Source organism: Arthrobacter sp. NPDC058097, from assembly GCF_042884885.1.
In the GTDB taxonomy this organism is placed as follows: domain Bacteria; phylum Actinomycetota; class Actinomycetes; order Actinomycetales; family Micrococcaceae; genus Arthrobacter.
Map to the genome: position 1 here is coordinate 1 of NZ_JBHVSZ010000019.1, position 56,904 is coordinate 56,904.

At 66.9% G+C, this 56,904-nt stretch carries 50 protein-coding genes and 2 pseudogenes (1 of these 52 only partly in view); 19 read left to right on the plus strand and 33 right to left on the minus strand.

Going from position 1 to position 56,904, the window contains the following annotated elements:
- From ACFVTE_RS22920 to ACFVTE_RS22945, 6 genes are all read left to right on the plus strand, one after another.
- A partial coding sequence (locus tag ACFVTE_RS22920; RefSeq protein ID WP_387104718.1) for a DUF5134 domain-containing protein occupies positions 1-510 on the plus strand: 510 nt, incomplete at its 5' end.
- A 153-nt stretch (positions 511-663) separates the two neighbouring features.
- Positions 664-2,169: a glyceraldehyde-3-phosphate dehydrogenase gene (locus tag ACFVTE_RS22925; protein ID WP_387104720.1), complete on the plus strand. Its 1,506-nt coding sequence runs from the start codon at positions 664-666 to the stop codon at positions 2,167-2,169.
- Between the two features lie 8 nt (positions 2,170-2,177).
- The gene (locus tag ACFVTE_RS22930) at positions 2,178-3,203 is read left to right on the plus strand and encodes a 6-phosphofructokinase (RefSeq protein ID WP_387104722.1); all 1,026 of its coding nucleotides are present in this window, start codon (positions 2,178-2,180) and stop codon (positions 3,201-3,203) included.
- A 23-nt stretch (positions 3,204-3,226) separates the two neighbouring features.
- On the plus strand, positions 3,227-3,820 hold the full coding sequence (locus ACFVTE_RS22935; protein WP_387104723.1) for a histidine phosphatase family protein: 594 nt from the start codon (positions 3,227-3,229) through the stop codon (positions 3,818-3,820).
- A gap of 137 nt (positions 3,821-3,957) precedes the next feature.
- The gene (locus ACFVTE_RS22940) at positions 3,958-4,671 is read left to right on the plus strand and encodes a hypothetical protein (protein WP_387104726.1); all 714 of its coding nucleotides are present in this window, start codon (positions 3,958-3,960) and stop codon (positions 4,669-4,671) included.
- Between the two features lie 86 nt (positions 4,672-4,757).
- Positions 4,758-6,917: a transglycosylase domain-containing protein gene (locus tag ACFVTE_RS22945; RefSeq protein ID WP_387104728.1), complete on the plus strand. Its 2,160-nt coding sequence runs from the start codon at positions 4,758-4,760 to the stop codon at positions 6,915-6,917.
- Between the two features lie 23 nt (positions 6,918-6,940).
- Here ACFVTE_RS22945 and ACFVTE_RS22950 read toward each other — a convergent pair whose 3' ends face one another.
- The 11 genes from ACFVTE_RS22950 to ACFVTE_RS23000 form a co-directional block, all read right to left on the minus strand.
- Positions 6,941-7,672 carry an ANTAR domain-containing protein gene (locus tag ACFVTE_RS22950; protein ID WP_387104731.1) on the minus strand — a complete coding sequence of 244 codons (732 nt, stop codon included), beginning with the start codon at positions 7,670-7,672 and terminating at the stop codon, positions 6,941-6,943.
- Between the two features lie 219 nt (positions 7,673-7,891).
- Positions 7,892-8,683 carry a DeoR/GlpR family DNA-binding transcription regulator gene (locus tag ACFVTE_RS22955; RefSeq protein ID WP_387104733.1) on the minus strand — a complete coding sequence of 264 codons (792 nt, stop codon included), beginning with the start codon at positions 8,681-8,683 and terminating at the stop codon, positions 7,892-7,894.
- A gap of 51 nt (positions 8,684-8,734) precedes the next feature.
- Positions 8,735-9,415 carry an SDR family NAD(P)-dependent oxidoreductase gene (locus ACFVTE_RS22960; protein WP_387104735.1) on the minus strand — a complete coding sequence of 227 codons (681 nt, stop codon included), beginning with the start codon at positions 9,413-9,415 and terminating at the stop codon, positions 8,735-8,737.
- Positions 9,412-10,704, minus strand: coding sequence for an exo-alpha-sialidase (locus ACFVTE_RS22965; protein ID WP_387104737.1), 1,293 nt, complete (start codon positions 10,702-10,704; stop codon positions 9,412-9,414). Before ACFVTE_RS22965 ends, ACFVTE_RS22960 begins: the two co-directional genes overlap by 4 nt.
- Positions 10,705-10,707: 3 nt before the next feature.
- Positions 10,708-11,484, minus strand: a complete 777-nt coding sequence (locus tag ACFVTE_RS22970; protein ID WP_387104739.1) for an HpcH/HpaI aldolase/citrate lyase family protein — start codon at positions 11,482-11,484, stop codon at positions 10,708-10,710.
- Between the two features lie 40 nt (positions 11,485-11,524).
- The gene (locus tag ACFVTE_RS22975; RefSeq protein WP_387104741.1) at positions 11,525-12,514 is read right to left on the minus strand and encodes an aldo/keto reductase; all 990 of its coding nucleotides are present in this window, start codon (positions 12,512-12,514) and stop codon (positions 11,525-11,527) included.
- 72 nt (positions 12,515-12,586) lie between these two features.
- The gene (locus tag ACFVTE_RS22980; RefSeq protein ID WP_387104742.1) at positions 12,587-13,414 is read right to left on the minus strand and encodes an ATP-binding cassette domain-containing protein; all 828 of its coding nucleotides are present in this window, start codon (positions 13,412-13,414) and stop codon (positions 12,587-12,589) included.
- Entirely contained in the window at positions 13,407-14,306 is a 900-nt protein-coding gene (locus tag ACFVTE_RS22985; RefSeq protein WP_387104743.1) for an ABC transporter ATP-binding protein, read from the minus strand. The genes ACFVTE_RS22980 and ACFVTE_RS22985 overlap by 8 nt, the downstream gene beginning before the upstream one ends.
- Position 14,307: 1 nt before the next feature.
- Positions 14,308-15,240 carry an ABC transporter permease gene (locus ACFVTE_RS22990; RefSeq protein ID WP_387104745.1) on the minus strand — a complete coding sequence of 311 codons (933 nt, stop codon included), beginning with the start codon at positions 15,238-15,240 and terminating at the stop codon, positions 14,308-14,310.
- Positions 15,237-16,172, minus strand: a complete 936-nt coding sequence (locus ACFVTE_RS22995; protein WP_387104748.1) for an ABC transporter permease — start codon at positions 16,170-16,172, stop codon at positions 15,237-15,239. Before ACFVTE_RS22995 ends, ACFVTE_RS22990 begins: the two co-directional genes overlap by 4 nt.
- A 3-nt stretch (positions 16,173-16,175) precedes the next feature.
- Entirely contained in the window at positions 16,176-17,750 is a 1,575-nt protein-coding gene (locus ACFVTE_RS23000) for an ABC transporter substrate-binding protein (RefSeq protein ID WP_387104750.1), read from the minus strand.
- Positions 17,751-17,912: 162 nt separating this feature from the next.
- Between ACFVTE_RS23000 and pdxA the strand changes: the two genes are divergently transcribed.
- Positions 17,913-20,219 (plus strand): 4-hydroxythreonine-4-phosphate dehydrogenase PdxA, encoded by a 2,307-nt coding sequence (gene pdxA, locus ACFVTE_RS23005; RefSeq protein WP_387104752.1) that lies wholly within the window; start codon positions 17,913-17,915, stop codon positions 20,217-20,219.
- Positions 20,220-20,237: 18 nt separating this feature from the next.
- On the opposite strand, the gene ACFVTE_RS23010 is transcribed toward pdxA, so the two are convergent.
- The 4 genes from ACFVTE_RS23010 to ACFVTE_RS23025 all read right to left on the minus strand — a co-directional run bounded on the left by ACFVTE_RS23010 (position 20,238) and on the right by ACFVTE_RS23025 (position 23,969).
- The gene (locus ACFVTE_RS23010; protein ID WP_387104754.1) at positions 20,238-21,014 is read right to left on the minus strand and encodes an SDR family NAD(P)-dependent oxidoreductase; all 777 of its coding nucleotides are present in this window, start codon (positions 21,012-21,014) and stop codon (positions 20,238-20,240) included.
- Positions 21,015-21,042: 28 nt separating this feature from the next.
- Positions 21,043-22,425 (minus strand): MFS transporter, encoded by a 1,383-nt coding sequence (locus ACFVTE_RS23015; RefSeq protein WP_387104756.1) that lies wholly within the window; start codon positions 22,423-22,425, stop codon positions 21,043-21,045.
- A gap of 119 nt (positions 22,426-22,544) precedes the next feature.
- Positions 22,545-23,567 (minus strand): PHP domain-containing protein, encoded by a 1,023-nt coding sequence (locus tag ACFVTE_RS23020; RefSeq protein WP_387104758.1) that lies wholly within the window; start codon positions 23,565-23,567, stop codon positions 22,545-22,547.
- Between the two features lie 24 nt (positions 23,568-23,591).
- Complete coding sequence (locus ACFVTE_RS23025; protein WP_387104760.1) at positions 23,592-23,969, minus strand: VOC family protein; 378 nt, start codon at positions 23,967-23,969, stop codon at positions 23,592-23,594.
- A 142-nt stretch (positions 23,970-24,111) separates the two neighbouring features.
- Here ACFVTE_RS23025 and ACFVTE_RS23030 point away from each other — a divergent pair, with 142 nt between their 5' ends.
- The 7 genes from ACFVTE_RS23030 (at position 24,112) to ACFVTE_RS23060 (ending at position 29,528) form a co-directional block, all read left to right on the plus strand.
- The gene (locus tag ACFVTE_RS23030) at positions 24,112-24,741 is read left to right on the plus strand and encodes a hypothetical protein (protein WP_387104762.1); all 630 of its coding nucleotides are present in this window, start codon (positions 24,112-24,114) and stop codon (positions 24,739-24,741) included.
- Between the two features lie 43 nt (positions 24,742-24,784).
- Positions 24,785-25,252: an SRPBCC family protein gene (locus ACFVTE_RS23035; RefSeq protein WP_387104764.1), complete on the plus strand. Its 468-nt coding sequence runs from the start codon at positions 24,785-24,787 to the stop codon at positions 25,250-25,252.
- Between the two features lie 107 nt (positions 25,253-25,359).
- The gene (locus tag ACFVTE_RS23040; RefSeq protein WP_387104767.1) at positions 25,360-25,566 is read left to right on the plus strand and encodes a hypothetical protein; all 207 of its coding nucleotides are present in this window, start codon (positions 25,360-25,362) and stop codon (positions 25,564-25,566) included.
- A 148-nt stretch (positions 25,567-25,714) separates the two neighbouring features.
- Complete coding sequence (locus ACFVTE_RS23045; RefSeq protein WP_387104768.1) at positions 25,715-26,329, plus strand: TetR/AcrR family transcriptional regulator; 615 nt, start codon at positions 25,715-25,717, stop codon at positions 26,327-26,329.
- 123 nt (positions 26,330-26,452) lie between these two features.
- Positions 26,453-27,376, plus strand: coding sequence for an AEC family transporter (locus ACFVTE_RS23050; protein ID WP_387104771.1), 924 nt, complete (start codon positions 26,453-26,455; stop codon positions 27,374-27,376).
- Between the two features lie 49 nt (positions 27,377-27,425).
- The gene (locus tag ACFVTE_RS23055) at positions 27,426-28,604 is read left to right on the plus strand and encodes a cytochrome P450 (protein ID WP_387104773.1); all 1,179 of its coding nucleotides are present in this window, start codon (positions 27,426-27,428) and stop codon (positions 28,602-28,604) included.
- A gap of 117 nt (positions 28,605-28,721) precedes the next feature.
- Complete coding sequence (locus tag ACFVTE_RS23060; protein WP_387104776.1) at positions 28,722-29,528, plus strand: hypothetical protein; 807 nt, start codon at positions 28,722-28,724, stop codon at positions 29,526-29,528.
- On the opposite strand, the gene ACFVTE_RS23065 is transcribed toward ACFVTE_RS23060, so the two are convergent.
- The 4 genes from ACFVTE_RS23065 to ACFVTE_RS23080 all read right to left on the minus strand — a co-directional run bounded on the left by ACFVTE_RS23065 (position 29,513) and on the right by ACFVTE_RS23080 (position 34,502).
- The gene (locus ACFVTE_RS23065; protein WP_387104778.1) at positions 29,513-30,715 is read right to left on the minus strand and encodes a fumarylacetoacetate hydrolase family protein; all 1,203 of its coding nucleotides are present in this window, start codon (positions 30,713-30,715) and stop codon (positions 29,513-29,515) included. The two genes, ACFVTE_RS23060 and ACFVTE_RS23065, sit on opposite strands and share 16 nt — an antisense overlap.
- Entirely contained in the window at positions 30,712-32,247 is a 1,536-nt protein-coding gene (locus tag ACFVTE_RS23070; protein ID WP_387104780.1) for an aldehyde dehydrogenase (NADP(+)), read from the minus strand. Before ACFVTE_RS23070 ends, ACFVTE_RS23065 begins: the two co-directional genes overlap by 4 nt.
- Positions 32,244-33,590, minus strand: a complete 1,347-nt coding sequence (locus ACFVTE_RS23075) for an L-fuconate dehydratase (protein WP_387104782.1) — start codon at positions 33,588-33,590, stop codon at positions 32,244-32,246. The genes ACFVTE_RS23070 and ACFVTE_RS23075 overlap by 4 nt, the downstream gene beginning before the upstream one ends.
- Positions 33,591-33,779: 189 nt before the next feature.
- Positions 33,780-34,502, minus strand: a complete 723-nt coding sequence (locus ACFVTE_RS23080; RefSeq protein WP_387104784.1) for a GntR family transcriptional regulator — start codon at positions 34,500-34,502, stop codon at positions 33,780-33,782.
- 226 nt (positions 34,503-34,728) lie between these two features.
- On the opposite strand from ACFVTE_RS23080, the gene ACFVTE_RS23085 reads away from it, so the two are divergent.
- The gene (locus tag ACFVTE_RS23085) at positions 34,729-36,066 is read left to right on the plus strand and encodes an MFS transporter (RefSeq protein ID WP_387104786.1); all 1,338 of its coding nucleotides are present in this window, start codon (positions 34,729-34,731) and stop codon (positions 36,064-36,066) included.
- Between the two features lie 112 nt (positions 36,067-36,178).
- Here ACFVTE_RS23085 and ACFVTE_RS23090 read toward each other — a convergent pair whose 3' ends face one another.
- From ACFVTE_RS23090 to ACFVTE_RS23100, 3 genes and pseudogenes are all read right to left on the minus strand, one after another.
- A complete protein-coding gene (locus tag ACFVTE_RS23090; RefSeq protein WP_387104789.1) occupies positions 36,179-36,661 on the minus strand; it encodes a pyridoxamine 5'-phosphate oxidase family protein in 483 nt (160 codons plus the stop codon).
- Between the two features lie 99 nt (positions 36,662-36,760).
- Positions 36,761-38,274: pseudogene (locus tag ACFVTE_RS23095) on the minus strand (APC family permease).
- A 66-nt stretch (positions 38,275-38,340) separates the two neighbouring features.
- A pseudogene (locus ACFVTE_RS23100) lies at positions 38,341-39,756 on the minus strand (flavin monoamine oxidase family protein); the annotation flags it as partial.
- Positions 39,757-39,894: 138 nt separating this feature from the next.
- Between ACFVTE_RS23100 and ACFVTE_RS23105 the strand changes: the two are divergent.
- The 3 genes from ACFVTE_RS23105 to ACFVTE_RS23115 all read left to right on the plus strand — a co-directional run bounded on the left by ACFVTE_RS23105 (position 39,895) and on the right by ACFVTE_RS23115 (position 43,155).
- Complete coding sequence (locus ACFVTE_RS23105) at positions 39,895-40,602, plus strand: TetR/AcrR family transcriptional regulator (protein WP_387104791.1); 708 nt, start codon at positions 39,895-39,897, stop codon at positions 40,600-40,602.
- 104 nt (positions 40,603-40,706) lie between these two features.
- Entirely contained in the window at positions 40,707-41,291 is a 585-nt protein-coding gene (locus tag ACFVTE_RS23110; protein WP_387104793.1) for a hypothetical protein, read from the plus strand.
- Positions 41,292-41,391: 100 nt separating this feature from the next.
- Positions 41,392-43,155, plus strand: a complete 1,764-nt coding sequence (locus ACFVTE_RS23115) for a hypothetical protein (RefSeq protein ID WP_387104796.1) — start codon at positions 41,392-41,394, stop codon at positions 43,153-43,155.
- A gap of 24 nt (positions 43,156-43,179) precedes the next feature.
- On the opposite strand, the gene ACFVTE_RS23120 is transcribed toward ACFVTE_RS23115, so the two are convergent.
- The 6 genes from ACFVTE_RS23120 to ACFVTE_RS23145 all read right to left on the minus strand — a co-directional run bounded on the left by ACFVTE_RS23120 (position 43,180) and on the right by ACFVTE_RS23145 (position 50,500).
- On the minus strand, positions 43,180-45,414 hold the full coding sequence (locus ACFVTE_RS23120; RefSeq protein ID WP_387104798.1) for a putative bifunctional diguanylate cyclase/phosphodiesterase: 2,235 nt from the start codon (positions 45,412-45,414) through the stop codon (positions 43,180-43,182).
- Positions 45,415-45,659: 245 nt separating this feature from the next.
- Complete coding sequence (locus ACFVTE_RS23125; RefSeq protein ID WP_387104800.1) at positions 45,660-46,778, minus strand: NAD(P)/FAD-dependent oxidoreductase; 1,119 nt, start codon at positions 46,776-46,778, stop codon at positions 45,660-45,662.
- A 107-nt stretch (positions 46,779-46,885) separates the two neighbouring features.
- Positions 46,886-47,929 (minus strand): Gfo/Idh/MocA family oxidoreductase, encoded by a 1,044-nt coding sequence (locus ACFVTE_RS23130; RefSeq protein ID WP_387104803.1) that lies wholly within the window; start codon positions 47,927-47,929, stop codon positions 46,886-46,888.
- Entirely contained in the window at positions 47,929-48,732 is an 804-nt protein-coding gene (locus ACFVTE_RS23135; RefSeq protein WP_387104804.1) for an amino acid ABC transporter ATP-binding protein, read from the minus strand. Before ACFVTE_RS23135 ends, ACFVTE_RS23130 begins: the two co-directional genes overlap by 1 nt.
- Complete coding sequence (locus ACFVTE_RS23140) at positions 48,729-49,517, minus strand: amino acid ABC transporter permease (RefSeq protein WP_387104806.1); 789 nt, start codon at positions 49,515-49,517, stop codon at positions 48,729-48,731. The genes ACFVTE_RS23135 and ACFVTE_RS23140 overlap by 4 nt, the downstream gene beginning before the upstream one ends.
- Before the next feature lie 116 nt (positions 49,518-49,633).
- Positions 49,634-50,500 (minus strand): ABC transporter substrate-binding protein, encoded by an 867-nt coding sequence (locus ACFVTE_RS23145; RefSeq protein ID WP_387104809.1) that lies wholly within the window; start codon positions 50,498-50,500, stop codon positions 49,634-49,636.
- A gap of 176 nt (positions 50,501-50,676) precedes the next feature.
- Between ACFVTE_RS23145 and ACFVTE_RS23150 the strand changes: the two genes are divergently transcribed.
- Positions 50,677-51,813 (plus strand): LacI family DNA-binding transcriptional regulator, encoded by a 1,137-nt coding sequence (locus ACFVTE_RS23150; protein WP_387104812.1) that lies wholly within the window; start codon positions 50,677-50,679, stop codon positions 51,811-51,813.
- Here the strand turns inward: ACFVTE_RS23150 and treS are convergent.
- The 5 genes from treS to ACFVTE_RS23175 form a co-directional block, all read right to left on the minus strand.
- Positions 51,753-54,023, minus strand: coding sequence for a maltose alpha-D-glucosyltransferase (gene treS, locus ACFVTE_RS23155; RefSeq protein WP_387104858.1), 2,271 nt, complete (start codon positions 54,021-54,023; stop codon positions 51,753-51,755). The genes ACFVTE_RS23150 and treS overlap by 61 nt on opposite strands.
- Positions 54,024-54,350: 327 nt before the next feature.
- Positions 54,351-54,677: a hypothetical protein gene (locus ACFVTE_RS23160; protein WP_387104813.1), complete on the minus strand. Its 327-nt coding sequence runs from the start codon at positions 54,675-54,677 to the stop codon at positions 54,351-54,353.
- 141 nt (positions 54,678-54,818) lie between these two features.
- A complete protein-coding gene (locus ACFVTE_RS23165) occupies positions 54,819-55,223 on the minus strand; it encodes a universal stress protein (protein ID WP_387104814.1) in 405 nt (134 codons plus the stop codon).
- The gene (locus ACFVTE_RS23170) at positions 55,220-56,752 is read right to left on the minus strand and encodes a tripartite tricarboxylate transporter permease (RefSeq protein ID WP_387104816.1); all 1,533 of its coding nucleotides are present in this window, start codon (positions 56,750-56,752) and stop codon (positions 55,220-55,222) included. Before ACFVTE_RS23170 ends, ACFVTE_RS23165 begins: the two co-directional genes overlap by 4 nt.
- 9 nt (positions 56,753-56,761) lie before the next feature.
- On the minus strand, positions 56,762-56,904 hold the 3' portion of the coding sequence (locus tag ACFVTE_RS23175; protein WP_387104817.1) for a tripartite tricarboxylate transporter TctB family protein. 376 nt of this gene lie beyond the right edge of the window; 143 of the gene's 519 nt are visible here — the last part of the coding sequence; the start codon falls outside the window, past its right edge; it ends in the stop codon at positions 56,762-56,764.

Sequence of the window (56,904 nt, forward strand, 5' to 3'; positions counted from 1 at the left end):
TCCACACTCCTCGCCCAGATCGGACTCCTCGCCGGCGCCGCACTCTGGTTCATCATCCAGGCCGTCGCCCGGCCCGAATACAAACTCCTCTGCGCAGGCACCCAAGGCAGACTCAAATGCGCCTACCACGCCCTCACCATGGCCGGCGCAGCCCTCATGATCGCCATGATGACCCACCCCAGCCACAGCACCGGCCCCGGCCAAGCAGCCATGCCCATGCCCATGCCGGCCAGCCACCATGGAATGACAACCACGCCCCACACCCCAACAACAACAGGAACAGGAACAGGAACAACCACAACGGCACCAGCACTCGGCCTAACACCCGAAATCCTGCTCACCCTCCTCTTCGCAACCGCCGCACTGGTTTTCCTCGTCCTGCTCCTCCGCCACCGAACCACCACCGCCCCGCACCACCCCGGGTCACGGCAACACTCCACCCGCACAGAACACGCCCTCGAAGCCCTCGGCGCGACCACCATGGCCCTCATGTTCGCCACCACCGCATAACCCAGCACGCCCTACCCAAAAGGGTCGTAAAAACCATCCTGAATTAGCGTTTCCCCTACCCCAAGATGGCAGGACGATTGGTATCAAGCCCCTCTCAGACCATCTCAGGAGCTGAAGCTAAGAACAGACCCACCCTTTTGGAAAGGCAGCCCGATGCTAAAAACCTCAGATTCTTGTCTTGATGCCTGGATGGGCCGGGAGGCCCTCGCCGAGGCCATGATCCCGGTGATCGGCCGGCTTTACCGCGAAAACAACGTGGTGACGAGCGTCCATGGCCGCAGCCTGATCAACAAGTCCACCATGAGCATCCTGAAGGCCCACCGCTTCGCGCGCCGGATCAGCAAGGACGAACTGCTCTTGGAGGAGACGGCACCTTTGTTGAACATGCTGGCACAGCTGGAGCTGGGTGCCGCTGCCATCGACATCGCCCGCCTGAATCAGAAGTTCAAGTCCGACGGCGGGGGCGTGTCTTTGGAGGAATTCCTCCGTGCCGAACTGGCTGAGGTAGTGGGCAAGGGCGGGGCAGGCAGCCGCGCCAGCACCGACGTCGTGCTCTACGGCTTCGGCCGCATCGGCCGCTTGGTGGCGCGCCTCCTGATCGAGCAGGCGGGCGGGGGTCACGGCCTGCGACTGCGCGCCATCGTGGTCCGGCGCGGCTCCGACAACGACCTCACGAAGCGTGCCAGCCTGTTGCGCCGCGACTCCGTGCACGGTCCCTTCGAAGGGACCATCCGGGTGGACACCGAGGCCAACACCATCACCGCCAACGGCGTTCGGATCCAGGTCATCTACTCGGACAACCCGGCCACCATCGACTACACGGCCTACGGCATCAAGGACGCCATCCTGGTGGACAATACCGGCCGCTGGCGGGACGCGGACGGCCTCGGCCAGCACCTGCTGAGCACGGGCATTGCCCGGGTCCTGCTGACCGCACCGGGCAAGGGCGAGCTGAAGAACATCGTCCACGGCATCAACCACCGCGACATCACCGATTCAGACCGGATTGTGACGGCGGCCTCCTGCACCACCAACGCCATTACACCCGTCCTGCAGGCCCTTAACGACAGGTACGGCGTGGTGCACGGCCACGTCGAAACCGTGCACTCGTTCACCAACGACCAGAACCTGATCGACAACTTCCACAAGGGCGACCGCCGTGGCCGTTCCGCCGCGCTGAACATGGTGATCACCGAAACCGGCGCCGCCAAGGCCGTGGCCAAGGCACTGCCCGAACTGCAGGGCAAGCTCACCGGCAGCTCTATCCGGGTCCCCACCCCGGATGTGTCCATGGCCATCCTTAACCTCAACCTGGAACGCGGCACCACCAAGGACGAGGTGAACAACTACCTGCGCGGGATGGCGCTGCACTCGGACCTGCGCAAGCAGATCGACTACATCGACTCACCCGAGGTGGTCTCCACCGACTTCGTGGGTTCCCGCCACGCGGGCATCGTCGACGGCCTCGCCACCATCTCCAACGACAAGAACCTGGTGCTCTATGTCTGGTACGACAACGAGTTCGGCTACAGCTGCCAGGTGGTCCGCGTTCTGGAGGAAATGGCCGGCGTGAACCGGCCGTCATTCCCTGCAACGGATGTCGTTGAGGAGGCCATGTCGGTGCTTGCCGCCGTGGAATCGGCCACCCCTGCGATTTGAGCCGAAACATGAAGATCGGAATCCTCACCAGCGGCGGCGACTGCCCCGGCCTGAACGCCGTCATCCGCGGCGCCGTCCTCAAAGGAATAGCGGTTCACGGCCACGAGTTCGTCGGATTCCGCGACGGCTGGCGCGGTGTGGTGGAGGGTGACGTCATCGACCTCCCCCGCACGATGGTCCGTGGCATCGCCAAACAGGGCGGCACCGTCCTTGGCACCTCCCGGACCAACCCGTTCGAGAACGGCGGCGGACCTGACGTCATCAAGGCCCACATGGACAGGCTGGGAATCGACGCCATCATCGCCATCGGCGGCGAAGGAACCCTCGCAGCCGCCCAGCGCCTCGCCGACGCCGGGCTGAAGATCGTCGGCGTTCCCAAGACCGTGGACAATGACCTCGACGCCACCGACTACACCTTCGGCTTCGATACCGCTGTACAGATCGCCACCGAGGCCATCGACCGGTTACGGACCACCGGAGAATCCCACCACCGCTGCATGATCGCCGAAGTGATGGGCAGGCACGTCGGCTGGATCGCACTGCACTCCGGCATGGCTGCGGGTGCCCACGCCATCCTCATACCGGAGCAGAAGGTCAGCGTCGAGCAGATCGCCCAGTGGGTGAAGGAAGCCCATGCCCGCGGGCGCGCACCGCTGGTGGTGGTCGCCGAAGGCTTCGTTCCCGAGCACATGGAGGAGGCCCATTCGGAACGCGGGCTGGACACCTTTGGCCGTCCCCGGCTCGGCGGCATCGCCGACCAGCTGGCCCCGGAAATCGAAGCCCGGACCGGCATCGAAACCCGCGCCACCATCCTGGGCCACATCCAGCGTGGCGGCGTGCCGTCCGCCTTTGACCGCGTGCTGGCCACCCGCCTGGGTATGGCTGCCGTCCACTTGGTGGTGGAGGGCCTCTGGGGCACCATGGTGGCCCAGAAGGGAACGGACATCGAACACGTGGGCTTCAAGGAGGCCCTGGGCCAGCTGAAGGTTGTTCCACAGAAGCGCTACGACGAAGCCGCGGTCCTTTTCGGCTAAGGGACCCGACGCCCTCGGGCACAATGGAAGGCATGACCCTTACGACTTTCGCCCTCATCCGCCACGGCCAGACAGACTGGAACGCGCAGCGCCGGCTGCAGGGATCCAGCGACATTCCGCTGAACGACTTCGGCCGCGGCCAGGCGCGTGACGCCGTCGCCGTGCTGTCCGGGCAGAAGTGGGACACGGTCGTATCCTCGCCGCTGGGCCGCGCGGCGGAGACCGCCGAACTGATCGCCGCCGGCCTGGGGCTCACAGTGAGCCGGCACGTGCCCGAGCTGACCGAGCGCAGCTTCGGCGACGCCGAGGGATTGCAGGCCGGCCCTGAGCTGGAGGCCCTGCGCACCCCGGATGGCTTCCGTGGGGCAGAGAGCGACGACGAGGCGGCCTCCCGCGGTCTGGCCGCCCTGGAAGCACTGGCCGAGGAGTTCCGCGGCCGCCGCGTTTTGGTCGTGGCGCACGGCACGCTTCTCCGCCTGACCCTCAGCCGCGCCATCGGCAGCACCCTGCAAAGCATCGACAACGCCGTGCTCAACCTGGCCCACCACCACGCCGTCGACGGCTGGCAGCTCGAATACTTCAACGGCGAAAAGGTAGCGGTTGCCTCGGTCAGCTGACTGGGTTCAGCTGACTGGATTTGCGCTGCCTCTGTCCCCGGCGGCCTGACAGGACTACCTTTCTCCTATGGACCGGGCAAGCAACAGGTGCACCGGGCCGCATGAAGGTTTCTACTCAACGAGGAGTGGGACGGGCCATGAAGCCAAGAACCATCGTATTGGGGATGATCGTCCTGTTGCTGGTCGCTGGCGGGGCGGCATTTTTTTACTTCAGTACCTTGAGAAGCAGTGCTGCTGACTACAATCCGCAGATCACCCCGGCGGACTTCACGACGAAGATCACCAACAAGTACTTCGCGCTCCCAGTCGGCAAGAAGATGACCTACGGGGCAGGCGACAACAGGATCGAGATCGAGATCCTCAAGGAGACGCGGGTCATTGAGGGCGTCGAAACTGTCATCTACCTGGACAAGGAGTTCAAGAACGGGCAGCTCGTCGAGGAGACCAGGGACTACCTCGCCCAGCACAAGAACGGCGACGTGTGGTACTTCGGCGAGGACGTGAACAACTTCAAGGACGGCCAGTTGAAGGATCACTCCGGCAGCTTTATCCACGGCCAGGACGGGGCAAAGGCCGGCATCTGGATGAAGGCCGAGCAGCGCGTGGGCGACACCTACCGGCAGGAGTATTACCGTGGCCATGCCGAGGACATGCGGGACACCGTCGCCACGGGCCAGACCGTCACCACGAAAATGGGCACCTTTACGGACTGCGTCAAGGTGGACGACTGGACTCCGCTGGAGTCCAATTCACGGGAACACAAGTACTACTGCCCTAAGGTAAGCTCGCTGGTCCTGACCGAGGAACCGAACGGCAGCCGCTCAGAGCTGACGAATATCGAGCTGCCCTGAGCCCTGGCGTGGCGGCCCCGCTCTGGCCCGGCCGTCACGTAAAGCGTATTCTGTAAGCACGCTTTTTTGGGGTGTGAACCGTGGTGATGGTACGCAAAAGCAAGGCATCGCAATCCCATTCGGCCCTGGCAAGGTTGCTGGGGTTCGTAGTCCTCAGTTGCGTCTGCGGCGCCCTCGTTGCCGCGTACTTCGTTCCCCAGCTTGCCGCCGCCGGCGCAGCCGTGAACGGGTCCCTCAACTTCTACAATGGCCTGCCTTCCGACCTTGCCGTGCGTCCGCCGGCGCAAACCACCAGGATCCTGACATCGGACGGCAAACTGATCGCCTCGTTCTATGAGGAAAACCGGGTGCGGGTGCCACTGAAACAGATGTCGCCGTACATCAAGGACGCCGTGGTGGCGATCGAGGACAGCCGCTTTTACGAACACAGCGGCGTCGACCCCGTGGGTGTCCTGCGCGCACTGGTGAGCAACGTCTCCGGCGCGGGCCGGCAAGGCGCGTCCACCCTGACCCAGCAGTACGTCACCAACGTGGCCAACGAAGCCAAAGTAACCTCCGGCCGCGAGGATGAGGTGGTCCTCAGCGGGGAGAAGACCATTGGCGACAAGGTCCGGGAAATGAAGCTCGCCATCGAGCTGGAGAAGAAGTTCACCAAGGACCAGATCCTCGAGGGCTACCTGAACATCGTGTTCTTCAACCGCAGCGCCTACGGCATCGAGGCCGCCGCGCAACATTTCTACAGCGTTCCCGCCAGCAAGCTCAGCCTCCCGCAGGCCGCGCTGCTGGCAGGGCTCGTCAACAGCCCCAGCCTCTACGATCCCGTGACGAACCCGGAGAACGCACTCAAGCGGCGGAACCTGGTCCTGGACGCCATGCTGGCGCAGGGCAAGATCACCAAGAAGAACCACGACGCCGCGGCCGCCTCCGGCGCCGGCCTGAAAATCCGCAGCTCCAAGCAGGGCTGCGCCGCGGCCACCATCGCCCCTTACTTCTGCGACTATGTGTCCCACCTGATCCTGAACAACCGGGCGTACGGCGCCGACACGGAAGCCCGGGAGCAGAAGCTGTTCCGCGGCGGGCTGACCATCACCACAACCCTGGACAGCCGGCTGCAGGCGGCGGCCCAGGCGCAGGTGGACTCCACCGCCGGGGCCAATCCGGGCAAGTGGGGGGCTTCGCTGCTGACGCTCCAGCCCGGCACGGGCAAAATCCTGTCGATGGCGCAGAACACGGTGTTCCTCCCGCTGCCGGGTAAATTCGACACCCAGCTGAACTTCAACGTGGACGCCAAGGACGCCAAGGGCAACGACCTCAACGGCGCTGGTGGATTCCAGCCCGGCTCCACCATGAAGCCGTTCACGTTCGCTGAGTGGCTGCACCAGGGACGGAAGATCACCGAGGAGGTGGACGCCACACGCCGGGAGTACCCTCTGGGATTCGGCTGGCGGGACTCGTGCGCCAAGGTGGTTGGCGGCTACAGCAGCAGGCAGCGCGCCGCCGGCCTCGAAGCCGCCGACGATCTGCAGAACGCGTCGGAGGGTTACTACCGCCGGATGCCCGCAAACTACGGGCTGTATAACTCCATCAACACGGCCACCTTCGCCGAAGTCGCGCAGCTGGACATCTGCGGCATCCAGAAGATGGTTGACACCCTGGGCCTGCACAGCGGGCTGGACGGCTCCGGGATCAATATGCACCAGCTGGGCAACGTGCTCGGTGGAACCGCCGTTTCACCGCTCAACCTTGCGACCGCATTCGCCACCTTCGCCGCCGACGGCCGCCACTGCGAGCCGATGGCCATCCTGCGCGTGACCGACTTCTCCGGACGGGCGCTGGCCAGCCAGCGGCCGGCTTGCCGGACCGCAGTCGAACCCAATATCGCGCGGGGTGTGAACTCGGTCCTGCAGGACGTGCTCAAGAAGGGGTCAGGCGTCTACATCAAGCCCAAAGTCCAGAGCAAGGTCCCGGTGGCGGCCAAGACCGGCACCAACAACAGCAACGGTGCCACCTGGGTGCTGGGTTACACCACCGGCATCGTGACCGCGTCCTTCTTCGGGGACGCCCTGAACGGCCAGAAACGGCCCGGCAGGAACATCACCATCAACGGCACGCACTATGACCGCATTGACGGCTACATGATCGCCGGGCCGCAGTGGGCCAACTACATGCTGAAGGTCGCCAAGATGTATCCGGCCAAACCGTTTCCCAAACCCCCGGCCTCCATGATCGGGAAGGGCGGCAAGTAGCGCCGTCACGGCGAGCTGAAGACCTACTCGAAGTGCGTCTCGACACCTGATCCGGAGAGCCGGCCCAGGAGTTCCACGGCCACGTCGCGCAGCTTCTGGTTCCGGTTGCTGGAGACCTTGGCCAGGATGTCCATGGCTTCCCTTTGCGTGCACCTGTTCTGCGCCATGATGACGCCGCAGGCAACGTCGATCGCGGTGCGGCTCTGCATGGCAGCCTCAAGGTTCTGCGCCCGCGCCTGCGCGGACCCGATCCGGATCGACAGGTGCAGGGTGCGGCTGGCCAGCTCGCCGAATTCGACCGCCCGCCCGAAGAGCTCGGCCGTGAACAGGCCCGGTGCGGGGCCGAAAAAGTTGATCGCGGCACTGGCACCCTCCCCGATGTCAAGGGGAACGCCCAAGGTCGTATACACGCCGTGCTCAGCCAGCTGCTTCTGGTATTCCGGCCACCGTTCGTCCGTGCGGACGTCGTCGAGAAGTTCGGGGGCCATGGTGAACAGGGCCCGGATGCAGGGACCGTCGCCGACGGCCTGCTCGATCTGGTCCAGCTCGACTGCGCGGGGGCTGCTGCCGGCAACGGTGGCGGTGTGCCGGTGCCGCTTCAGTGTCACGGCGCATTCGATGCCGGTGCCTGCCAGACCGGTGAGTGTGGATGCGGCAAACGTGGCCAGCCCGTAGAGGAAGCCGTCAACGCTTTCGGCGCCTATCAGGATGTCCTGCAGCTGCAGGACGGCCGAATCTTCGCTCGCTTCAGTCATGCCACAATGCTAAACGCCAAAAGGTCCGGCCGTTCGGGCGAAGCACAAAATCAAGCGAGCGTCTCAGGCTGGTGTCCTTTCCCTTGGCATCGCGGCCGACGATGACCGCCGGTCCGCGGGCAGCCCCTGCGAGGTCAGTGCGGTATGTGTAGTGTTCACCTTTGCTCGCTCTTAATAACAACTGCCGGCGCCCCGCTGGTCCCGTTAGGCCTGTGTTCCCTACGCCGAGGCCTGTTGCCCGGCCTGGACCGGCACCAGCTGCACCTGCACGCCGGTCTCCCGGAACAGCGCCACCTGGGCCGGGTCTGCGCCGGAGTCCGTCACCAGGGTCCACGGCAGGGCGAGCCTTGCCCAGGCGTGGAACGGGCGCTTCCCCAGTTTGCCGGAGTCGGCCAGCACGTAGACCGCGTCGCCCCGCCGGGCCATGAGCTCCTTCAGCCGGGTCTGCGCATGGTCCGCCTCGCAGAGACCGTCGTCCGCGGTGACGGCGTCCGCGCCCAGGAACACCCGGTCAAAGCTCATGCGCTCCAGGGAAGCCTCGGCGAGGGGGCCCACGAACGTCTGGCTGACGCCGCGCAGCCGGCCGCCGAGGCAGTCCACCTGGATGCCCGGCGAGTCGGCGAGCTCCTGCAGGGTGTTGATTCCCGGCGTGGTGACGGACAGGTTTTCCCGGCCGCGCAGGGCGTGCGCCAAGGCACCGACGGTGGAACCGCCGTCGAGCAGGATGTTCTCGCCGTCCTTGACCTCGGCGGCGGCCCAGGCGGCGATGGCGTGCTTCTGTTCGTACGCCTCGCCGGTCCGCTGCCGCAGCGACGGTTCGGGGTGGGCGCCGAGCGCCACGGCCCCGCCGTAGGTCCGCGCCAGCTTCCCCTCCTCGTTCAGGACGGCGAGGTCCCGCCGGATGGTGGAGGCGGTGACCCGGAAATGCCGCGACAGTTCCTCCACAGACGCCAGCCCCGTGGTGACGGCGAGGTGGTAGATCTCTTCGCGCCTGGCTTTGGCGGTGGTCATCTGTGGTTCTCCTTTGCTGTCACCATCGTAGGGGTCCGGTCCGTCCGGGCCTCACAGCGAGGCGCCGCCGCAGATCACGTAGTTCTGTCCCGTGATGGACTTTCCGTGCGGCCCGAGCAGGAAACCGGCGAGCGCCGCGACGTCCCAGGGGTCCACCAGCCGGCCCAGTGCCGGCAGCTTCGGCGGCGTGGCCGCCCGGCCGGGGTCGGCCAGCATGGGGGTGTCCGTAGGCCCCGGTGACAGCACGTTCACCGTGATGCCGCGCGGGGCAAGCTCCTGTGCCCATGTCCTGCCCATGCCCATCAGCGCAGCCTTGGTGGCTGCGTACTGGCTCTTGCCCGCTGCGCCCGTGGAGGTCCGGCTGCCGATCAGCAGCACCCGGCCGCCGTCGGGCATCCGCGGCACCACCTCGTTGGCCAGCGCGCTGGCGGCCCCCACGTGGACGGCGAACATGCCGGCGAGCGCCTCCGGGTCCAGCTCGCCCAGCGGGGCGGTGCGCTGGTAGCCGGCGGCGTGCACCAGCGCATTGGCAGGGTCAATGCCCGCTGCCGTTTCGGCCAGCGACGACGGGTCGGACAGGTCCGCATGCAGCCACCGGAAGCCCGGCCCCAGCGAGGCTTCGCTGCGGCTCAGCCCGGTGACAGCCCAGCCGTCCGCCAGCAGCCACTCGGCGATCGCCTTGCCGATGCCCGAGCTGCAGCCCGTGACAACCGCGTGGCGGATACCGGTCACTGCGCCTCGTCCCCTTCACCCGCGCCGGCTTCGTTGTCCCCTCCGGGAGTAGTGCTGCCCCCGTACGCCCACTGCGGGTCCACACGGACATACTTGATGGCCTGCCGGAAGTAGGTATAGGCGATGTTCAGCGCACCGTCCGGGCCTTGGTGGATGGACGGGTAGGAGTACTCCCTGTTCAGGCCGTCGCGGGAGTTATTGGAAAGGCAGTAGCCGTCCCCCACGTCGAGGTTCCGCCGGACGGGCCAGCTGCGCCCCGAGTCCTCGGAGATGGCCAGCGTCATGGGCGAGCGCGGCGTCCCCCAGAAGGCGCGCCGCCCGCCGTCGCCCGTTCCGGCGCCGGCAGCCGGGCCCGGCTCAACCAGCTGGCCCTGTTCGGCGGCCAGGCCGTCGTCGTCAATTTCGTCGTAGAGCGAGAGCCGGCGTTGGGTGTTCTCCTCGGCGCGGCTGTGGTTGTAGACCAGCGCCAGTCGGCCGTCGGCGAGGGCCGCGAACTGGATGGAGGAGTTGTTGTTGGGCAGCTCGGTGGGGACGGGCTCACTCCAGGTGGTGCCGTCGTCGGTGGAGCGGGATTCGTAGATCGAGTCGGCCCAGCGGCTGCGGAACAGCGCCAGCAGTGAACCGTCGGCCACGGGCTGGATGTTCATGTGGACACAGCCCAGGCTGCCCGGCAGGATGTGCTCGCTCCAGGTGGTGCCGCCGTCGTCGGAAATCATCACCGCGCTGTCGTCGCTGTTGCCCACCCACTTCTCCCCGGGCGTGGTGATGCAGCGGAAGATGGGGATGATCAGGCGGCCGGACGGGAGCAGCACCGGCAGCTGCCGGACAAACACGCCGCCCGTTTCGTTGGCGGGGAACAGCCTTTCCACCGGTCCCCAAGTGCGGCCGCTGTCCGTGGAAGTACGACGGCGGACCTCCGCCGTGTCCTGGTTGCCCGCCTTTTGCGCTGTGTACAGGAGCCAGAGCGTCCCGTCCTGGCCGGCAGAGCCGGGAGCGGTGAACAGGATCGGATTCTGCTCGGAGCGGGTGGAGTCGTCCGACAGCTGCTGCGCCGGTGACCACTGGCTGCTGCCCGGCTCCAGGGTGGAGAACCAGATGGAGATGTCCGGTACGCCCTCCTGGGTGCCGCCGAACCATACGCAGCCGAGGCGTCCATCCGGCAGGGTCAGGAGGTTGGCGGCGTGGCTCTGCACGGTGGGCGCCGGCAGGTACGCGAAGTCTGCGCCGTCCGCGCGCTTCACGGCGCCGTCGGGCGTGATGGTGCTGTAGCCGGCGTCGGTTGTCTGCATGCCTCAGCCCTCCGACCTGGCGGCGGCCAGGTGCGCCTTGGCGGCCAGCTCCAGGTGGGTCAGGTCCGACGCGACGGTGGTGAAGGTGTAGCCCTGGCGCAGCCGCTGGGCGGCGATCTCTCCGGCGGCGGTGTGGATGCCGGCGGCGATGCCTGCGGAGGCGGCCGCGTCGGCGATGGTTTCCAGCGCCGCGTTGAACTCGGCCTCGATGGCGGGATCGCCCGGGAAGGCGCCGCCGACGGCGATGGCCAGGTCCGACGGGCCCACGTAGATGCCGTCCAGGCCGGGCGTCGCGCAGATCTCCTTCACGTTGGCCAGCCCCTCGGGCGTCTCGATCATGGCGAAGACCAGGGTGGCGGCGTTGGCTTCGGCGGGCACCGGGCCGATCCGGAGGGCCGAGCGCATGGGTCCATAGGACCGCCCGCCCAGCGGCGGGTACTTGGCTGCCGCAACGGCCGCGGCGGCGTCGGCCGCGTTGTTGACGAGCGGGACGATCACGCCCACGGCGCCGGCGTCGAGCGCCTTGCCGATGGCGGTGAAGTCGTTGGCCTCCACCCGCACCATGCCGACGGCGGTGTGCCCGGCGTCGATGGCCATCAGGCCGTTCAGCACGCCGGAGTAGCCGAGCAGCCCGTGCTGCGCGTCCAGGGCCACGTAGTCATAGCCGAGCCGGCTGATGCGTTCGGTTGCCACGGGCGCGTCCAGCACTGCCCAGTAGCCGACGGCCTGCTCACGGGCGCGGACCTTGCGGGCGAATTCGGTTGCGAGTTCAGATGTCATGTGGTGTCTTCTGCCTTAGGTTCGGGAAATCAGCGGGTTATCAGCGGTTGTAGGCCGGCATGGGCCCGCGGAGCCCGGAGCCGACGGCGTCGCACGCGGCGGTGACGTCCTCGGGCAGCGGGCCCTTGGCCACGGCGGCGATGTTGGAACGCAGCTGCTCCACCTTGGAACCGCCGAGCAGCATCGAGCCGACGCCGTCCCGGTAGGCCAGCCAGCGCAGGGACAGCTCGGCGAGGCTGATTCCGGCCCCCTCGGCAATGCGGGCCAGGGCGTTGACGGCGTCGAAGAGCTGCTTGTCCCAGTAGCGCTGGGTGTACATGGCGGCCAGCTTGGAATCACCGAAGCGGCCCTCCGAGGGCTTGGCCTCGAAGCTGTGCTTTCCGGTGAGGAGGCCGCCGCCCAGCGGGTTGTAGACCATGGTGTGGACGTGGTGGGTGGCGGCGAACTCGAGGTATTCCTCCTCCACCCGCCGGGCCACCAGGTTGTAGAGCTGCTGCGCCACCACGGGGGTGGGCGCACCCACCTCGCGGGCCACGTGGATCACGTCGGCGATCTGCCAGGCGGCGAAGTTGGAAACGCCCAGCGCCCCGATCTTCCCTTCTGCCGCGAGGTCGGCCACGGTGCGCAGGGTGTCCTGCAGCGGGGTGGCCCGGTCCGGCTGGTGCAGGTAGAACAGGTCGATGCTGTCCACGCCGAGCCGGCGCAGGCTGCCCTCCACGCTGTTGCGCAGCCCCTGCGGGGACAGCGGCGTGTGCTCGCCGTGGTCCGCGTGCGGCATGCCGGCCTTGGAGGCAAGGACGACGTCGTCGCGGCGGCCCTTGAGGAGGCGGGCGAGCATCTCTTCCGTCACGCCGCCCACGTAGGCGTTGGCCGTGTCGATGGTGGTGATGCCGGCGTCGAGGGCCTCCTCCACCATGCGTCCGGCGGTGGCCTCATCGGCTGTGTCGCCGAACGTCATGGTGCCCAGGACCAGCCTCGAGATGGGAAGCTTCAGTCCTTCCACCGGGGTGCCTTCTGGCTGCTTGCTCATGCGTTGATTCTCCGTGGTTGCAGTATCGGTTGGGTTCGGGGCCGGTTGAGGGGCGGGATCAGGAAAAGCGGTTCAGGCGCCTTTCAGGGCCAGCGACCGCACCACGTGGCGCGGCTTGATGCCGCGCATGGTGGACGGGTCGAGGGCGGCACGGCGGAGCTTGCGGGTGTAGTCCTCCTTGGGCGCGGTGAGCACGGATGCAGTGCTGCCGGACTCCACGAGCTTGCCGCGCTGCATGACCATGACGCTATCGCTGATCTCCTGCACCACGCCAAGGTTGTGCGAGATGAACACGTAGGTGATGCCGGTTTCGTCCTGGATGGACTTCAGCAGCCGCAGCACCTGGGCCTGGACGGACACGTCCAGCGCGCTCGTGGCCTCATCGCAGACCAGCAGTTCCGGCTTGGACGCGAGCGCCCGGGCGATGCCGATGCGCTGCCGCTGGCCGCCGGAGAAGTCGGCGGGGTGGCGGTCCAGGGACCTGGCCGGCAGGCCCACCTGGTCGATCAGCTTCGCGGCTTCCTTGTGCCGTTCGGCCTTGGACCGGATGCCCTGCAGCTTCAGCGGTTCGGCCACGATCTCCTGGGCGGTGAGGTGCGGGTCAAGGGAGCCGTAGGGGTCCTGGAAGACCATCTGGAACTTGGAACGGAGCGGCCGCAGCTTTGCTTCGCTGAGCGCGGCCAGGTCCGTGCCGTCCAGTTCGATCCGGCCGCTGGCCGGTGTCACCAGCCGCATCAGTGCCTTGGCGATGGTGGACTTTCCGCAGCCGGATTCACCGACGACGGCGATCGTCTTGCCTTTGTCCACGGAGAAGGAGACGTCATCCACAGCGCGGAACGTTCCGCCCGGCACGTGGTAGTCCACCACGAGGTTCTCGACGGACAGGAACGGCTTAGTCATGCTGGCCTCCGGTGCTGGTCAGGGCGGCGTCGCCGGCCGTGGCGGTAGTGGACTTCGGGTCGGTGTTTCCGGGGGTTTCGTCCCACGGGCCGAGGACCGGCACGGCGGCCAGCAGGCTGCGGGTGTACTCCGTGACCGGGTGCTCCACGATCTGCTGGACATCGCCGGACTCCACGAAGGAGCCGTCCTTCATGACGTGGATGCGGTCCGAGATGAGCCGGGCCACGCCGAGGTCGTGCGTGATCATCAGGATGCCGATGCCGCGCTGCTCCTGGAGTTCCAGCAGGAGGTCCAGGATGCCGGCCTGCACGGTGACGTCCAGCGCCGAGGTGGGTTCGTCGGCCACCAGCAGCTGCGGTTCGCTGGCCAGGGCGATCGCGATCAGCACGCGCTGGAGCATGCCGCCGGAGAGCTGGTGGGGGTACTTCTTCAGCTGCACCTCCGGTGTGGGGATGTGCACCTGTTCCAGCAGCCGGATGGCGCGGGCCCGGACGGCGTCCTTGTCCTTGGCGGCGGCGCCGGCGATCCGGATGGCCTCGGAGAGCTGGCTGCCGATGGAGTGCACGGGGCTCAGCGCGGTCATCGGGTCCTGCGGGATGAGCGCGAGGGTCCGGCCGCGGACCTTGTCGATGGCCTTGGGTACGGCCACCACGTCCACGCCGTCGATGAGCACGGTACCGGAAAGCACTGCCAGATCGTCCGGGAGCAAACGGAGGATGCCCATCGCCGTCGTCGATTTGCCCGAACCGGACTCACCGATGATGGTGACCGTTTCTCCGCGGTGGATGCTGAAGTTCACCGAATCCACGGCCCGGATGATGCCACCGTCGGTGATTAGCTCTACCTGGAAGTCGCGGACCTCCAGCAGGGCCTGCTCAGTGTGTGTGTTCATGTCAGGCACCCTTCTTCTTGCGGCGGGGACGGTCGCGGAGGCCGTCGCCCAGCAGGTTCACGCCCACCACCATCAGCACGATCACCAGGCCGGGCAGGGTGACCATCCACCAGGAGGTGGTGATGTAGTCCTGGCCGTCGGAGATGATGCGTCCCCAGGTGGCGAACGGCCGCTGGGGGCCGGCGCCGAGGAAGCTGAGGGCGCTCTCGAGGAGGACGGCCTGTGCCAGGAGCAGCAGCACCACGAGGGTTGCCTGCTTGATGACGTTGGGGATGATGTGCTGAATGAGGATCTGGATGCGGTGCAGGCCGAGGATGCGCGCCGCGGAGACGTACGGTTTTTCGCGTTCCACCAGCACCATTGATCTTGTCAGCCTGGCCACTTCCGGCCACTGGGCAATCGCAATGACGAAGGTGATCACCGGAATGGACGGGCCGAAGAGGGCCACCACCAGGAGCAGCATCATGAGCAGTGGCAGGGACATCTGGGCTTCGAGGAGTCGGGAGACCACCGTGTCCACCCACCCGCCGAAGTAGCCGGCGGCGGCACCGAGGATGATGCCGATGGCGCCGGAGACCACCACCGCCAGGATGCCGATGGTCAGGGACACCTGGCCGCCGTGCAGTACCCGGGAGAGCAGGTCGCGGCCCAGCTGGTCGGTGCCGAACAGGTGGCCGTCCACCAGGGGGGCAAGCCTGCGTGCTGAGAGGTCCTGGTGGTTGGCGTCCGGCAGCGGAAGCACCTGGGCCAGCAGGATGGGGATGATGACGAGCAGTGTGCAGACGGCGCCGATGCGCAGTTTCCACTTGGCGGCGTTCCGACGGCGGGTGGCGCCGGCCTTGGCGACGAGTTCCTTGGTGACGGCGCTGGGTGACGGCGTCCGGGAGGGTTGTGCGGCGGAGGCCGCCGGTGTTGCGGTGTCGCTGATGCTCATGCTGCTGCCGCCTTTCCAAGACGAACGCGGGGATCAAGAAGCGGGTAGGCGAGGTCGATGACGAGCTGGACGGCCACCGCCAGCAGGGACGTCAGCAGGACGGTCGCCTGGATGAGGGGGTAGTCGCGGGTTTCGAGGGCCCGGACAATGAGGGAGCCAACGCCGGGCCAGGCGAACACGACTTCCACCACCACCACGCCGTTCAGCATGGCTGCGAAGCGGGTGCCCAGGGCGGTGAAGACCGGGATGGCGGAGTTGCCCATGGCATAGCGCCAGGTCAGCGCCGTGCTGCCCACTCCCCTGGACCGCGCCACGGTCAGGTACGGGGCCGCGAAGTTGGCGGTCATCTCCCGCCGCACCATGCGGGAGATCAGCGCGATCTGCAGGATGGCGATGGTGACGGTGGGCAGGACCAGCCCGCCCCAGGTGGCGAAGCCGGAGGCCGGGAACAGCGGGATCAGGACGGCGAAGCCGGTCAGGAGCATGATGCCGGTCCAGAAGTCCGGCATGGACTGCCCGGCGATGGTGAGGACGTTGACGCCGAGTTCCCGGTTGGTGTCCGGGCGGCGGGCCATCCACACGCCCAGCGGAATCGCGATCACCGCAGTGAGGAGGATGGCGGCGGTGGCGAGGGTGAGCGTGTACGGCATCCGCTCCGCCACCACCTGCATGGCCGGCGCCTGGAAGGAGTAGGACGTGCCGAGGTTGCCGGTGAACAGCTGCTGCAGGAAGATCCAGTACTGCTCCAGCACGGGCCGGTCCAGGCCGAACTGTTCGCGGACCTTGGCCAGCTGCTCGGTGGTGGCCAGCGGTCCGGCGTAGGACACGGCCGGGTCACCGGGGGCGAGGCGGATCAGGATGAAGACCGTGGAGACCGTCAGGAACACGGTCAGCAGGCCTTGGCCCAGCCGCTTGAGGATGTACGTGGTCATGGCTCAGGCCTCCAGCCGGACGTCAACAAGGGGGTAGGAGTTGGTGGGCGCCAATGCCAGGCCTGCGACGCGCTGCTGGTGGGCCAGCACCGACTTGGGAACGAAGGCCCAGGCGCACGGCCAGGTGTCCCAGATGGCCTTCTGGGCGGTGGCGAGCAGCTGTCCGCGGCGTACCGGATCCACCTCGGAGGAGGCTGCCTGGATCTTGGCCTGCACGTCCGGGACCACGTAGCCCTGGTAGGTGTCGCGGGTCTTTTCCTTTTCCGCGGTGCCGGCGTACATGCCCTGCATCATGGTGATGGCCAGGCCGGTGGGGCTGCTGAAGCCGTTGCCCAGCAGGTCCCAGTCGCCCTGCTTGCCCTGGCGCCAGGCCAGGATGTTGCCGCCGGGCTCGAACTGCTGCAGCTGGGTCTTCACGCCGATGTTGCCGAACATCTCCACGAGCGCCTCCATTACGGAGGTGTCGGAGGCGAACTCGCCGGTTTCCCAGATGATCTTCAGGTTCAGGTCGGTGACCCCGAGGCTCTTCAGCGTGGCCTTGGCCTTCTCCGGATCGTAGGTGTAGTTGCCGGTCTTGGCGAAGCCGGTGAGGCTGGACGGGACCACGCCTTCGGCCTCGCTGACCGAGTCGACGAGCACGTCCTTGACCAGCGCCTCGCCGTCCACCGCCCAGCTGAGGGCCTGGCGGACGCGGACGTCGGACAGCGGGTGGCTGGATGGCTTGCGGAAGTTGTAGAAGATCTGGTTCAGGCGGAGGCTTGATGCCTCGGCCAGGACGACGCCGGGAAGTCCGGCGAGCTGTTCGCGTGAGTCGGGCGTGATGGAGTCAATGACGTCCACCTCGCCGCTGCGCAGCGCGATGACGCGGCTGGATTCCTCCGGCAGGAAGCGGACTTCGACGTTGTCCACCTTGGGGGCCGGACCCCAGTAGTTCTCGTTGCGCTTGAGGCTGTAGGTGCCGGCGCCGCGGTTGAACTTGGTCACCACATAGGGGCCGGTGCCCACGCCCTCCTGCAGTTCCTCCGGCTTGTTCCTGGCGGCCGGGCTGATCAGGATCATGCTCATGAGGGAGTCGAGGATGGGGATGGGGTTCTTGGACTCCATCCGGAACGTCCGGTCATCCACCGGGACCACCGCGGGGAATTCGGGGAAGAACCCGGCGACGAAGGAGCCCTGCACCTGCTGGTACATCTTCAGTGCCGTGGCGACGTCCTCGATTTTCAGCGGCGTGCCGTCGGAGTACTTGACGCCTTCGCGGAGCCGGACGGTCCACACGGTGGGTGAGGTCATCTCGAAGCGGTCCGCGAGGACCAGGATCGGCTTGGTTTCGGGGCCGATGGCGGTCAGTCCCTGCCGCACGGCGCGCTGGACGGTGACGGCGGCGTCGAACTGGTTGAGCTTGTTGTCCAGGCTGACGAGGGACCTGTTGAGGGCCAGCGTCAGGGTGCTGGGTCCCGGCAGGCCCGTGGGGCCGGCACACCCGGCCATGGAGCCTGTGCCCAGGAGAAATCCGGCGGCTGCGCCAAACTGCAGGAGGCGGCGCCGTGAGATCTCACTTCCTTGAGGAAGAACGGTCATCGTTGACCTCTCGGTCGAATGGGACGGCTGGCGGCCGGATGGCCTGCGCCGTGTTACATGCATCACTCTGCCATCTCTGCGCGAAATGCGCAACTGATCTAGCGCAATTCGCGCAGCCGTGCCATCATGGTGCTACCGACAACCCAAAGAAGGGAGGACGACGTGGCTGCAGTCCTCGTCCAGGCCGACGACTTTTCCGGCGCAGCAGAAGCGGGGCAATGCTTCGCAGCCCATGGGCTGGACACGCGGCTCCTCCTGTCCCCCGATGCGACCACCGAAAACGTCCCGGACGTGGTGGTGGTGGACACCCACTCGAGGGCTGTGGCCCCGGCATCCGCAGCGGCGGCTTCGGCGGCGGTCTTCGGCAGCGCCGCCGCCGGCGGCGCAAGCGTCCTGTTCAAGAAAATCGATTCCCTGTGGCGCGGCAATGTTGGCCCGGAACTTGCGGCACTTTCGGCTCTGGGCCACCACGTTGTGGTCGCCGGCGCGCTTCCCCAGCTGAACCGGACAGTCGTAGGCGGCAGGCCCTTTGCCGACGGCGTCCGGCTCGAAAGGACGGACCTGTGGTGGGCAGAGGCAGCCGCCCCGCCCGCGGAGATCGCGCAGTTGCTGGGCCCGGGCGCTGCGGTGCAGCTTGCGGAGCTGCCCGTGCTGCGGTCGGGCGGCCTGGCGGCCTATCTCGCGGAGGCACTTTCGGGCGCCCCCGCCACTGTGATTGTCGACGGCGAGACTTCTGCCGACCTCGAAGCCGTCGCGGACGCCGTGCTGGAATTGGACTTCAGGGCGGGCGGACGGCGCATCGTGCTGGCCGGGACCGGGGGCATGGCCCTGCTGCTGGCCTCGAAACTGGGCACCAGCTCTGCGCGGAACGCGCAAAAACCGGTGCCGCAAGCCCTGACGACGACGGGCGGACCCCGGCCACTGCTGGCCGCCGTCGGCTCCGCCTCGGCCAAGGCCGCGGCGCAGCTGCGGAACCTCGAAGCCGGCGGCTTCACCACCCTGCGCATCGCGCCGGACCAGCTGAAGCGTCCGGAGGATTTCCGCCCAAGGCTCGCGGCAGCGAAGGAACTTTTGGCGGCAGGCAAGCCGGCAGCCGTGACTGTCAGCGCCGACGTCGTCAATCCGCAGGAGTCCGGCAGGATCGTGCGGAACCTGGCGCGGCTGGCTGCCGGCGCAGCAGCCAGTGCCGCTGACCTGATCCTCACCGGCGGCGAAACGGCCCGCGAAGTCCTCGACGCCCTCGGCATCCGCGCACTGACCCCGCTGGTGTCCGTACAGCACGGCGCAGTGGTCAGCCTTTCCGACGACGGGCGGCTGGTGGGCACCAAACCCGGCAGCTTCGGCGACAACGACGCCCTCGTCCAGCTTTACTCCGCCATCAAAGACCTCCGGTCTTCCAACAGCACTTCCCATCCCTCCCTCGAACCTGGAGCTCCAATGACATCTGCAGTGAACCCAACCGAACAGGACACCCGGCCCTTCATCGCCGTGACCATGGGCGACGGCGCCGGCGTGGGCCCCGAGGTGACCGTGGGCGCCCTTCTCGACGAAAACGCCTACCGCGACTGCCGCCCGGTGGTGATCGGTGACGTCCACCGGCTGCAGCTGGGCGCCAAGGCGCTGGGCGTGGAAGCGAACATCGTCGAGGTGGAGACCGTGAGTGTGGCCGTCTTCGAGGCCGGCCGGATCAACGTGATCGACCCCAAGCTGCTTCCGGCCGACCTGCCGTGGGGCCAGGAGTCCGCCGAGGCCGGCAACGCGGCCTACCACTACATCCGGATCGCCTGCGAGCTGGGCATGGCTGGCCAGGTCCAGGGCATCTGCACGGCGCCCCTGAACAAGGCCGCGCTGCACAAGGCCGGGCACATCTACCCGGGCCACACCGAACTGCTGGCGCACTTCATGGGCATCGAGGAAGTGTCCATGATGCTGTCCACGCCCAAGGTCAAGGTCATCCACGTCACCACGCACATCGGCCTCATCGACGCGATCAACAAGATTGAGCCCGGCCTGGTGGAGCGGACCGTGCGCCGCGGCCACAGCGCCATGCAGCGCGCCGGGATCGCCAACCCGAAGATCGGCGTGTGCGCCATCAACCCGCATGCCGGCGAAAACGGCCTGTTCGGCTACGGCGAGGAGGCTGAGAAGATCACCCCGGCCATCGAGAAGCTGCAGGCCAACGGCATCGACGCCCGCGGCCCCCTCCCGGCCGACACCGCGTTCTTCCTGGCCGGGCGCGGCGACTACGACCTCATCGTGGCGATGTACCACGACCAGGGCCACGGACCCATCAAGGTCCTCGGCATCGAGGCCGGCGTCAACATCACCGTGGGCCTGCCCGTCATCCGCACGTCCGTGGACCACGGCACGGCCTTCGACATCGCAGGCAAAGGCATCGTGGACGTGCGCAGCATGATCGAGGCGCTGCGCCAGGCCGCCGAGATGTCGCCCAGCCCCGCGTCAGCCTAAGCCGCCGCGCGGGAGCTCTCAGGAGATCTGCAGGCCGCCGTTGATGTCGTACGTGGCGGCGGTGATGTAGCCGGCGTCCTCCCCCATCAGGAACACCATGAGGGCGGCGATGTCGCGGACCGTGCCCACCCGGCCCACGAGGATGTCCCGGGACATGTCCGCCTTGCGTTCGTCGGTCAGGGTGCCGCCCATGATGTCGGTGTCCACAGGGCCGGGGGCGATGCAGTTGACGGTGATGTTGTGCTGGCCCATCTCCCGCGCGAGCGCCCGGGTGAACCCGATGATGGCAGCCTTCGAGGCGCTGTACGCCACCTTGGAGTAGGTGCCGCCGCCGCGCTGCGCGGAAATGGAGGACACGCTGACCACCCGGCCGAGCCTGCGCTCGATCATTCCGCGCAGCACGCGCTGGGTGACCAGGAACGTGCCGGTCATGTTGATCCGGAAGACCCGTTCCCAGGCTTCGAGCGTCTCGTCCATGAACTCGGTGGGCGAGCTGATGCCGGCGAGGTTCGCGAGCGCCACGATGGGCGGCATGTTGGCCTCCACCTCGTCGATGGCGGCGTTCACGGCGGCCTGGTCCGAGACGTCGGCGCCCACGCCCCTGGCCAGGACGCCATAAACGGAGGAAATGTCCTCCGCCGCGCGCCGCGCCGCGTCGCCGTCGACGTCGAGGATGGCCACGGACCAGCCCTCGCTGGCGAGCATTTCCGCCGTCGCCCGGCCAATGCCCCGCGCGGAGGCGGCCCCGGTCAGCACCGCGGTGCGTTCGGCCGGGAACGTTTCGTGGTGCGTCATGTCTGTGATCCCCTCTGGTATCGGTCGATTAGTACTTCGTGTCGCCGAACTCGTCCGCTGCAACTGCTTCTTCACCTACGGCAGCGTGCGTTCCCGGCTGTACGTGTCCCTCAGGACGCCTGCGTGCGTACAGGTAGGTGGCGACGGCCGTTACCGCCAGGCAGGCGGCCAGGAAGAGCAGGCCCGAACGGTTGTCGCCGGTGGCATCATTCAGCACGCCCACGATGTACGGCGCCACGAAGCCGCCCAGGTTGCCCAGTGAATTGACCATGGCGAGGCCGGCAGCGGCGGCGGCCCCCACCAGTGCGGTGGACGGCATGGCCAGGAACGGGGCGATGGCGGAGTAGATGCCCATGGCCGCGAGGGTAAGGGCGATCATGGCCAGGATGGCGTTGACCTGCACCAGGCTGCCGGCAGCCACCAGGCCGACAGCGGCCATCACCATGCTGATGCTGGCGTGCAGCACGCGGTTGCCGGTACGGTCGGAACGCCTGCCCCAGTAGTAAACGAACACCGCGGCGATGGTGTACGGGATGGCGACGATGAAGCCCACCTCGGTGGTGTTGAACTTGCCGAGGGCGGCGACGATTGTGGGCATCCATAGGCCCAGGCCGTAGATGCCGCAGACCAGGCCGAAGTACAGAGCCGAGTAGGCAATGGTGCGGGGATCCTTCAGGCCGGCGAGGAAGTGGTGCGGCTGGCCCTTTTGCTTGTGGGCGAGTTCCTCGTCCATGGTCCGGGTGAGCCATTCCCGTTCGTCCGCGGCGAGCCAGTGCGCGTGGCTTGGCTTGTCCGTCATGAGCACGGGAGTGAGGAGACCGAGGAGGATGGCCGGGATGCCTTCGATGATGTACAGCCACTGCCACCCGTGCAGGCCGGCGATGCCTTCCATCTGGAGCAGCAGGCCGGACACAGGTGCGCCGAGGGCGTTGGAGACGGGCTGGGCGAGGATGAAGATGCCCAGCACCAGCACACGCTGCGGGGCGGGGAACCACAGGGTCAGGTAGAAGAGGATGGCCGGGAAGAAGCCGGCCTCGGCCGCGCCGAGCAGGAAGCGGATGATGTAGAAGGAGGTTTCCCCGTTCACCAGTGCCATGGCCGTGGCGAAAATGCCCCAGGAAATCAGGATGCGGGCGATCCACTTCCGGGCGCCGAACCGGTACATGCCGGCATTGCTGGGGATTTCCAGCAATGCGTAGCCGATGAAGAACATGCCCGCACCGAGTCCGTAGGCTGCCGCACTCAGGCCGATGTCCTCGCTCATGGTCAGCTTGGCGAAGCCGACGTTGTTCCGGTCCAGGTATGCGACGAAGTACAGCAGCACAATGAGCGGCATGAGGCGGCCGCGAACTTTTCGAAGGGTCCGGTGGCCTAGTTCGTCCAGGTGGTTCGCCGGATTCATAGCGGTCATGGTGCACCTCGCATGGAGAGACGGGTCCGCCGGGTTCCGCGACGGAACAATTAAGGTGTACCACTCCGTCCCTGCATAGTCATTATGCTTACTAAATTCTTGAGCAACATTCCGTGCCGCTAGTTCCTGCTGTTCAGCCACTCCAGGAGCCGGCCCAGCGGCCATGTGGTGATGATCCGCTCGGCCGGAACACCGTTGCGTTCGGCCCGCTCGGCGCCGTATTGCAGGAAGTCGAGCTGGCCCGGGGCATGGGCGTCGCTGTCGATGCTGAACAGGCAGCCGGCCTCCAGCGCCAGCTGCATCAGGTTGTCCGGCGGGTCCTGCCGTTCCGGCCGGGAATTGATTTCGACGGCGACATTGGCTTCCGCGCACGCCGCGAAGACCCGCTCGGCGTCGAATTCGGACTCGGGACGGGTTCCGCGGGATCCCTGCAGCAGGCGGCCGGTGCAGTGGCCCAGCACATTGGTGTGGGGGTCGGAGATGCCGCCGAGCATCCGCTCCGTCATGGTGCGCCGGTCCGAGCGGAGCTTCGAGTGCACGCTGGCCACCACCACGTCCAGCCGGTCCAGCATCTCCGGCGCCTGGTCCAGCTCGCCGTTTTCCAGGATGTCCACCTCGATGCCGGACAGCAGCCGGAAGCCGCCATCGGCGTCGCCGTTCAGTCCTGCCACGACGTCCAGCTGCTCGCCGAGCCGTTCGGCAGTCAGCCCGTTGGCAATTTTGAGGTTCGGCGAGTGGTCCGTCAGGGCAAGGTATTCCCGGCCCAGGTGCCGGGCGGCGTCGGCCATCAGCTCCGGCGGGGAACCGCCGTCGGACCAGTCGCTGTGGCTGTGCAGGTCGCCGCGGAGCAGCGGGCGCAGCCCGTCTCCCCCGGCGGCGAGCGGCTTGGCGCCGCCCTGCCGCAGCTTTTCCAGGTAGTCCGGGACGTCGCCGTCCACAGCCTGCCGGATCACGGTGAAGGTGGTGTCCCCGATCCCCTTCGTCCGCTTGAGCCGGCCGTCCCGGGCGCGCTCTGCCACCTCGTCCGGCGTCAGTCCGCCGATCACACCGGCCGCCTTCCGGAAGGCCTGGACCTTGAACGTCGGCGCGGCGGAGCGCTCGAGCCAGAAGGCGATCTCGTTGAGGGCGTCAGCGGCGTCCATTCTGCCCCTTTCCGGCGGCGGTTTTCAGTCCTGGTGCAGCTGGATGTAGTTGCCGCAGCCGTCGTCGAACACTGCGGAGATCCCGGACGGGTCCTCGGCGGGCTCGCCGCGGAACTGGACGCCGGCGGCGGCCAACCGCTCATACTCGGCCCGGACGTCCGGTGCGCCAAAGACGATGGCGGGGATCCCGGCGTCGTACAGTCCCTTGCTGTAGGCGGAGGCGATCGGGTTGTCGCTGGGCTCCAGCAGCAGGCCCACGGTGCCGGCCGCTCCAGGGTCCTTGACGATGAAGAGATTGTGCTCGGGCATGGCCATGAGCGTGTCGAAGCCGAGGGTCTCCGTGTAGAAGGAGTGCGCCGCGGCAGGGTCCAGCACGTGGATGCTGCACATTTTGAGTCGCATGGCGCCTACGCTACGCCGCACCGCCGCCGCTGCAAACCCGGCCATTGACCGTGGCTGCACCCATTGACCCGGGCCTCCGCAGGGGCTGCAATTTAAGTGCGGCCCGAATTGCCGGGCAGCGCCCGTCTTGGGAGGTGCAGTGGTGCCCGCAGTTTCCGAAGCCGCCCCCTTGGGGCTGCTGCAGCTGGTCCTCTGGAGCGCAGTGCTGGCGGCCGCTGTCGCCTGCACGGTTTTCGTGGTGCGCCACCATCTAAGGACGTCCGACGGCGACAGTTCAGACCGGCTCTTCTGGGACCTTTTCGGCGGGGCAGTGGTGATAGCCCCGGCACTGCTCATTCCTGCAGTGGCTTCGCCGCCGGCTGGCCTGGCGCTTGCCGCCGTGGCGGGGTTGAGCGGCATCGCCGCCTACCGCAGCAGCCCTGCGGTGCTTTCCTGGCACGACGCCCGGCGGCAGCGCCGGGTGGACGGGCCGCGGTGCCTGGCGGCCGCCGTCGTGCATGAGGAGATCGTGGGACGCTGGGCGCGCTACGAACTCGACCCCGCACTGGCCATCAGCTACCCGGACCTGGCGGACGTGCGGCGGCCTGAAACCGCTGCGTTTGTGAAGGCCCTGCGGGAGGCCGAGACGCTGAAGTCCCTCGCTGACCCCCGGTATCCGCACGCCGTGGAGCGCCTTGGCCAGGCGCTGGACTGCGCGGAAGCCGCCGCAGGCGTCCCGCCAAGCCTTCGGCCTGCCCTTAGTGCAAGTGGCGACACGGCCGCCAACAGCTGACGACAGCCGCGAGAACGGCGCGCTGCGTCCTTAGTATGGGGCCATGTCAACATACTCAGTGTCGCGCAGCACAGTGATCCCTGCCCCCGCAAAGGATGTGTTTCCGCTGGTCAACAGCTTCCGTGAGTGGCCCAAGTGGTCGCCGTGGGAGTCCGTAGACCCTGATATGAAACGGACCTACTCCGGCGCGGAATCCGGCGCCGGCGCCAAGTACGCCTGGAGCGGCAACCGCAAGGCAGGCGCCGGCAACATGGAAATCGTCGAGTCGCAGGAGCCTGACGTGATCAGGATCCGGCTGGAGTTCACCAAGCCGTTCCCGGGCGTGAACCCCACCATCTTTACGTTCGTTCCGGAGGGCGGCGGCACCCGCGTCACCTGGGCGATGACCGGCGAGCACAAGGGCATCGGCAAGGTTTTTGCAGTGTTCATGAACATGGACAAGATGGTGGGCGGTGACTTCGAGAAGGGCCTGTCGTCGCTGGCCGCTGCCGCCGCGAGCAGGCAGGCCTAGTCCCGCCGCCCGGCCCGGGTTCCTTGCCCGGCACTTGTTAGGTGGGCCTTTTTCCGGAAAAGTAGTAAGCACCCTTAGCAGTTCCGGAATGGCAAAGGAGAAACACCATGCAGATCGACAAGTCCCAGATCCTCGAATTCCTCAGGTCCCAGGGCGACAACGACAAGGCCGCCCAGGCCGATTCGCAGCTGCCGGACCAGGTGGACACCGACCAGCACGCCGGGCTCCTCTCCCAGCTCGGCATCAACCCTGCCGACCTGCTGGGCAGGCTTCCCGGCGGGTTGGGGGACAAGCTTGGAGGCCTCGGACTGTAGCGGGGCCGAAGCTACCGAAAGGACGGGTTCAGCTTGGGGCCCGTCTTTTCCGTGTGCGCTGTCTTTTCTGTCTGCTCCGGCGCTGGATTATCGTCTAAACAGAGCCGTGATCGACGCACGGACACCAACCGACGGAGGGGCAGGACGCATGAAGCCAGCAGCTGCGCCGCGGCAGCGTCGCCTCCGGCAGGATTCGATCCGCAACCAGCAGGAACTCGTTGTGGCTGTCGGCGAGCTTCTCCGCGAGGACCCGGATTCGGCAACCATGCCCGCCGTGGCCGAACGTGCGGGCCTCTCCCTGGCGACCGCTTACAGGTACTTCCCCACGCTCGACGAACTGCACCGCAAGTTCATGCTGAGCGTCATCGACGAGCTGCACGAGTCCACAAAGACCTTGCAAAGCACCGGCATGGACCTGTTCAGGGGCACCATGGCGCAATGGCTCCAAGTGGTGGCAGAGTACGGCCCCGCCATGGTTCTTGTCCGCTCCCGCGAAGGGTTCCTGACGAGGCTTAAGGCCGGCGAACCTCACGCCCGCGCACTCGAACGCGTATGGGGACCACCCATCCGGCAGCTGCTCGAGGAAGCCAACATTGACGGAAACCAGCTTCCTTACGCACTTTCCCTGTTCAACGCCATGTTCAATTCCAGGGAGATTATGGATTTCCGCGCCGTGGAAAACATCCCGGACGAGCAGCTCGTAGAGCGGTGCAGCCGCCTGTACTGGAGCGCAATTCAGGGGTTGCGTGTCTCTTTAGACTGACCCGCTGCCCCAAACCCGGGAGCTTTTGGAACGCCATCCCGGCTCTAAATAACACTGTACTCTTAGATAAGAGTCGGGCACACGGCGTCGCAATAGCTACAAAAGACGATTGAGGACAGCGGCTTGGATGGGGTCTTAAAGGGATTCTTTGTGGTGGGCATGGTCCTGCTCGTCGGCTACATATTGGCCAGGACAAACGCCCTTGGGCCGCACGGAACGAAGGTGCTGTCAACCTTGACGTTCATGGTCGGGCTGCCGAGCCTGATGTTCTCCACGATCGCTTCCCGGCACATCTCCGAAGTACTCAGCCAGACAGGCCTGATCTCCGTCGTCACGGCGATTTGCTGCATGGCGCTGTTCGCGCTCAGCGGGGCAATCGGCAGGTGGGGCGTCAGGCGCACCACGGTCGGCGCGCTGGCCACGGGAATCGTCAATTCCACGAACCTCGGCGTTCCGCTGTCTCTGTACATCCTTGGAAGTGCCACGTTCGTCACCCCCATCATGCTCTTCCAGCTGGCGCTCGTGACCCCGGTGGCACTGACCATCCTCGACCTGACCGATCCCGAGGGGAAAAGGGCCTCAGTGTGGAGCATCCTGTCCACTCCCCTGCGCAACCCCGTCACGGTAGCGGCCATTCTCGGCGTCATCGTCAGCGCGGCCGGGATTGAACTTCCCGCCCTGGTGCTGGATCCGTTGAAACTCGTTGCCCAGCTGACGGTGCCGCTGATGCTGATCATCTTCGGCATGTCGCTGCACGGCCTGTCACCGCGCCAGGACACGGTGGACCGCGTCCCTACCGTGTTCGCGGTGATTCTGAAATCGGCCGTCCAGCCGTTACTCGCCTGGCTGCTGGCCGTGTTCGTGTTCCGCCTCGATACCTTCAGCACCTTCGTTGTCACAGCCTGCGCGATCCTTCCCACCGGCCAGAACGTGGTCCTCTACGCCGTCCGGTACGGCGTGGGCCAGAACCTTGCGCAAACCACGGCAGTGGTGACATCGGCCCTGGCAATCCCGATGCTTCTGGGCGCGGCCTGGATGTTTGGCTGATTCCGGCCAGACTGCTGACGGCGGGCTCCTCCCCGGCATAAACTGCGCCATGGACTTCGTGAACAGTGACGGGCCTTCGCTGGATCCCTTCCCGCAGTACGAACGGATGCGGGAATCAGCCCCCGTCTACCACGACGAACAATCCGGAAGCTGGCATGTCTACAGGTACGACGACGTCCAGCGGGTTCTGTCCGAACACGGCACGTTCTCTTCGAAAATGGGAGGCGACGATCCGTCGGAGACGGGCCAGCTGTTCGCGGCGAGCCTGATCACCGCAGATCCGCCCCGGCACCGGCAGCTGCGCTCCCTGGTGACCCAGGCGTTCACCCCGAAGGCAGTGGACGGCCTCGCGCCCCGTATCTCGGCGCTGGCGGAGGAGCTGCTGGACGGGATTGCTTCCAGGGGATCCGCCGACCTCATCGCCGAGCTGGCCTACCCGCTGCCCGTGATCGTCATCGCCGAGCTCATGGGCATCCCCGCCGAGGACCGCGACCGGTTCAAACACTGGTCCGACGTCATCGTCAGCCAGACGCAGTCCGGAGCCCGGACCGCCGACCACAGCACCACGAACCGGGAAATGGTGGAGTATTTCCTGGCCCTCATCGAGCACCGCAGGAGACAGCCCGGGAATGACCTGATCAGCAGTCTGCTGGGGGCCGAGATCGACGGGCAGAAACTGAGCGTGGCCGAACTGCTGGGCTTCTGCAGCCTGCTCCTGGTGGCCGGCAATGAGACCACCACCAACCTGATCGGGAACGCGGTCCTAAGTTTCACCGAAACCCCCGGGACACTGGAACGGCTTCGCGCCGAACCCTCATTGCTTCCCCAGGCCATTGAAGAAGTGCTCCGCTACCGTTCTCCTGTCCAGTCGATGTACCGGGTGACAGCCGGCGCCACAACGTTGGGAGACGTCCAGGTTCCGGCCGGCGCCCCGCTGGTGGCCTGGATCGGTTCGGCCAACCGCGATGAGCGCCAGTTCCACAATCCCGGGCAGTTCAACCCGGACCGGACGCCAAACCGGCACCTGGCCTTCGGCCACGGCATCCACTTCTGCCTCGGCGCCCCGCTGGCCAGGCTCGAAGCCAGGATCGCACTGCAGTCCGTTCTGGAGCGGCTCCCCGGACTTACCCTCGCCCCGGGAGCCCGCCTCGAACGGATGGACAGCACCATCGTCTACGGAGTCAAGGAGCTGCCGGTCAGCTGGCAGGCGCCAAAGGAGCAGCGGTGACCACGCTTAGCGGCGACGACGCCACCGAACGCAGGTCAGCCTGGTGTGCCTCTTGACCCCGGCCGCCCGTGGAACCGATGCTTGTTTCTTCGTTCTGTCACCGTGCGAGGAAGGCCGATGATGTCCGCTACTCGATCCGTTCTGTCCAATTTCCGCTGGTTCCCGGCACTGGCCGTCACCGTCCTGCTGATGCTTCAGGCCGTTCCGGCCGAGGCCGCCCCCAATCCCTCTGTCGGCAATGACGTCTCGTGGCCCCAGTGCGGCAAGGCCCTGCCGAAGGGGCAGGCCTTCGGCATTGTGGGGGTCAACAACGGCCTGGCGAACACCACGAACCCGTGCCTGGCCACCCAGCTGACATGGGCAGGATCCTCGTCCGGCACCACGGGGCAACCCAGGGTGCAGCTGTACGTCAACACCGCCAACCCCGGGCTGGCCGGCAGCTGGTGGCCCACCAGCAACACCTACGCCGGAACGAAGGTCTTCAACCCCTACGGGGACTGCAAGGCGAACGACGTCGGTCCGGCCTGCTCCTACATGTACGGCTGGGCCAAGGCCTACGACGACGCGTACATCCGCGGCATCAGCAACCCCTCCGGCTACACCTGGTGGCTGGATGTGGAAACCGGGAACTCCTGGTCCGGTGACAAGGTGGCCAACCGGGCGGATCTGGAGGGAATGGTCGCATTTTTCGGCAGCATCAACGCCAAGACCGGCATCTACTCCACCGCAACCCAGTGGTCACAGATCACCGGCGCCGTCCCGTCCACCAGCCCGCTGTACACGCTGCCCAGCTGGCTGGCCGGGGCACGGACCCTGACCGCGGCCAGCCGCAACTGCTCGAGCGCGCCGCTGACCGGCGGCGGCACAGTCTCGCTCACGCAGTACGTCTCCGGCGGCTTCGACTACGACTACTCCTGCACCTGACGCTGCTCCATCTGGTGCTGCTCCTCGAGGTAGGCAAAGAGCTGCCGCAGGCCGAAGGTCCACTCCGGAAGCTCCTCCGCGGCACCCACGCGGTTGACGAGGGCGCCGAGGTGGCGGCTGCGGATGGTCACAACATCCCCGTGCTTGTGCGTGAACCCCTGCCCCGGCTCGTCGCGGTCCTGCGTCGGCGCGAACAGCGTGCCGGTGAACAGGGCAAAGCCGTCCGGATACTGGTGGTGCCTGCCGCGGGTGGCCGCCGCGAGCTCCTCGAAGGGCCTGCTGATCCTCGCCAGCGTGTTCCGTCCCTCGAGCAGATAGCCGTCCCGGCCCTCGACGCGCAGCAGGATCTCCTCCCCGCGCAGCGTATCCAGGGTGAAGTCGCCGTCGAAGAGCCTGATCAGCGGCCCCAGCGCGCTGGACGCGTTGTTGTCCTTGGCCTTGCCCAGCAGCAGCGCACTGCGGCCCTCGACGTCGCGCAGGTTGACGTCGTTGCCGAGCGTGGCGCCCACCACCTCGCCGCAGGACGTGGCGACCAGGACCAGTTCCGGTTCCGGGTTGTTCCACGACGAGAACGCCGGGATCCCGATGCCCGCGCCCAGGCCCACCGAGGACAGCACCGGCGCCTTCGTGAACACCTCCGGGTCCGGCCCGATGCCCACCTCGAGGTACTGCGACCACAGACCTTCGGCAATCAGCACCCGCTTGGCTTCCGCCGCCTCCGCGGAGCCCGGCCGGACCGCTGCGATGCTTCCGCCGAGCGCCTTCCCGACACGCTCGCGCATCTCTGCCGCCCGTCCGGCGTCACCGGCGCACCGTTCCTCGATCACGCGCTCGATCATGCTGTCCACGAATGTCACGCCACAGGCCTTGATGACCTGCAGGTCAACCGGGGCGAGCAGGTGCGGGCGTGCAGTGTCGCCCGCCAGCGAGGCGGCGACGACGTCGGCCGCCGCCCACCGCTGCAACACCGCCGCCGGGTCAAGGAGGGCCGCCCGGACTGCGGTGGCTGGATCAGGCAGTTCGAGCAGTTCCGACACGGTGCCGGCAAGGCCGGTCAGGTCGACGGCGGAGTCCCCGCTGAGTGCCACCACGCGGGGACCGCCGGTGACAGGGTCCCAGAGCCGGCCAACCAGCAGCGCCTGGCCAGCGTCATCGGGCAGGACAGAACTCACCGGCGGCTCGGTCACAGTTGGCCTCCGAGCTCGTCACCGGCACCGGCGAGGGCACCGGCACTGGCGTCGGACGGCCGGCGCCAGACGCCGTCCACCCGCTGCGGAACGTTCCACGGGTTGCTGTCCCGCAGCGGCTCCGGCAGTCGGTCGGCGGGGAACGACTGGTAGGCCACCGGCCGCAGGAAGCGCCGGATGGCGGCGGTCCCCACGGACGTGGTGGCCGACGTCGTGGCCGGATACGGGCCGCCGTGGTTCTGGGCGTAGCTGACGGTGACCCCGGTGGGCCAGCCGTTCCACAGCACCCGGCCACTGATGTCGGTGAGCCGGGCGGCGAGGCCGGCGACGTCGTCGTGCTCTTCGGCCTGCAGCGTAGTGGTGAGCTGCCCCTCGAGCAGCCCGGCGAGGCCCGGAAGCTCAGCCTCGTCCACGTACTCGACCACCAGGCTGGCCGGGCCGAACATCTCCTGCCGCAGGATGCCGGGATCCCTGCGCACCGCGCCGGCCGTGGTGCGCAGGACGGTGGGCGCCGGTGCCGCCGCGAAGTCGCCCTCAAGCAGCACCTCTACTCCGTTGCTGGCACAGAGGCGGCGGACCGCGTCGCCGTAGCCGGCGTGCAGCCGTTCGCTCAGCAGCTGCGCCGGAGCGAAATCCGCAAGGGCCCCGGCCAGGGTGCTTTGGACCTCCCCGCTCCCGGCGGCCGGAACGAACAGCAGCCCCGGTTTGGTGCAGAACTGGCCCATGCCGAGGGTGAAGGAGGCCGCGTAGCCGGTGAGGATCTCCTCGCGGCGGGCCGCCCACGCGTTCGGCGTGACAAAGACAGCGTTGATGCCGCCCAGTTCGCCGAAGAACGGGATGGGTTCGGGCCGCGCGGCAGCGCGGTCCAGCAGCGCCCGGCCGCCCGCCGTCGAACCCGTGAAGCCGATGGCCTTCACCAGCGGATGGTCCACGAGCGCCTCGGCTGCCCGCCGTCCGGAAACCAGGGAGAACAGGCCCGACGGCGCCCCGGCGGCTTCCAGCGCGGACGTCACCGTTTGGGCGGTGCGGGCCGCGAGCTCCCGGTGGCCGTCATGCGCCTTGTGCACGACGGCGCAGCCGGCGGCGAGCGCCGAGGCGCTGTCGCCGCCCATCACGCTGAATGCGAAGGGGAAGTTGGAGGCGCCGAAGACGCCCACGACGCCGAGCGGGACGTTCCAGCGCCGCAGGTCCGGGCGGGGACCCATGCCCCAGCCGGGGTCGGCATGGTCAATCGTGGCGTCGAAGTGCTCGCCCTGCAGGATCTCGGCCGCGAAGAGCCGGAGCTGGAAGACAGTGCGCTTGAGCTCCCCCTCAAGCCGGGGGACGCCAAGGTGGGTTTCCCGGGCGGCGATCCCCACCAGGGTTGCGGCATCCTGTTCCAGCCCGGCGGCCACGGCCTCCAGCCAGCCGGCACGGGTGGCCGGTTCCGCGGTCCGGCCACCCTCGAAGGCGGACTGTGCCGCCCCGACGGCAGCGTTCAGTTCCTCGACAGTGGTGCCGTCAGCGATGACCGCAGCGCTTGCGCCGGTCATCGGGTGGCACCGGCGGGAGCGAGGGCCGCGCCTGTGACCGCAGCGCGGCTGCCCACTTCCTGCCATCCGGAGCCCGTCGGGAATTCCCAGCGGGTGCGGGAGGCGCTGAGCATCTCGGCCCCGGTGCCGGGAAGGGCCGGTGCGGCGTAGCGTCCGTCGACGATCCGGACCGGCTCCGCGAAGTGCTCGTGCAGGTGGTCGACGTATTCGATCATGCGGCCTTCCTGGCTGCCGCTGACGGCTGCGTAGTCAAAGAAGGAGAAGTGCTGGACCAGTTCGCACAGGCCCACGCCGCCGGCGTGCGGGCAGACCGGGACGCCGAACTTGGCCGCGAGCAGGAGGTTGGCGATGTTCTCATTGACGCCGCCCACGCGGGTGGAGTCGAGCTGCAGGACGTCGATGGCGCCTGCCTGCAGCAACTGCTTGAACACGATGCGGCTGGCCACGGCCTCACCGGTGGCCACCCGGACCGGAGCGACGCCCTTCCTGATGTCGGCGTGGCCAAGGATGTCATCGGTGCTGGTGGGCTCTTCGATCCAGTATGGGTTGAACTCGGCAAGCTCATTCACCCAGTTGATGGCCTCGGAGACTTCCCAGCGCTGGTTGGCATCAATCGCGATGGGCAGGTCGCCCACAGCCTCGCGGGCAAGGGCCATGCGGCGGCGGTCGTCGCTGATGTCGCCGCCCACTTTGAGTTTGATCATGGAGAAGCCGTCGGCGGCGGCCTCCTTGCTCAGCCGCACCAGCTTCTCGTCGCTGTAGCCGAGCCAGCCGGGCGAGGTGGTGTAGGCCGGGAACCCGTCCGCCTTCAGCGCGGCAATCCGGGCCGCCTTTCCCTCCTGCCCGGCGCGCAGGATCTCCAGCGCCTCCTCGGGGCTCAGGGCGTCACGGATGTGGGTGAAATCGACGACGCTCACCAGCTCTTCCGGGCTCATCTCACTGAGCAGGAGCCAGAGCGGCTTGTTCTCGCGGCGTGCCCGGATGTCCCACAGGGCGCTGACCAGGGCGCCGCAGGCCATCTGCGTCACGCCCTTCTCGGGTCCCAGCCAGCGCAACTGTGAGTCGTGGACCAGGCGCCGGGATGCGCCACCCAGATCGTAGATCAGTTCGTCGATATCCCGGCCGACAAGCAGCCGGGCGTAGGCGTCGATGGCGGCGGTGAGAATCTCGTTGCCGCGGCCGCAGCTGAAGACGAAGCCGTGGCCTTCGTCGCCCGCGTCGGTGCGGATCACAACGTAAGCGGCGGAGTAGTCAGGGTCGACGTTGACCGCGTCGGAGCCGTCAAGCTCCAGGGACGTGGGGAACCGTACGTCCTGTGTGTTGATGGAGGTGATGGAAGGCATGGTGCTTCTTTCGATCTGGGACTGGTTTCAGGTCAGGGCGATTCCTATATGAATTTCGACAATCATATAGGAACTGTGATCCAGATCAAGCCCCTTTTCGCGGCTGTACCCGAACATCTCCCATGTCCGGGCACGAAAAAGCCCCGGCCGCCAGGGCCGGGGCCTTTCCCAGGGACCGGGCAGGTCCGCCTACCTGATGATCCGCTTCCCGGGCGGGCCGACCCCCTCCAGCGGGGCCAGCTCGCCCTCGAAGGCCTGGGAGAACCTGTCGAAGGAGTTGCGGATGTGCCGGGTCATGGCAGCTTCCGCCCCCTCCGGATCACATGCCTCGATAGCATCCGTGACGGCCGAATGCTCCGTCACGGTGATGGCGCCGTCCACGTCCGCGGGATACAGCCGGAAGGTATGGAGGTGGCAATGGGTCTGCGCAAAGGCATGCCGGACTACGGGATTCCCCGAAGCAGCCAGGATGGTGTCGTGAAAGCGCGTGTCGTGCGCCACGAGGTCCTGACGCAGGTCCTTGGTGACCTGCATGGTCTTCCTGAAGCCGGCGAGCTCCTTCTCGAGGGCAGCCGCAGGATTGGCCAGCCGGTCGACGGCGGCCGCCCGGGCAGCCCAGGGTTCCACGAGAAGCCGGAACTCGAACAGCGAGCGCAGTTCGGCCAGATCCAGCAGCGGCGTGGTGCTGTAGCCGCGCCCAGGGCTGTAGACCACCAGATTGTCGCCCTCCAGGCGCTGGAGCACCTCGCGAACCGGCGTCTGGGAGACGCCGAGGCTGCGTGAGACCGCGTCGATGTTGATGCGCGCGCCGGGGGCCATCTCACCCTCGAGAATGGCCGCCCGCATGGACGCGTAGACGTCACTGACGGCAGCCTTTCCGCGGGAAGTATCGGACGATTGACGTGGTGGCACGCGGTTACCTCTTGATTCTGGTCTGGCTGGAGTCGCTGGGGGAATCATAAGCCACGGGCCCCGGCACCTCCGGGCAAAACTTTTTTCGACTGCCCCTTGATCCCCGGCACATGATCTATATGATTAACCAGATTCCTATATGATTTTGGCGCCGACCTCTTCGGCGTCTTCCCCTCCCGCCGGTGCCCACAGCACCCGAAGCCATGTTCACGTCGAAGGAGACCGCATGACTGCGCTCGGAAGCAAGACCGCCGCCACATCCGCCACGCCACCCCGCCTGATGACCCGAAAGCGCTGGGTGATCATCTGGCTCGCCTTTGTCGGCCTCAGCATCAACTACCTGGACCGCTCGAGCCTCAGCGTCGCCCTGCCATTCATGGGCAAGGACTTCGAGCTCACCGCCACCCAGCAGGGACTCATTTTCGCCGCCTTCTTCTGGGCCTACGACTTTTGCCAGCTCGCCGCCGGCTGGTACGTGGACAAGGTGGGTCCCCGCCGGTCCTTCTCCCTGGCGGCGGTCTGGTGGTCCGCCTTCACCATGGTCACGGCGGCCGCGTCCAGCTTTTGGACACTGTTCGCCGCTCGGTTCCTCCTCGGTGTCGGCGAGAGCCCGGCGCCCAGCACCGCGGCCAAGGTGGTGGCCACCTGGTTCCCTGTCCGGGAACGCGCCTTCGCCACCAGCATCTGGGACTCCGGTTCGCGGGTGGGCGCGGTGATCGCACTGCCCATCGTCACCCTGATCGTTGCCCTGACCTCCTGGCATGCGGTGTTCATCATCATCGGCGTCGCCGGCATCATCTGGGCTGCCGTCTGGTGGAAGTACTACCGCAACCCCGAGGAGCACGGGGGCGCCAACGCCGCCGAGGTGGCCTACATCCGCGAAGGCGGCGCCCGCGGCGAATCCAGCGATGATGCCGGCGCCGCCAAGCTCCCGTGGCGTTCGCTCTTCAAGTACCGCACCGTGCTCAGCATGATGTTCGGCTTCTTCTGCCTGAACAGCGCCATCTACTTCTTCATCACGTTCTTCCCCAGCTACCTCGTGAAGGAACGCGGCTTCGACCTCCTGAAGCTGGGCTTCTTCGGCGCCATCCCGGGCATCTGCGCCGTACTCTTCGGCTGGCTCGGCGGCTACCTGGCCGACCGCGCGGTCCGGGCGGGGGCATCCGTGACCAAGGTCCGCAAGACCGCCATCGCCGGCGGCCTGGCCGGCGGATCCGTCATCATGTTCGCCGCGCTGGTGCCCGAAGCGTGGATGGCTCTCGCCCTGCTGTCCGTGGCCTACTCCTGCCTGACCGTGGCCGCCACCGGCATCTGGTCGCTGCCGGCCGACGTCGCCCCCAGCTCCCGCCACGTGGGTTCCATCGGCGGCCTGCAGAACTTCGCCTCCAACCTTGCCGGCATCTTCACCCCGATCCTGATCGGCGTGCTGGTGGACCAGACGGGATCGTTCGTCGCGCCGCTCGCGGTCATCGGTGCGGTGTCCCTGGTCGGTGCTGCGAACTACCTGTTCATTATGGGCAGGATCGAACCGCTGAAGGTCACGGAGACGGCACCGGCCGGCTAGAAACACCAACGCCAACCCAGAAACACCAACGCGGGGTCAGATATCGTCCTTTCCGCCGTCCGGATTGGGCGCTATCTGACCCCGCGTTGGTGTTGGGACCGGGAGTTGGGAGTTACAGCTCGACGGTTCCGCTCTCGCCGACGCTCACGCGGCTGTGGGTGACCTTCGACTTGACCCACTGCAGGACGGTCGCCGCGGTGCCGCCGGGGCTGGTCCAGTACTCGGCGGAATCGGAGTCCACGTGCAGGAGCACCACCTCGGGCGTGTCCGGCCCGTCCGGGAACCAGGCTTCAACCGACTGGTTCCACAGTTCGCGGATCTTGGCCGGATCGCGTACCACTTCGGCGGTCCCGGCCACCGAGACCCACTCGGTGCCCCTGCCGAAGGACACGTTGACCCTGGCATCGGCGGAAACGTGGGCCACCTGGGAGGTTCCCTCCCCGGTGAAGAACCACATGTCGCCGTCGTCCTTCACGTCCTGGACGGCCAGCGGCCGGCTGACCAGGGCGCCTTCCCCGTTGAGGGTGGTGAACATTCCGATATGGGAATGGTTGATGATGTCCGTGACCTTGCTGATGCTTTCCGTGCCCGTCATGCTGTCACCTCGTTCTGTTCGAGTGCGTTCTCAGTACGTTCCGTTGAACCGGGTAGTGCCCTGGCAACTACCCTATTGGTAAGTGTGCTTAGTTTCCAGTCAGAGGCCCCGCGCCAGCACCCCACCGCGGAAGAATTCAGGCCGCATTCGGGCCATCACCAGCATGCTGACCACGCCAAGCAGGATGACGCCCATGCCCAGGACGAACACCATCCCCACGCCGCCCACCGACGAACCGGAACCGTACTCCGGATCCATCGAGTCGTAGGCCGTCTTCACGAACATCACCAGGAGGATCACCCCGCCCAGCAGCGGAGCCAGGAACTTGAAGAGGAACGCCCGGGCACCGCTGAAGGCCACCGCCCGGAAGAACCAGACGCACGCGAGCGCCGTGATCCCGTAGTAGAAGCAGATCATCATGCCCAGGGCCGTGATGGTGTCCCACAGCGCGTTCTCGGACGTGGTCCGGGTGATCACATAGAACGCCGCCGCCGCGACGGCCGCCGCAACCGTGGCATAGCTCGGCGACTTGAACGTGGGGCTGACCTTGCCGAACTTCCCCGGCAGGGCCTTGTAGTGGCCCATAGCCAGCAGCGTCCGCGCCGGGGAGACGAAGGTGGACTGCAGGGAGGCAGCAGAACTGCTCAGGATGGCCAGTGACATCAGGATGGCGAACGGCCCCATGACCGGCCCGGACAGGACGGCGAAGATGCTGGACTGGTTCTCCGGATTGCCGGTGCCCAGGCCGGCCTCCCCCACGCCGGCGAAAGAGAGCGTGGCCAGCGCGGCCATCATGTAGATGGCCACAATAACGACGACGGTCACGGTCGCCGCCCGCCCGGGAGTCTTCTCCGGGTTCCGCGTCTCCTCGTTCATGGTCAGGGTCACGTCCCAGCCCCAGTAGATGAAGATCGACAGTGACACCCCGGCCGCGAAGGCGGAGAAGGAGTCCACGGCGAAGGGGTTGAACCAGTCCGGCGAGATGGCCGTGGCGTCGAAGGCGGTCCCGTTGGCCACGTGGACGAACGCGGAGACGGCGAACCCGCCCAGCACCAGCAGCTGGAACCCCACCAGGACATACTGGACGCCCTTGGTGGTTTCCATGCCCCGGTAGGAGATCCAGCACGCCGCCGCAATGAACACCAGGGTGGTGGCGATGTTCAGCGGCAGGTTCTTTGACAGCTCAGCGATCCCGGGATTGCCGAGCAGCTGGGCGAGCATCAGGTACAAGAAGTCGACGGCGACCGCCGCCAGGTTGGACAGCACGATGATGGTGGCGGCGATCAGCCCCCACCCTCCCATCCAGCCGATCCACGGACCAAAGGCGCGCGTTGCCCATGTGAAGGAGGTTCCGGCGTCGGGCATTGCGCTGTGAGTTCACGGTAGCCGAGCGCCACCAGCAGCATGGGAATGAATCCCACGAGGAAGACCGCCGGCAGGTGTACGCCCACCTCGGACACGGTGGGACCGAGGGCCGCGGTAAGCGTGTACGCCGGCGCGATGCAGGACACCCCGATCACCACCGCGCCGATCAGCCCGACGGACCCGGCCTTGAGGCCCTTTTCACTCAGGCTTTTATGCGCGTCCTGGGTGACGGGGGCTTTTGTACTCATGGGATTGCCTCTCCGGAGTGTCATTCATCGTTGAATGGGGGCGGCCACAGATGCGGCGCCGCGTTGCTAGCCGACGGCGGCCGTTGCGTCCGCCAGTTCAGGCGCCGCTGCTGCGGCCCCGGCGATGCGGGCAGCCGTGGCCTGGCCCATGCGGACCGCCCCGTCCACGTGCTGGTAGCCTTCGGCTGCGAGGTCGGAGGAGCACCAGTAGATGGGGCCGACGGCCGCGTGCTGGTCCTTGCCGTACCGGTGCAGCCCGCCCAGGTCGTAGCTCGCGGCGTAGGCACCGCGCGTCCACTCCTCGGAGCCCCAGTCGGATTCGTAGTACACCTCGGGCTCCAGCGCCTTGTCCCCCAGGAATCGGGCGATCGATTCCAGGATGGCCTTCTTGCGCTCCCCGGCGCTCAGTTCGAAGACGGCGTCGGCCTTTTCGTCGGAGATGAAGCCGACGAGTGTTCCGCGGGTGTCGCCGTGGTTGGTGTTGTCGTAGACCTCCTGGACCAGCGAGCCGGCGCCGAATCCGGTGCCGGAGAGCCCGTCCTCGCGCCAGAACGGCGTGCTGTAGACGGCGTGGACCTTGATGACCAGGCCCAGGGACTGGTGCTGGTGCATCTGGTGCTGGCGGCGCGGCAGCGGCGGGTTGAAGGAGACCCGGGAGTACAGGTTGGGCGGCACGGCCATGATCACGAAGCGCGCGTTTACCGTGGCCCGGTCGGAGACGGCGGTGACGCGGTGGCCGTTTTGGCCGTCGGCTTCCCAGTTGATGGTCCGCACCGGGCTGTTAAGGACGACGTCGGCACCCAGTTCCGCTGCCTGCAGCAGGGAAACCTGCTGCATCCCGCCGATGACCCGCTTATCCAGGATGAAGTCCTCATCTGTCAGGTGGGTGAAGGAACCGGCGGAGGCGGCCATCAGGACTGCCTGCAGGGCGGAGAAGGCGTGCGCCGGCTTGGTGAGCATGCCGCCGGCGATGAACAGCCCGATGTTGTTGCAGGCTTCCTCGTCCGGGGAGTTCTGCCGCAGCCAGTGGTGGAAGGAGATGGTGTCCAGCTCCCGCGCCTTGGGGTGCGCCCACGGTTCGGTGGCGCCGATCTCGGCCGCCAGTTCGTCCAGCAGCGCGGTGAGCTTGTCCATCTCGGCAGCCGTGGTGGCGCCGACCGGGAACATGTCCCCCGTGTAGCGGACCGGCGTGCCGTCCGCCCCGATGTAGACGGACTCTCCGTCCCGGTAGCGCGAATAGGTGTCCAGGCCGAGCTCGTCCAGCAGGGCCAGCAGTGCGGTCTGGTCCGGCGAGACCCACTGGCCGCCGATCTCGAGCATGGCACCGTCCACGGTGTCGGTCCACGTCCGGCCGCCCACGCGGTCACGGGCTTCGAGCACGGCGACGGTCAGGCCCGCCTTTTTCAGTTCGCGGGCAGCGGTGAGGCCGGAGGGGCCGGCTCCGACGATCACTACGTCGCGGTCAAGATTCAGCATGATGTCCTTTCTCCGTGGTCGCGTAAGTGATGCGAACCACTAAATGAATGCCATTCATTTATAAGAACTATAGAGCCTTTGGCGGTGGAGCGGAAGAGGCTGGTGGAATAATGCGAAAGGACGTTCACCCGCAGAAAGGTCACCATGCCGGCATCACCAGCCGTAGCAACAGCCGGTTCAGCATCAGCTGGCTCAGCGACAGATGGCCAGGCCAGCCGGCGCCGCGCCGGGCGCCCCGTGGGAGGCGTGCTGGACAAGGGCGGCATCACGGAAGCCGCCCTGCGGCTCATTGAGAAGAAGGGCTACGACGGCCTCACCATGGCCGCACTGGCCCGCTCACTGAACGTGGCGCCGTCGGCCCTCTATAACCACGTGAAATCCAAGCGGGACGTGCTCCTGCTCGTCGAGGATCACCTGGCAGCGCTCGTGGACGTCTCGGCCTTCGGTGGCGGACCTTGGGAGGACGCCGTGCGGAAGTGGGCGTGGAGCTACCGGGACGTCTTTTCCGAGCACACCCCGCTGATACCGGTCATTGCCGTGCTGCCCGTCACCGACGCACCGCAGACCCTGGCCATGTATGAGACGGTCAGCGCAGGGTTCCGCGATGCAGGGTTTCCGGAGGAACGCATCGTCTCCTCCATCGTCGCACTGGAGTCCTTCATCTTCGGCTCGGCCTACGACGTCACGGCGCCGGCGGACATCTTCGATCCCGGAACCATGGCCGAGGAGACACCCAGCTTCACCGGGGCCGTCCGGAGCCTGGCCGAGCAGGGCCACGAACGGCCGGCCGACGTCGCCTTCAGCCTTGGCCTGGAGGCACTCATCAGCGGGCTGGGCGCGCTGCGGGGCTGATCCCATTCCCCACGCCGGCCATTCCTCATGCCGCCCATTCCTCATGCCGTCCGGGGCGACTAAAATTCCTTAATACGCAACGTTGCGATCCCAAGGACGGCGCCATGACCGTAATCGACCCGGAATCGCTGTTCTTTGAGTACAAGCTCCGGTACCGCGGCACGCCGGGGCTGGAGCATGACCCCGTGGACTATGCGCTGCGCTGGGACGTAGCCGTGAGCTGCCCGGTTCCCACCCCCGGCGGCGACGAAGAACGGCAGCTCGGCAGCGCCGTCGTCCAGGTTGTCCCCAAAGCCGGCATGATCAACCTCTTCCTCACCACCGGCAAAGCCGACCAGGAAATGGCCAAGGCAGTGGAAATGCTCACCATGGACCGCCCGGACCTGATCCGGGAGTACCTGCAGGACGGCGGCGACCTAATGATCGTCTCCTCGCTCGAGATCTTCCCCGAGTACCGGGGCGGCAGGACGGGCTATTCGGTGCTGAACGCCATCGTGGAAACGGTTGGCCGGGCCGTGAACCTGGTGGTGGTCCACGCCGCGCCGGCGGACGGCGAAGAGTCCGCGCCGGAGGACTCGGACGAGTACGAGCAGGCCAAATCGGCGTTGCGGGAGTACTGGAAGGACTTCGGGTTCGAGGACGCCACGGGCGACTACCTCGTGTTCTTCCACAAGAAAATCCTGGCCTGACCGCACGACGCCTTCGGGGCGCGGCACGGGCGCTATATGCTCGTGTCCGGATGGCGTCCGCGGGGGGATGCGGCCGCCGCCGTAGGCAAAGGTCTCCGCCGTGTCTGTTCTGAAAGTCTCTGTTCTTAAAATCTCTGTTCTGAAAGTCCTTGTCGCCGCCGTTCTGGCCTTGGCCGTTCCGGCCGGGGCCGTGGTCTTGGCCCCGCCCGCCAGCGCGGCCGTGCAGGTTTACAACCCCTGCGCCAGGCTCAGCGCCGGCCAGACCAAGTTCTCCGGTTTCGGAGCCAACAGGGTCACGTTCGCCACGGCCACCAGCCGCAACACCAGCCTGCTCACCATCACCGGCTGCGTCCGTTCCGGAAACCGCTACGTCCAGGAGTGGCAGGACTGGGGCTACGGCGGGCAGTACGGGTTCGCGGCGCAGAACCGGGAATGGGAAGACACCTACCGGTCCCCCACCGGCTCGTTCAGTTTCACGGAGGCCCTGGGGCGCAGCAATCCCGGCACCGCCCTGAGTTACTACACGATCAACTCCCGGTCCCGCTGGGGCGGTGAATGGAACCGGAACTACAACCAGTACTTTGAAGGCACCGGCGGTGAAGCCGACGAGAACCTCTGGACCTTCATGAACCAGGGGTATTACGAGCAGGCTGCCGTCATCAACTACAACCGGCCGCCGGACTCAAAGACCGTCCTCGGCGCCTCCTACGCCATCTTCTTCCATGCCGGCCGCGCCCCCAGCGCCGGCTGCGTCTCCACGAGCCTGGCCACGGTCAGGCGGCTGCTCCGGACCAGCCGGCCGGGCGACCGGATCATCATGGGTGCGGTGGATGACGTGTTCACACCGTATTCGAGCAACCCGTTCGGTGCCATCAGCGCCAAGTACGCCCGGGCGGGCGGACCCGCCAGCTGGCTGGGCAGCCCCGCATCCCGTGAAGTGACAGGGCTGCGCGGCGGCGGGGCGTACCAGGTGTTCCGCGGCGGGTCCATCTACTGGTCAGCGGCGGGAGGCGCGCACACGATCGGCGGCGCGATCCGCAGCAAATGGGCTGCCGCCGGCGCGCAGAACGGCAGGCTTGGCTACCCGGCGTCGGATGAGGGCCGCGGCCTCGAGAACGGCGGCGCCTACCAAAGTTTCCAGGGCGGCCGGATCCACTGGTCCCGGGCGACCGGGGCACACGTCACCTGGGGTGGAATCCTCTCGGCCTGGGCCGCATCGGGCTACGAGCGCGGGGTGCTTGGCTACCCCACGTCGGATGAGACCGGCGGCCTGAAGGACGGCGGCAGCTACCAGACCTTCCAGGGCGGGATCGTCCACTGGTCGCCCGCTACCGGCGCCCGCATCACCCGCGGCGCCATCCGGACAGCCTGGGCGGCCGTCGGTTCGGAACACGGGGTGCTTGGATACCCGACGAGCAATGAATACGCCTTCAGCGGCGGTGCGGCGCAGAACTTCCAGGGCGGCACTGTCACGTGGACCGGCCAGTCCGGGGCACGGATCGTCGCCGGGGCCATCGGCGCCAAGTTCAACGCCGCCCGTACGCTGGGGAATGCCACCACAACTGAGCTGGGCACGGGACTCGGCGGGCGTTACCAGGCTTTCCGGAACGGCTTCATCACCTGGCACCGGACGACCGGGGCGCACATCTCCACGGCATCGTCGCGCGCCGCGTGGATCGCCGCCGGCGGCGAAACCGGGCCGCTGGGCTTCCCCACCGCCGACGCGCGGCAGGCGGCATCGGGTACCGTCCAGGACTACCAGCACGGACGGATAGCCATCGCCGCGGACGGAACCGTGACCCTCACTCTGGACCCGCCGCCGTCGTCCACTCCGTCGGCGGCACCCACCGAAACCGGTGGCTGAGCCGGCAACGGCCGGCTGAAGCGGTCAGGCGGAGGGCAGCCCGCTGCCCAGCGGGAACGTGCTGAACCAGTCGTCCAGCTCGGCGGGCGGCACGGGGCGGAGGATATGGAATCCCTGGGCCTGGTCGCAGCCGTAGCGGCCCAGCTGATCCAGCGCGTCTCCGTCCTCCACGCCTTCGGCGACGACCGTCAGCCCGAGACTGTGCGCGAGGTTGATGGTGGAGGCCACCAGGGCCGCCGCCCGGGGGTCCTCGGTCATCGAAACAATGAAGGATCTGTCCAGTTTCAGCTCGTTGATAGGCAGGTCGCGAAGGTAGGCCAACGAGCTGTAGCCGGTGCCGAAGTCATCGATGGCCACCCGGACGCCGCTGGCCTGCAATCCGGCAAGGATGTCCCTGGCGCGGACGCGGTCGGGCATCATGAAATCCTCGGTGATTTCAACCATCAGGGCCGACGCCGGCAGTGCCCGTTCCCTGAGCATGGCGGCGATCCGGCCGGGAAGCTCTGCGTCGATGAGTGAGCTGGCAGAGAGATTGGCAGCCACGGTCATTGGCCGCCCCTTCGTCTGCCAGAGGGCCGCCTGGTCCAGCGCCAGGGTGAGCACGCAGTCATTCAGGGCGTTCATGAGCCCGCCTTCCTCTACAAGGAGAAGAAACGAGCCCGGGGCCAGCAGCCCATGCCGGGGATGGTTCCAGCGGACCAGGGCCTCCACGCCCTTCGTTTCCCCGGTGACCGCGTCCACCTTGGGCTGGTAATGCAGGATGAGCTCGCCCTCCGCCAAGGCAATGCGGAGCTCCTGCAGCATCCGCAGCCGCTCCTCCCCGGTGCTGTGATCTTCGCTGGCATATACGTGCCGGCCGGTGCGCGAGGTCTTTGCCCGGTACATGGCCGTGTCCGCCTTGCGCAGCAGCGTTTTCAGGTCCTTCCCCTGCTCCGGGAACATGGCGATGCCCACGCTGACACCGACCTGCAGGGCAATGCCCCGCAGGGTGAGGGGCTCACTCAGGGCGGCCCGGAGCCGGTCGGCGAGCTCCAGGGCCTCTTGCTCGCCGGCATTGAGGAGGAGGACGGCGAACTCGTCCCCGCCCAGCCGGGCGATCAGGTCATCGGGGCCCAGGCACCGGCGAAGCCGCTCGCTGACCTGGACCAGCAGCCGGTCCCCCACGTCATGGCCCAGGCTGTCGTTGATTTCCTTGAATCTGTCCGCATCCAGCAGGAGGAACGCGCAGGGTGCACCCTGCTGCGCATCGAGCACCGCAGGAGCGTCGGCGTACAGCGCCCGCCGGTTCGGCAGTCCGGTCAGTTCATCCGTCCTGGACTGCCTTCGCACCTCAGCGAGGGTCACCAACTGGCGGAAGGCCAGCTGGGTCCGGATTCCCGCGGACAGCAGCGTTGCTGCGGCCAGCCCCACGGCGAGTTCCGGCACCGGGATCCCCGTGCCCACGATCAGGACCCCGAGGCCGGCGGCAGTGGCAACCATCGGAACCGCAGGGGTCCACGCCCCTTCACTGGCACCGTTGGCCGCTGCCCCCTCCCGGGTGAAGCTCTCCGCCCAAGCGGCGATGAGGCACAGGCCGGCTGTCCAACCCGCGTCCAGGGGTGTGCCCAGATAGTACGTGTCGTTTTCGAGCCGGAAGGCGTAGGCAACATCGGCCGCGGCGAACACCAAAAGTCCCAGCATCAGGATCACCCCGCTGCGGCCGGTGGCGAGACCCGGCACTGCCGCCATGCCCGCGGTTACGGCCAGCACCACGAGATCCAGGAGGGGGTAGGCGACGGCTACGGACGTGGCGAATGAGGGGAATCCGTCGGCAGCCGACAGCAGCGGGCTGAGCAGGACCACCAGGACGGAGGCGGCGCCGAGTGAACCGACGACGGCGTCCAGCAGCACGGAGCGCGCGAGCCGCTGGCGCAGTGGCAGCAGATAGACGAACAGTCCGCCGAGGACCAGCGGATAAAACAACAGGTAGCCAATATCCGCAGACGACGGGAAGGGAAGCGAACTGGAACCCGCGAGCGAGGTGACGTAGACAGTGCTCCCCGCCGCGAACGCTGCCAAGGCCATTGCCACCAAGGCAAGTGCCCGATTCCTGGCACGGTAGGCCGCCAGCCCGGCCACGGCAGCGGGCGCCCACGACGCCGGCAGGCCCAGCCAAAGGTCCACGAGCGGATTGAAGGCCTTTCCGTGCGCCATCAGGCCGGCCAGGTAGAGTCCCAGGAACATCCACATGAGCCACAGCAACCAGGGCCGCGGCCCCATCCGGCCGCCAGGCCGAAGCGATCTTCGGATCACGACTGTTTTCATCCGCCCCCCAGCATCAGATGCGCCCGGCAGCACCCGACGGGTACACAGCAACCGCATGTGATTCGTATCGTACGTCACGTCTGGGGCCGATCCGATAGCCGCCTCGTGATTTTGACCGCAAGGAAGCCCCGCACCGTTCGTGTTCTGGCGGTGCGGGGCTTCCGCATGCTTAAGTCAGGAGGACCGGACCCAGTGCTCGCTTAAGAAAACCGGCTGGGACGGAACGTGGCCAGCATGGGGTGCTTGCCCCCGGTGAGGATCTCGCCGGCAAGGAGCTCGCCGACAACGAGACCCAGCGTTGCACCGGAGTGGGTAAACGCCACGAAGCAGCCGGGAACCTGGCCAAGCTCACCGAGCACCGGCTCGCCGTCGCCCGGAATGGGTTTGTAGCCGATCTTCCAGCTGGCGGGCTTCAGCTCAGGGTTGCCGGCAATGAGTTTGGAGGCCTCGTCGGCGAGCTCCTGCACAACGTCATCCGGGATGCTGAACGAGCCGTCCCCGTGCTCCGTGATGTGCTCCTCGTACCAGTCGTGGTCAAGGGCAAAGGTGCTGCCCGGGTTGGGACGCACGGCGGCCCGCGGCGTATTCATCACCGTTCGGACATTGTGTTCCACTGGCTTGGTCAGCACCAGCATGGACACCGGGGAACCGTTGGGGATGTCAACGCCCAGCGGCGCGACGACGGCGGGGGTAGCGGCACCGCATGCCACCAGTACTGCGTCGGCGTCGTAGGTTTCCCCACCCATGGTCCGGACACCCACCGCCCGGCCGTCGTCGACCACCACGGAGGCCTTGCCGGCGTTCAGCACCAGCCGGCCGCCGCGCTCATGGAACTCCTCCATCAGGAAGTCCACCAGGTCCGGCAGGCTGACCCAGCCCTCGCCCGGGTTGAAGACGGCATTTTCAGGAATGGCACCCGCATCAATACCGGGCGTGAACGCCGCAACGGCTTCCGGCTCAAGCAGCCTGGAGTCATAGCCGATGGACTTCTCGTAGGCGTGGCGGGCCTCAGTGATCTCCCGCTGCCCGGCGGCGTTCCACATCAGCCCGCCGCCGAACTGCAGCCACTCACGGCTCGGATCGGCAGCGAAGAGTGTGCGGTACCGGTCCACACCGGCGAGGCGGAGCTGGTGGTAGGGCGTGGAACGTTCCCCCGCGGAGTTGAGCCAGGAGAGGGAGCGGCCGGTGGCTTCGCTGGCCAGGCCGCATTCGGTCAGCAGCGTGACCGATGCACCTTCGCGGAGCAGGTGGACAGCGGTGGAGACACCCAGGATGCCGCCGCCGATGATGGCGACGTGCTTGGTGGCGGTGGAGGACATCAGTTCTCCCTTTCTGTGGATTTTGGACACGGTTGATGGGGACGCGACGCCGCGTCCTGGAAGGATGGGGCAGCGAGTTGCCGCAGGCTGTTTACCGGCGCCAAGACCTAAGCCCGCGCGTGGATTCCTTCGATGATCCTGAGGACTTCAAGCGGCTCGGCCGGATCAACCGGCAGCGGCCCTTCGCCTTGGAGGGCAGAGACGAGTTGAACGTAAAACTCGGGGTACGCTCCCCGCTCTGCAGGAACCGGACTGGCTGCGCCGTCCACCCCCAGAAGCCCCCAAGACTCCTGGGGACCGGTGCCGTATGCGGGATCCGATGGCAGCACTCCGGCGGCGAGCGCGGGCTCCTGGCCGTCCAGGCCCCACTTCGTGTACCCCGCCTCCGAGCCCAGGACGTGGAAGCGCGGGCCCGCCTGGGCTGCCATGCCGTTCATCCACAGCCTGGTACGGACACCTGACCCGTGAAGCAGGGAAACAAACGCTTCCGTATCTGCGGCTTCGGGATCGGATCCCCGGTTGGCAGTCTCGCCGTAGCTCTGTTCGACGGGCCCGAACAGCTGGATCGCTTGGTCGATCAGGTGCGCGCCGAGGTCGTGCAGGATCCCACCGCCCTGGGCCAGGGAGACGGTGTCGCGCCAGTTGCCGAAGCCCTCCGGCCGCCACCACTCAAAGCGCGACTCGAAAGTTCGGGTTTCACCCAGGGCCCCCTCCCGCACGAGCTTTTGAAGGGTCAGGAAGTCGGCGTCCCACCGGCGGTTCTGGAATACAGTGAGCTGCACGCCGCCGTCGGACGCCAGTGCTATCAGCTCCGCGCCTTGGGCGGTGGTTGGAACGAAGGGCTTATCCACCACCACATGGAGGCCATGTGCAATGGCTTCAGCCGCCAAGTCGAAATGCGCGTGCGGCGGAGTGCCCAGGATAACGAGATCCAGCTGGCTGGCCTGATCGAACATCGCCTCCGGAGTCGGCACGATCCGCGCCTGCGGGTAAAGCCGGGCTGCCTCGGCAGCCCGCCCGGGGTCAGCCGTCACGATGAGGTCCAGCGAGTAGTGCTGGTCCGCCTCGATCAGCGGTGCGTGGAAAACCTTGCCGGAAATTCCGAAGCCGACGACGGCGGTCCGGATGGGTGCCGCTGTGCCGTTCAGCATCACAGCACCTCCGAGAGGAAGCGCTGCAGGCGTTCGCTGCGCGGGTTGTCGAACAGCTCGGCGGGGGTCCCGGCCTCCACTACTTCACCCTCATCCATGAAGACAACCTGGTCGGCGACCTTGCGGGCGAAGCCCATCTCGTGGGTGACCACCAGCATGGTCATGCCGCGGCGGCCGAGCCCGGCCATCAGGTTCAGGACGCCTTTGACCAGTTCGGGGTCCAGGGCGCTGGTGGCCTCGTCGAACAGCATTACCTCCGGTTCCATGGCCAGCGCCCGGGCAATGGCCACGCGCTGCTGCTGGCCGCCGGACAAGTCGCGGGGCCGGTGGTCCGCGCGCTCGGCCAGGCCCACTTCGGCCAGCCGGCGGTGGGCGCGTTCCATGGCCTCGGCCCTGGGCATGCCCTTGACACTCCACAGGGCCAGTGCCACATTTTCCAGCGCGGTGTGGTCCGGAAAGAGGTTGAAGTGCTGGAACACCATACCGATCCGGCGCCGGAGTGTGTCCGGCTTGACCTGCAGGGCGCTCTCACCGGCCAGCAGCACGTCCCCGCTCCTGGGCTCGTGCAGCCGGTTGATGCCGCGCAGCAGCGTGGACTTGCCCGAGCCGGAGGGCCCTATGATGCAGGTGGTGGTGCCGGGGGCCACGGTGAGGCTGACCCTGCGGAGCACCTCAATGTCACCGTAGGCCATGGTCAGGTTCCGCAGCTCCAGGCTGGAGCCGTGGAACGTCTCGATGTCACGGGCTGGGCCATTTGCGCTGGTGCTGGCGCTGTTGCCGGTGCTGGCGCTTGTGAGGTTCATGTGTTGCTCCCGGTGGTGAGCGGCGAGGCCGCGTCGAGTTCCTTGACTTCCTTCAGGCCGCTGGTGGGCGGAGTGGGCTGGCGCCGGCCGGTGCGGAACCTGTTGTCGAAGTAGTTGACCAGGTGGGTCAGGGGCACAGTGATTACCAGGTAGAAGATGCCGGCCATGACCAGGGGTGAAAGGTTTCCGGACAGTACTGCGGCGTCCTGGCCCACCCGGAAGAGTTCGCGTTCGCTGACCAGCAGGCCCAGGAAGTAGACCAGGGAAGAGTCCTTGACGATGGCGATGAACTGATTGACCAGGGCGGGCAGGACGCGGCGGACGCCCTGCGGGACCACCACCAGGGCCATGGATTTGGCATAGCTCATGCCCAGCGCGCGGCAGGCCTCACCCTGGCCCTTGTCCACGCTGAGGATGCCGGCCCGGAAGATTTCGCCGATGTAGGCGCTGGCGATCAGGCTCAGTGCGATGATCCCCAGCGGGTAGGGCGAGGGCCCGAAGACCGACTGGCTGAACCGTGCGAAGCCCTGGCCGATCAGCAGGATGGTGAGGATGGCTGGAAGGCCGCGGAAGAGGTCGGTGTAGATCCGGGCCGGAATACGGAGCCAGCGGGACCGCGAAATCCCCATGACCGCAACCACCATGCCCACCACGACGCCAAGGATGGTGGCGGCGACGGAGATGATCAGTGTGTTGAGAAGGCCAACCCCGAGGAGTTGAGGCAGCACCTCGAGCATTGCTTCGAAGTCGAAGAAGGTGCGGCCAATGATGTTGAACCAGTCCATTGATTGCTCTCAGACGTTAGTTGTTTGATGCGGGTGCCGGGCGGGCCATGGGTGCAGCCCGCCCGGCGGGGCCGTGGTGAATCGGGCCGGCTGCCGGATACTTGCGTGCGGCCGGGCTACTTGCCTGCAGTAGGGGCAGGGATGGCGGTCTGCTCGGCCTTGGGCAGGTACTGCTCAGGCATCGGGGAGCCCGGGAACCACTTCTGGTAGAGCTTCTTCCAGGTGCCGTCCTCCATAGCCTCGGCGAGGCCCTTGTCCAGGGCTTCCTTGAAGGCAGGCTTGTCCTTGGCGACGGCGAAACCTGCGGGGGCGTCGAAGGAAGGGATGTCAGCCGCACTGACCAGGCCGTACTGCTCCCGGTAGGCCTTGGCAGCCTCGTAGTCCAGGAAGTGGGCATCGACGGAACCGCTGTTCACGGCTGCGACGGCGGTGTTGTTGTCCGGGAAGCGCACCAGGTTCGCGGAGGTGAAGTTCTTGACGGCGTAGGCTTCCTGCAGCGTTCCCTGGACCACGCCCAGACGCTTCCCGTTGAGGCCTTCGACGTCCCTGATGCCGGAGTTCTTGGTGGTGATGACCGTCAGGTAGCCGGCCAGGTAGCCGTTGGAAAAGTCCACCGTTTCCTTGCGCTTGTCCGTGATGCCGATTGCGGCCACGCCGACATCGAACTGGCCGTTGGCAACGGCGGCGAGCAGTCCGGAGAAGTCCTGACCGGTGAAGACCACTTTGTCTACGCCGGCGCGGTGGGCCACGTCCTTGAACAGTTCGACGTCGAAGCCGGTGAAGTTTCCCTGTGCGTCGGTGAAGGTGTATGGCTTGGAGTCGCCCAGGCTGGCCACCCGGATGGTGCCGGGTTCGATCAGCCCGTACGGGTTCTCGGCCGGGCTGGAGGTGGCGGAGGATGACCCGCCGCAGCCCGAGAGGGCGAGGATGGCAGCCAGGGCTGCCGCAGCCATGGCTGCCGGGCGGAAGTTCAGTTTGATCACAGCGTTGTCCAATCGTGGGAGGGAAAGCGGTGCTGTCAGGGCCGCCGAAGGATTTGGTCGATGAAACTCTTGCTGAGTCCGGTCTCAGTCCCTACGATTGAGACCGGACTCACATCGATTGCTAGAAATGTAGCGGAACTCACAAGCGGCGTCAACAGCCCCTCTGAAAGGTGAACATGAGCAGTGACGGAGCAAGACGGCGGGACGTGACAGTTGCCGACGTCGCAAAAGCTGCCCAGGTGTCCAAGGCCCAGGCCGCCCGCGCGCTCGGCAACTACGGGGCCGTCAGCGATGACGTCCGCGAGCGCGTGCTCGCTGCGGCCGAGGAGCTGCAGTATCGGCCCAACGAACTGGCACGCAGCATGAACACCGGAAAATCACACACCATTGGCGTTGTGGTGGGAGACATCGAGAACCCGCATTTTGGCCTGGCCACCCGGGGAATCACGGACACCGCCAAGAAGAGCGGGTTCAACGTCATCCTGGTCAATACGGACGAGAACACCGCGGCTGAAGTTGATGCTGTCCGCGTGCTGCTCGACAAGAGGGTCGACGGACTGATCGTCGCGCCGGCGTCGTCGGTGGAGACTCAGCATCTGCGGCACGTCCACGAAGCAGGCCGGCCGCTGGTGCTCCTGGACCGCACGGCTGAAGGCCTCGCGGTGGAGACTGTCGCCGTCGACATGGGCGCTATCTCGTATGAATCCACGCGTTACCTGCTTGACGCGGGGCACCGGCGGATCGCCTTCATTTCCACGCTGCGCAGCGATGCCGGGTACTCGGCTGGAATGCGGCTGGACTCATCCCAGATCTCGGACCGCCTGGAAGGGATGCGGCGGGCCTTCGCGGACGCGGCGTGCACGTTCCCGGACGACCTGGTCCGGCTCAACGCCGGCGATGCCGGCTCCATCCGGAACCTCACGCGCGAGGTGCTGCTCGGCACCGACCCGGCCAGCGCCGTCGTGGCGTCCGACGGCCTGATTGCCCTGAGCGTGGTGGAGGCTATCCAGGAACTGGGACTCCGTATCCCTGAGGACGTGTCGTTCCTGATGTACGACGACTTCGCCTGGACCCGCCTGACCACGCCACCCCTGACCGTGGTGGCGCAGCCCGTCTACGACATGGGGGCCGCGGCGGCCAATGCCCTGATCCGGCAGATCGAGGGCCGGCCGGCACTGGCCCCGGCCCCGGAGTTCACCGCCAAGCTGGTCCGCCGGGGCTCGGTGGGGCCGGCCCCGGCCTCAGTGCCCACTCACTCGGCGTCGGCGTCGTCGTCCTTCTCGCCCTCTTTGAGGAGCAGCGCCGTGCCCTGATAGGCGCCAAGTTCCAGGAAGAAGCTGTGCAGGTCATCGACCTGGCCGACGGCCTCGCCGCTGAAGAGGTCGTGGACGCTGCTGCCGGGAACCAGGTGCGTGGACTGGATGCTGCCTGCGATGTCCTGGCCGGAGAAGTTGAGCACGGTGGCCTGAAGGTTCCCGTCCCCCAGCCGGTTGACCATGACCAGCAGGCCACGGTGGGAAACTTCCGGCACATCCAGCAGGGTGCTGGTGGCGATCCCGCTCTCTTCCCGGACGGAAAGGATCTTCTGCAGCCGCCGGGCGAAGGAATCCGGGTTCTTGAGCTGGTCCGGCAACGTCCCGTAGAGGCTGCGGGCGCGCGGCATGCCGGCGGAGGAGGCCTCCGCCTCGGGGCTGGTGCCCATGATGTCGTGCGCGCCGCGGTTGATCCAGCGGGTATCGCCCTGCGCGGTGAGCTCCCGAACCGTCTGGCGGTCGAGGGCGGCAACGCCGGTGAGGTCCCAGCCGGAGAGGGCAAAGACGCCGGGCTGCAGGGCGTTGTACATGGACAGCAGAACGTGGACGTCCAGGACCTGGGCCCGCTGCTCCTCCGTGAGGTTTTCCGGGTCCTGAATGCCGAGGGCGGCCATGATGAAGCTGACGGTGGTGCAGGCGATGCCGTTGGTGGTGAACAGGGCGTTGTACGGGGCGTCCGGTCCGGTCAGCCGCTCCCGCAGGGTCTGCTGGACATGCTCGGCGACCTCGGCCCCGGTGAGCTCCTGGCCGTTGAGTTCGAACACGTCGTCCTTGTGGCCGGCGGCGAAATGGACCAGCTCGTAGGTCAGTTCGTCGTGGTTCTGCAGGGCGTGAACGAGTGAGGCCTGGTCGACACCGATTTCCATGGCGAGCCGCAGGGTCAGGCGCAGGAATTCGGTATCGGCCGTCACCAGCGCGTAGTGATACGCCGGCCTGGTGACGAAGTCGTAGGACAGATCCGGGCCCGCCTCTGACGTGGCCTTGATGTCGTCGATGGTCAGGTTCAGTTCCTGGAAGGAGAACCCGCCCACCTTGCGGATCATGGAGCCGATCAGCTGGTTGGCGGCCTCGGAGAGCGGGTGCCCTTCTGACCAGCCCGGCTGCTCCTCGGCGCTCTTCTCCACGCCCAGGAACCCGTTCGCATCCAGCCGGAGCGCACCCGTGCCCAGGTCGAGCAGCGAATGCAGCGCATCCCCGACCACCAGGCGCATGCCCGCGAAGGTGGGGTCCAGCCAGTTGATGGACGGCTGGCCGGCCTTGAAGTAGTGGAGGTAGACCCAGCGCCGGGTCTTCCCGGCCGTGTCCACGATCGGCCGCGTGGCGCTCCAGTTGGTCTCCTTGACCCCGGGTTCGTAGAAGATCACCCGCTGGAGCCGGCCAATGATGTATCCGGCCTCTTGCAGCGCCTGCTCCGCGTCGGGGCTGATGTTGACCGAGTCTTCGCCTTCGGGAACATCCGGCAGCAGGTGCCAGTCCTCCTCCGGGATGTCGATCATGTGGTAGATGCCGGGATAGTCGCGGAAGTTCATCTCGGCCAGGCGGAAGTCGGCCCCCTTGCCCGTGTGACCGGGAACGATGTCGTCGATGACGGTGCCCTCGTGGTCGGCCGCGACCTCGCACATCTTGCGGAATTCGTCCTCGGTGCCGAACACCGGGTCGATCGCCATGCTGATGCGGTCGAAGTGCCCGTCCACGCTCGGCGTCTGGGACCAGCCGCGGATGCCGCCGGCGAGCTTCACGGGGCCGGTGTGCAGGCCCCGGATCCCGATCTCCCGGAACGCGTCCCACAGCTCGGGATCCCCCAGTGCTGAAAGGAAGGACTGGCCCGGGCGCGTGATGAAGGACAGCGGGTAGGCGGTAAACCAGACGGGGGCGCGTTCCACGGCAGCGCGCGGGTTCGGATGGGCGTACGAGTTCTGCCACATGCTGGCTTGGCCGGAGAGCTGCCGCGCCATCACGTTCGCGTCCCCCAGCATCGCCTGGTTGCGCAGCCACTCAACATAGGCTGCGTTGCGCCCGTCGAATTCCAGCGATGGACGGTCGGCAAAGAACTGCCGACGGCGGGCGATCGGCCTGAGTGCCTTGGGCCGGGCGGGATAGAACTGCTCGTCGTAGGTGATGTCGCCGGCTTCGGTGACCTCCGGCGTTTCGGCCACCTCCGGCACCTCCGGCGCTTCAGCCGCCCCGGCTGCTGAGACAGCCGGATCCACCTCCCCGGCCGGGACCGCTCCTGCGCCGGGCTCGAATCCGTTGGTCTCGCCGTCAAACTCGTCGGCCGATGAAACGCTCTGGTTGAAGCTTGCTTCCCGCACAGACTGCTCCTTTATCGGTGGTTCCTGCGTGGCACCTCCCCCGGGGGGTGTTCTTCAGTCTTTCCGTACCCCGGCATTTCGAGAGTATTCACGCTTGTCCGCTCCGCCCACCCTATGCCGACGACGGCGGGAATTTCGACTGTTTTACGGGCGCGGTGCGTTCAGGCGCCTATCCCACCGTCGCTTGTCGCCCCATGTCACAGAGGAGAGTGGGGATGGTCGGACCTACGTACTGAGGTTCCAGTGGTCCCGGATTGCCTCTGCAATGGGCGCGGCGGTGACGTCCACGCGGAACGCAACGGGCGCGGTCCCGGTCTCTTCGATTGTGGCATCGCGGTACACGCGGCCACATGAGGGGCAGAGTGTGTAGAGATCCTCGTCCGGAGGCCACTTCGCCATCGTGTCGGGGACGGGAGTGTTTCCGCCAGCGTAAACGGGGACGCCGTCTGAATTGGCCTGTATCAATCCCGCCTGGCTGACCGTGTTGCCGCAGACACAGGTGATGGTGGTGACGTCATGACCCGTCACGGTGGCGGTTTCATTGTCGTCCATGCAGAGCTCCCCGGGGCTGGAAGGGACCTTCTGCAAATAGCTTATGCCTGCCGGGACGTGCGCGTCCCGGGGTACGGCTGAGGCGGGCCGGAATCCTGAACGGGAGCCCGGCCCGCCTCTTACCAAGCGGTGTTTCGGGAACTAGAACTGGCCGCCGTCGGCCTTTACGGCCAAAACGGGACGGTCGGCCTGCATGAGGATGCGTTGAGCGTGGCTGCCCAGGATGAACTTGCCCACCTGCGTGCGGTGGCGCAGCCCGATGACGATAAGCGAGGCGTTTTCATCCCGGGCTACGTCGAGGAACTCATCCGCGAGGTCATGCTGGTATGGCGGCTGGATCACCCGGGCCGTCACACCTGCCTCCGCTGCCTGCCTGGCGGCCTTGGCAAGCACGTCGTCCGGAGCGACGGACTTGTCCACCAGGGCACCTTCACGGGCGGAGTTGACGATCACCAGATCCTGGTTGCGGAGGCGGGCCTCCGAAATGCCGGCCGCGAGGGCGGCCTCCCCCGCCGGGGTGGGGACGAATCCAACGATGATGCTCATACCTTCTCCTTGATTTCAGTGGCGGCAGGTCCCGCGGGAACGGTGGCCCTGCGCTTGGCCAGCGCCGAGCGGATGCCCGGCAGCGCGGCCACGACGACGAACACGATGAGGAGCGTGGCGGAGATGGGCCGGCTGAAGAAGCCCAGCGGGTCACCGCCAAACACCAGCAGCGCGCGGCGCAGGGAGCTTTCCAGCAGGGAACCGAGCACGAATGCCAGCACCAGCGGACCCGGTTCGAAGCCGAACTTCTTCATTAGGTAGCCCACGATCCCGAAGACCACCACGAGCGTGACGTCGAACATGCTGTTGTTGATCGTGTACGCACCGAGCAGGGTGATCAGCGCGGTGATCGGCGCCAGGATGGCGGCGCGGACGCGGAGGATCTTCACGAAGATGCCCACGAGGGGCAGGCTCATGATCAGCAGCAGGATGTTTCCGATATACATGGAGTTCACCACGCCCCAGAACAGTCCCGGGTCCTGCTCCACGAGCTGCGGACCGGGCGTGACGCCCTGGATCAGCAGCGCGCCGAACATCAGGGCCATGGTGGCGTTGGCCGGGATGCCGAGGGTCAGCAGCGGAATGAACGAGGACGTCGCCGCGGCGTTGTTGGCGGTCTCCGGGCCGGCCACGCCCTCCGGCGCGCCCTTGCCGAAGCGCTCCGGCTGCTTGGCCCGCTTCTTCTCCATGGCGTACGAGGCCATCGAGGCGATGGTGGCGCCGCCGCCGGGCAGGATGCCCAGGAAGAAGCCGAGAACCGAGCCGCGCCCGATCGCGCCGGACGCCTGCTTGAGGTCGCCCCGGGAGGGCCAGACGTTCGCGACGGCGGAAGGCGCCTTCGCCGCGCGGTGGCGCTCTTCGAGGTTGTACATGATTTCGCCGAGGCCGAAGATGCCCATGGCGATCGGCACGAAGTCGATGCCGTCAGCCAGTTCCAGGCTGCCGAAAGTGAACCGGTTTTCACCGGTGAAGATGTCCCGGCCGACGGTCGCCAGCAGCAGGCCGAGAGCGGCCGCGATGAGTGCCTTGGTCTTGGAGCCGCTGCTGATGGTGGCCACCAGCAGGATGCCCAGCAGTGCCAGCGCGGTGTATTCGGCGGGACCGAAGTCCAGGGCGAAGCTCGCCACGACCGGAGCCAGGAAGGTCAGGCCGACAATCGACGCGGTGCCTCCGATGAACGAACCGATCGATGCCAAACCGAGGGCCGTGCCGGCCCGTCCCTGCTTGGCCATCTGATAGCCGTCGAAGACCGTGACCACCGATGACGCCTCGCCAGGCAGGCGCAGCAGCACCGAGGTGATGGTGCCGCCGTACTGGGCACCGTAGAAGATGCCGGCCAGCATGATGATGGCGGTGACGGGCTCAACGTTGTAGGTGAGCGGAAGCAGGATGGCGATGGTCGCCGCGGGCCCCAGACCGGGCAGAACACCGATCAGCATGCCGATGACGACGCCGATCAGGCAGTACAGGAGGTTCATTGGCTCCAGGACGACTGCGAATCCGTTGATCACGGGATTCAGGAAATCCACGGTGGTCTCCTAGAAGAGGTGGGGAATTGAAGTGTTGAGCGCAGTCACGAAGATGCCGTAGAAGGCTGCCACGACGACGGCACTCACCAGGAGCGTGGAGCGCCAGGTTTCGCCACCGAGGAAGCGCATCCAGATGATGCACAGCACCAGGG

Excerpts from the sequence above, each read along its gene's own strand:
- ACFVTE_RS23025 (WP_387104760.1), bottom strand. The coding sequence starts at position 23,969 with ATGCGACTCAAAATGTGCAGCATCCACGTGCTGGACCCTGCCGCGGCG.
- ACFVTE_RS23105 (WP_387104791.1), top strand. The coding sequence starts at position 39,895 with ATGCCGGCATCACCAGCCGTAGCAACAGCCGGTTCAGCATCAGCTGGC.
- ACFVTE_RS23160 (WP_387104813.1), bottom strand. The coding sequence starts at position 54,677 with ATGGACGACAATGAAACCGCCACCGTGACGGGTCATGACGTCACCACC.
- ACFVTE_RS23090 (WP_387104789.1), bottom strand. The coding sequence starts at position 36,661 with ATGACGGGCACGGAAAGCATCAGCAAGGTCACGGACATCATCAACCAT.
- ACFVTE_RS23045 (WP_387104768.1), top strand. The coding sequence starts at position 25,715 with ATGAAGCCAGCAGCTGCGCCGCGGCAGCGTCGCCTCCGGCAGGATTCG.
- ACFVTE_RS22950 (WP_387104731.1), bottom strand. The coding sequence starts at position 7,672 with ATGACTGAAGCGAGCGAAGATTCGGCCGTCCTGCAGCTGCAGGACATC.
- ACFVTE_RS22980 (WP_387104742.1), bottom strand. The coding sequence starts at position 13,414 with ATGACTAAGCCGTTCCTGTCCGTCGAGAACCTCGTGGTGGACTACCAC.
- ACFVTE_RS23035 (WP_387104764.1), top strand. The coding sequence starts at position 24,785 with ATGTCAACATACTCAGTGTCGCGCAGCACAGTGATCCCTGCCCCCGCA.
- ACFVTE_RS23055 (WP_387104773.1), top strand. The coding sequence starts at position 27,426 with ATGGACTTCGTGAACAGTGACGGGCCTTCGCTGGATCCCTTCCCGCAG.
- ACFVTE_RS23165 (WP_387104814.1), bottom strand. The coding sequence starts at position 55,223 with ATGAGCATCATCGTTGGATTCGTCCCCACCCCGGCGGGGGAGGCCGCC.
- ACFVTE_RS22990 (WP_387104745.1), bottom strand. The coding sequence starts at position 15,240 with ATGAGCATCAGCGACACCGCAACACCGGCGGCCTCCGCCGCACAACCC.
- ACFVTE_RS23010 (WP_387104754.1), bottom strand. The coding sequence starts at position 21,014 with ATGACGCACCACGAAACGTTCCCGGCCGAACGCACCGCGGTGCTGACC.
- ACFVTE_RS23150 (WP_387104812.1), top strand. The coding sequence starts at position 50,677 with ATGAGCAGTGACGGAGCAAGACGGCGGGACGTGACAGTTGCCGACGTC.
- ACFVTE_RS22935 (WP_387104723.1), top strand. The coding sequence starts at position 3,227 with ATGGAAGGCATGACCCTTACGACTTTCGCCCTCATCCGCCACGGCCAG.
- ACFVTE_RS23060 (WP_387104776.1), top strand. The coding sequence starts at position 28,722 with ATGATGTCCGCTACTCGATCCGTTCTGTCCAATTTCCGCTGGTTCCCG.
- ACFVTE_RS23020 (WP_387104758.1), bottom strand. The coding sequence starts at position 23,567 with ATGGACGCCGCTGACGCCCTCAACGAGATCGCCTTCTGGCTCGAGCGC.
- ACFVTE_RS23040 (WP_387104767.1), top strand. The coding sequence starts at position 25,360 with ATGCAGATCGACAAGTCCCAGATCCTCGAATTCCTCAGGTCCCAGGGC.
- ACFVTE_RS23075 (WP_387104782.1), bottom strand. The coding sequence starts at position 33,590 with ATGCCTTCCATCACCTCCATCAACACACAGGACGTACGGTTCCCCACG.
- ACFVTE_RS22975 (WP_387104741.1), bottom strand. The coding sequence starts at position 12,514 with ATGAGCAAGCAGCCAGAAGGCACCCCGGTGGAAGGACTGAAGCTTCCC.
- ACFVTE_RS23120 (WP_387104798.1), bottom strand. The coding sequence starts at position 45,414 with ATGGGGCCGCGGCCCTGGTTGCTGTGGCTCATGTGGATGTTCCTGGGA.
- ACFVTE_RS23015 (WP_387104756.1), bottom strand. The coding sequence starts at position 22,425 with ATGACCGCTATGAATCCGGCGAACCACCTGGACGAACTAGGCCACCGG.
- ACFVTE_RS23000 (WP_387104750.1), bottom strand. The coding sequence starts at position 17,750 with ATGACCGTTCTTCCTCAAGGAAGTGAGATCTCACGGCGCCGCCTCCTG.
- ACFVTE_RS23070 (WP_387104780.1), bottom strand. The coding sequence starts at position 32,247 with ATGACCGGCGCAAGCGCTGCGGTCATCGCTGACGGCACCACTGTCGAG.
- ACFVTE_RS22965 (WP_387104737.1), bottom strand. The coding sequence starts at position 10,704 with ATGCAGACAACCGACGCCGGCTACAGCACCATCACGCCCGACGGCGCC.
- ACFVTE_RS22945 (WP_387104728.1), top strand. The coding sequence starts at position 4,758 with ATGGTACGCAAAAGCAAGGCATCGCAATCCCATTCGGCCCTGGCAAGG.
- ACFVTE_RS22970 (WP_387104739.1), bottom strand. The coding sequence starts at position 11,484 with ATGACATCTGAACTCGCAACCGAATTCGCCCGCAAGGTCCGCGCCCGT.
- ACFVTE_RS23125 (WP_387104800.1), bottom strand. The coding sequence starts at position 46,778 with ATGTCCTCCACCGCCACCAAGCACGTCGCCATCATCGGCGGCGGCATC.
- ACFVTE_RS23130 (WP_387104803.1), bottom strand. The coding sequence starts at position 47,929 with ATGCTGAACGGCACAGCGGCACCCATCCGGACCGCCGTCGTCGGCTTC.
- ACFVTE_RS22925 (WP_387104720.1), top strand. The coding sequence starts at position 664 with ATGCTAAAAACCTCAGATTCTTGTCTTGATGCCTGGATGGGCCGGGAG.
- ACFVTE_RS22930 (WP_387104722.1), top strand. The coding sequence starts at position 2,178 with ATGAAGATCGGAATCCTCACCAGCGGCGGCGACTGCCCCGGCCTGAAC.
- ACFVTE_RS22940 (WP_387104726.1), top strand. The coding sequence starts at position 3,958 with ATGAAGCCAAGAACCATCGTATTGGGGATGATCGTCCTGTTGCTGGTC.
- ACFVTE_RS23140 (WP_387104806.1), bottom strand. The coding sequence starts at position 49,517 with ATGGACTGGTTCAACATCATTGGCCGCACCTTCTTCGACTTCGAAGCA.
- ACFVTE_RS23110 (WP_387104793.1), top strand. The coding sequence starts at position 40,707 with ATGACCGTAATCGACCCGGAATCGCTGTTCTTTGAGTACAAGCTCCGG.
- ACFVTE_RS22985 (WP_387104743.1), bottom strand. The coding sequence starts at position 14,306 with ATGAACACACACACTGAGCAGGCCCTGCTGGAGGTCCGCGACTTCCAG.
- ACFVTE_RS23085 (WP_387104786.1), top strand. The coding sequence starts at position 34,729 with ATGACTGCGCTCGGAAGCAAGACCGCCGCCACATCCGCCACGCCACCC.
- ACFVTE_RS22955 (WP_387104733.1), bottom strand. The coding sequence starts at position 8,683 with ATGACCACCGCCAAAGCCAGGCGCGAAGAGATCTACCACCTCGCCGTC.
- ACFVTE_RS22995 (WP_387104748.1), bottom strand. The coding sequence starts at position 16,172 with ATGACCACGTACATCCTCAAGCGGCTGGGCCAAGGCCTGCTGACCGTG.
- ACFVTE_RS23135 (WP_387104804.1), bottom strand. The coding sequence starts at position 48,732 with ATGAACCTCACAAGCGCCAGCACCGGCAACAGCGCCAGCACCAGCGCA.